The organism is Mesorhizobium sp. L103C119B0, from assembly GCF_000502235.1.
Lineage (GTDB): Bacteria > Pseudomonadota > Alphaproteobacteria > Rhizobiales > Rhizobiaceae > Mesorhizobium.
Genome location: NZ_AYXE01000006.1, coordinates 390,532 through 448,202 on the forward strand (window position 1 = coordinate 390,532; position 57,671 = coordinate 448,202).

The 57,671-nt window shown below is 59.7% G+C and carries 50 protein-coding genes, 1 tRNA gene and 6 pseudogenes (2 of these 57 only partly in view); 30 read left to right on the forward strand and 27 right to left on the reverse strand.

Features of this window, described 5'->3' with window-relative positions:
* Positions 1–492: the 3' portion of a hypothetical protein gene (locus tag X728_RS154065; protein ID WP_023831450.1), read on the forward strand. The gene continues 126 nt to the left of window position 1, outside the view; the window shows 492 of its 618 coding nt (coding positions 127–618); the start codon falls outside the window, past its left edge; its stop codon occupies positions 490–492.
* Here the strand turns inward: X728_RS154065 and X728_RS154060 are convergent, their stop codons facing one another.
* The gene (locus tag X728_RS154060; protein ID WP_023713962.1) at positions 493–1,494 is read right to left on the reverse strand and encodes a metallophosphoesterase; all 1,002 of its coding nucleotides are present in this window, start codon (positions 1,492–1,494) and stop codon (positions 493–495) included.
* A 71-nt stretch (positions 1,495–1,565) separates the two neighbouring features.
* Between X728_RS154060 and X728_RS154055 the strand changes: the two genes are divergently transcribed.
* Positions 1,566–2,066, forward strand: a complete 501-nt coding sequence (locus X728_RS154055; protein ID WP_031195394.1) for an NUDIX domain-containing protein — start codon at positions 1,566–1,568, stop codon at positions 2,064–2,066.
* A gap of 16 nt (positions 2,067–2,082) precedes the next feature.
* Here the strand turns inward: X728_RS154055 and X728_RS154050 are convergent, their stop codons facing one another.
* Positions 2,083–3,129 (reverse strand): glutathione S-transferase family protein, encoded by a 1,047-nt coding sequence (locus X728_RS154050; RefSeq protein WP_023831451.1) that lies wholly within the window; start codon positions 3,127–3,129, stop codon positions 2,083–2,085.
* Between the two features lie 209 nt (positions 3,130–3,338).
* Here X728_RS154050 and X728_RS154045 point away from each other — a divergent pair, with 209 nt between their 5' ends.
* The 6 genes from X728_RS154045 to X728_RS154020 all read left to right on the forward strand — a co-directional run bounded on the left by X728_RS154045 (position 3,339) and on the right by X728_RS154020 (position 8,080).
* The gene (locus tag X728_RS154045; protein ID WP_023683633.1) at positions 3,339–3,875 is read left to right on the forward strand and encodes an N-acetyltransferase; all 537 of its coding nucleotides are present in this window, start codon (positions 3,339–3,341) and stop codon (positions 3,873–3,875) included.
* 106 nt (positions 3,876–3,981) lie between these two features.
* Positions 3,982–4,743, forward strand: coding sequence for a 3-hydroxyacyl-CoA dehydrogenase (locus X728_RS154040; RefSeq protein WP_023683632.1), 762 nt, complete (start codon positions 3,982–3,984; stop codon positions 4,741–4,743).
* Positions 4,744–4,749: 6 nt separating this feature from the next.
* Positions 4,750–5,916, forward strand: a complete 1,167-nt coding sequence (locus X728_RS154035; protein WP_023831452.1) for a CaiB/BaiF CoA-transferase family protein — start codon at positions 4,750–4,752, stop codon at positions 5,914–5,916.
* A gap of 35 nt (positions 5,917–5,951) precedes the next feature.
* A complete protein-coding gene (locus tag X728_RS154030) occupies positions 5,952–6,722 on the forward strand; it encodes a HugZ family protein (protein WP_023817384.1) in 771 nt (256 codons plus the stop codon).
* Positions 6,723–6,875: 153 nt separating this feature from the next.
* A complete protein-coding gene (locus tag X728_RS154025) occupies positions 6,876–7,214 on the forward strand; it encodes a metalloregulator ArsR/SmtB family transcription factor (RefSeq protein WP_023669951.1) in 339 nt (112 codons plus the stop codon).
* Between the two features lie 71 nt (positions 7,215–7,285).
* Complete coding sequence (locus tag X728_RS154020) at positions 7,286–8,080, forward strand: RNA methyltransferase (protein ID WP_023831453.1); 795 nt, start codon at positions 7,286–7,288, stop codon at positions 8,078–8,080.
* Positions 8,081–8,118: 38 nt separating this feature from the next.
* On the opposite strand, the gene X728_RS154015 is transcribed toward X728_RS154020, so the two are convergent.
* Both X728_RS154015 and X728_RS154010 read right to left on the reverse strand, forming a co-directional pair.
* A complete protein-coding gene (locus X728_RS154015; protein WP_023817382.1) occupies positions 8,119–9,279 on the reverse strand; it encodes a hypothetical protein in 1,161 nt (386 codons plus the stop codon).
* 154 nt (positions 9,280–9,433) lie between these two features.
* Positions 9,434–9,970 (reverse strand): EipA family protein, encoded by a 537-nt coding sequence (locus X728_RS154010; protein ID WP_245259859.1) that lies wholly within the window; start codon positions 9,968–9,970, stop codon positions 9,434–9,436.
* Positions 9,971–10,360: 390 nt separating this feature from the next.
* Here X728_RS154010 and X728_RS154005 point away from each other — a divergent pair, with 390 nt between their 5' ends.
* A complete protein-coding gene (locus X728_RS154005; RefSeq protein ID WP_023669947.1) occupies positions 10,361–10,990 on the forward strand; it encodes a histidine phosphotransferase family protein in 630 nt (209 codons plus the stop codon).
* Positions 10,991–11,234: 244 nt separating this feature from the next.
* Positions 11,235–11,603 carry a response regulator gene (locus tag X728_RS154000; protein WP_023669946.1) on the forward strand — a complete coding sequence of 123 codons (369 nt, stop codon included), beginning with the start codon at positions 11,235–11,237 and terminating at the stop codon, positions 11,601–11,603.
* An 86-nt stretch (positions 11,604–11,689) separates the two neighbouring features.
* Here the strand turns inward: X728_RS154000 and ctrA are convergent, their stop codons facing one another.
* Positions 11,690–12,385 carry a cell cycle two-component system response regulator CtrA gene (gene ctrA / locus X728_RS153995; RefSeq protein ID WP_023831454.1) on the reverse strand — a complete coding sequence of 232 codons (696 nt, stop codon included), beginning with the start codon at positions 12,383–12,385 and terminating at the stop codon, positions 11,690–11,692.
* 449 nt (positions 12,386–12,834) lie between these two features.
* Between ctrA and X728_RS153990 the strand changes: the two genes are divergently transcribed.
* A complete protein-coding gene (locus X728_RS153990; protein ID WP_023669945.1) occupies positions 12,835–13,212 on the forward strand; it encodes a flagellar export protein FliJ in 378 nt (125 codons plus the stop codon).
* Between the two features lie 100 nt (positions 13,213–13,312).
* Here X728_RS153990 and X728_RS153985 read toward each other — a convergent pair whose 3' ends face one another.
* Positions 13,313–13,714: a helix-turn-helix domain-containing protein gene (locus X728_RS153985; protein WP_023705955.1), complete on the reverse strand. Its 402-nt coding sequence runs from the start codon at positions 13,712–13,714 to the stop codon at positions 13,313–13,315.
* Positions 13,715–13,805: 91 nt separating this feature from the next.
* On the opposite strand from X728_RS153985, the gene X728_RS153980 reads away from it, so the two are divergent.
* The gene (locus tag X728_RS153980) at positions 13,806–14,735 is read left to right on the forward strand and encodes an NADP-dependent oxidoreductase (RefSeq protein WP_023831455.1); all 930 of its coding nucleotides are present in this window, start codon (positions 13,806–13,808) and stop codon (positions 14,733–14,735) included.
* Between the two features lie 64 nt (positions 14,736–14,799).
* Here the strand turns inward: X728_RS153980 and X728_RS153975 are convergent, their stop codons facing one another.
* Positions 14,800–15,075: a DUF1153 domain-containing protein gene (locus X728_RS153975; protein WP_013529904.1), complete on the reverse strand. Its 276-nt coding sequence runs from the start codon at positions 15,073–15,075 to the stop codon at positions 14,800–14,802.
* A 257-nt stretch (positions 15,076–15,332) separates the two neighbouring features.
* On the opposite strand from X728_RS153975, the gene mnmA reads away from it, so the two are divergent.
* Positions 15,333–16,523, forward strand: coding sequence for a tRNA 2-thiouridine(34) synthase MnmA (gene mnmA / locus X728_RS153970; protein WP_023831456.1), 1,191 nt, complete (start codon positions 15,333–15,335; stop codon positions 16,521–16,523).
* A 64-nt stretch (positions 16,524–16,587) separates the two neighbouring features.
* Here mnmA and X728_RS153965 read toward each other — a convergent pair whose 3' ends face one another.
* Complete coding sequence (locus X728_RS153965; RefSeq protein WP_023683623.1) at positions 16,588–17,547, reverse strand: Gfo/Idh/MocA family oxidoreductase; 960 nt, start codon at positions 17,545–17,547, stop codon at positions 16,588–16,590.
* Positions 17,548–17,782: 235 nt separating this feature from the next.
* On the opposite strand from X728_RS153965, the gene X728_RS153960 reads away from it, so the two are divergent.
* The 4 genes from X728_RS153960 to X728_RS153935 all read left to right on the forward strand — a co-directional run bounded on the left by X728_RS153960 (position 17,783) and on the right by X728_RS153935 (position 26,954).
* Positions 17,783–17,859, forward strand: a tRNA-Met gene (locus tag X728_RS153960).
* A gap of 1,579 nt (positions 17,860–19,438) precedes the next feature.
* Entirely contained in the window at positions 19,439–22,210 is a 2,772-nt protein-coding gene (locus tag X728_RS153945) for an MFS transporter (RefSeq protein WP_081732384.1), read from the forward strand.
* Positions 22,207–23,211, forward strand: a complete 1,005-nt coding sequence (locus X728_RS153940; RefSeq protein ID WP_081732385.1) for an ABC transporter substrate-binding protein — start codon at positions 22,207–22,209, stop codon at positions 23,209–23,211. Before X728_RS153945 ends, X728_RS153940 begins: the two co-directional genes overlap by 4 nt.
* Positions 23,212–23,546: 335 nt before the next feature.
* Positions 23,547–26,954 carry an adenylate/guanylate cyclase domain-containing protein gene (locus X728_RS153935; protein WP_023831461.1) on the forward strand — a complete coding sequence of 1,136 codons (3,408 nt, stop codon included), beginning with the start codon at positions 23,547–23,549 and terminating at the stop codon, positions 26,952–26,954.
* A gap of 627 nt (positions 26,955–27,581) precedes the next feature.
* Here the strand turns inward: X728_RS153935 and X728_RS01000000166680 are convergent.
* The 3 genes and pseudogenes from X728_RS01000000166680 to X728_RS153925 all read right to left on the reverse strand — a co-directional run bounded on the left by X728_RS01000000166680 (position 27,582) and on the right by X728_RS153925 (position 31,429).
* Positions 27,582–28,854, reverse strand: a pseudogene (locus X728_RS01000000166680) (IS481 family transposase).
* 134 nt (positions 28,855–28,988) lie between these two features.
* The gene (locus tag X728_RS1000000167790; protein WP_245266131.1) at positions 28,989–29,831 is read right to left on the reverse strand and encodes a plasmid partitioning protein RepB C-terminal domain-containing protein; all 843 of its coding nucleotides are present in this window, start codon (positions 29,829–29,831) and stop codon (positions 28,989–28,991) included.
* Positions 29,825–31,429 carry a recombinase family protein gene (locus X728_RS153925; protein WP_023831463.1) on the reverse strand — a complete coding sequence of 535 codons (1,605 nt, stop codon included), beginning with the start codon at positions 31,427–31,429 and terminating at the stop codon, positions 29,825–29,827. Before X728_RS153925 ends, X728_RS1000000167790 begins: the two co-directional genes overlap by 7 nt.
* Positions 31,430–31,543: 114 nt before the next feature.
* On the opposite strand from X728_RS153925, the pseudogene X728_RS01000000166685 reads away from it, so the two are divergent.
* The 3 genes and pseudogenes from X728_RS01000000166685 to X728_RS1000000170300 all read left to right on the forward strand — a co-directional run bounded on the left by X728_RS01000000166685 (position 31,544) and on the right by X728_RS1000000170300 (position 33,150).
* Positions 31,544–31,944, forward strand: a pseudogene (locus X728_RS01000000166685) (type II toxin-antitoxin system HicB family antitoxin).
* Positions 31,945–32,142: 198 nt separating this feature from the next.
* The gene (locus X728_RS153920; protein WP_023753841.1) at positions 32,143–32,460 is read left to right on the forward strand and encodes a YMGG-like glycine zipper-containing protein; all 318 of its coding nucleotides are present in this window, start codon (positions 32,143–32,145) and stop codon (positions 32,458–32,460) included.
* Between the two features lie 522 nt (positions 32,461–32,982).
* Positions 32,983–33,150 (forward strand): hypothetical protein, encoded by a 168-nt coding sequence (locus X728_RS1000000170300; protein WP_023831464.1) that lies wholly within the window; start codon positions 32,983–32,985, stop codon positions 33,148–33,150.
* A 217-nt stretch (positions 33,151–33,367) separates the two neighbouring features.
* On the opposite strand, the gene X728_RS153915 is transcribed toward X728_RS1000000170300, so the two are convergent.
* The 4 genes from X728_RS153915 to X728_RS17170 form a co-directional block, all read right to left on the reverse strand.
* Entirely contained in the window at positions 33,368–34,246 is an 879-nt protein-coding gene (locus X728_RS153915) for a YihY/virulence factor BrkB family protein (protein WP_023831465.1), read from the reverse strand.
* Positions 34,247–34,324: 78 nt separating this feature from the next.
* On the reverse strand, positions 34,325–34,522 hold the full coding sequence (locus X728_RS17180) for a hypothetical protein (protein WP_023753838.1): 198 nt from the start codon (positions 34,520–34,522) through the stop codon (positions 34,325–34,327).
* Between the two features lie 37 nt (positions 34,523–34,559).
* The gene (locus X728_RS153910) at positions 34,560–35,399 is read right to left on the reverse strand and encodes an ATP-dependent DNA ligase (protein ID WP_023831466.1); all 840 of its coding nucleotides are present in this window, start codon (positions 35,397–35,399) and stop codon (positions 34,560–34,562) included.
* A 343-nt stretch (positions 35,400–35,742) separates the two neighbouring features.
* Complete coding sequence (locus X728_RS17170; protein WP_023831468.1) at positions 35,743–35,940, reverse strand: hypothetical protein; 198 nt, start codon at positions 35,938–35,940, stop codon at positions 35,743–35,745.
* Between the two features lie 557 nt (positions 35,941–36,497).
* Between X728_RS17170 and X728_RS1000000168765 the strand changes: the two genes are divergently transcribed.
* The 3 genes from X728_RS1000000168765 to X728_RS153900 all read left to right on the forward strand — a co-directional run bounded on the left by X728_RS1000000168765 (position 36,498) and on the right by X728_RS153900 (position 38,845).
* Complete coding sequence (locus X728_RS1000000168765; protein ID WP_245266132.1) at positions 36,498–36,671, forward strand: DUF982 domain-containing protein; 174 nt, start codon at positions 36,498–36,500, stop codon at positions 36,669–36,671.
* A 1,319-nt stretch (positions 36,672–37,990) separates the two neighbouring features.
* On the forward strand, positions 37,991–38,182 hold the full coding sequence (locus X728_RS153905; RefSeq protein ID WP_023831470.1) for a hypothetical protein: 192 nt from the start codon (positions 37,991–37,993) through the stop codon (positions 38,180–38,182).
* Positions 38,183–38,464: 282 nt separating this feature from the next.
* Positions 38,465–38,845: a hypothetical protein gene (locus X728_RS153900; protein ID WP_023831471.1), complete on the forward strand. Its 381-nt coding sequence runs from the start codon at positions 38,465–38,467 to the stop codon at positions 38,843–38,845.
* A gap of 44 nt (positions 38,846–38,889) precedes the next feature.
* Here the strand turns inward: X728_RS153900 and X728_RS153895 are convergent, their stop codons facing one another.
* A complete protein-coding gene (locus tag X728_RS153895) occupies positions 38,890–39,297 on the reverse strand; it encodes a hypothetical protein (RefSeq protein ID WP_155923964.1) in 408 nt (135 codons plus the stop codon).
* A 191-nt stretch (positions 39,298–39,488) separates the two neighbouring features.
* On the opposite strand from X728_RS153895, the gene X728_RS153890 reads away from it, so the two are divergent.
* The 5 genes from X728_RS153890 (at position 39,489) to X728_RS153880 (ending at position 42,765) form a co-directional block, all read left to right on the forward strand.
* Positions 39,489–39,830: a hypothetical protein gene (locus X728_RS153890; protein ID WP_023831473.1), complete on the forward strand. Its 342-nt coding sequence runs from the start codon at positions 39,489–39,491 to the stop codon at positions 39,828–39,830.
* A 724-nt stretch (positions 39,831–40,554) separates the two neighbouring features.
* Positions 40,555–40,722: a hypothetical protein gene (locus X728_RS1000000170305; protein ID WP_155923965.1), complete on the forward strand. Its 168-nt coding sequence runs from the start codon at positions 40,555–40,557 to the stop codon at positions 40,720–40,722.
* Positions 40,723–41,204: 482 nt separating this feature from the next.
* Positions 41,205–41,810 (forward strand): SOS response-associated peptidase, encoded by a 606-nt coding sequence (locus X728_RS1000000171540; RefSeq protein ID WP_280791268.1) that lies wholly within the window; start codon positions 41,205–41,207, stop codon positions 41,808–41,810.
* Complete coding sequence (locus tag X728_RS1000000172070) at positions 41,752–42,015, forward strand: SOS response-associated peptidase family protein (protein WP_245260065.1); 264 nt, start codon at positions 41,752–41,754, stop codon at positions 42,013–42,015. Before X728_RS1000000171540 ends, X728_RS1000000172070 begins: the two co-directional genes overlap by 59 nt.
* Before the next feature lie 312 nt (positions 42,016–42,327).
* Positions 42,328–42,765: a MucR family transcriptional regulator gene (locus X728_RS153880; RefSeq protein ID WP_023831476.1), complete on the forward strand. Its 438-nt coding sequence runs from the start codon at positions 42,328–42,330 to the stop codon at positions 42,763–42,765.
* 211 nt (positions 42,766–42,976) lie between these two features.
* On the opposite strand, the pseudogene X728_RS1000000171545 reads toward X728_RS153880, so the two are convergent.
* The 11 genes and pseudogenes from X728_RS1000000171545 to X728_RS0135020 all read right to left on the reverse strand — a co-directional run.
* Positions 42,977–43,712, reverse strand: a pseudogene (locus X728_RS1000000171545) (outer membrane protein).
* A gap of 33 nt (positions 43,713–43,745) precedes the next feature.
* The gene (locus tag X728_RS153875) at positions 43,746–43,973 is read right to left on the reverse strand and encodes a hypothetical protein (RefSeq protein WP_155923966.1); all 228 of its coding nucleotides are present in this window, start codon (positions 43,971–43,973) and stop codon (positions 43,746–43,748) included.
* Positions 43,974–44,626: 653 nt separating this feature from the next.
* Positions 44,627–45,144 (reverse strand): annotated as a pseudogene (locus X728_RS1000000168785) (transposase); the annotation flags it as partial.
* Positions 45,145–45,441: 297 nt separating this feature from the next.
* Complete coding sequence (locus X728_RS1000000167805; RefSeq protein WP_050589895.1) at positions 45,442–47,331, reverse strand: rhamnan synthesis F family protein; 1,890 nt, start codon at positions 47,329–47,331, stop codon at positions 45,442–45,444.
* Between the two features lie 65 nt (positions 47,332–47,396).
* Positions 47,397–48,494 carry a hypothetical protein gene (locus tag X728_RS153870; RefSeq protein ID WP_023831483.1) on the reverse strand — a complete coding sequence of 366 codons (1,098 nt, stop codon included), beginning with the start codon at positions 48,492–48,494 and terminating at the stop codon, positions 47,397–47,399.
* Positions 48,495–48,887: 393 nt separating this feature from the next.
* Complete coding sequence (locus tag X728_RS153865; RefSeq protein WP_050589896.1) at positions 48,888–49,943, reverse strand: NAD-dependent epimerase/dehydratase family protein; 1,056 nt, start codon at positions 49,941–49,943, stop codon at positions 48,888–48,890.
* 108 nt (positions 49,944–50,051) lie between these two features.
* A complete protein-coding gene (locus tag X728_RS153860; RefSeq protein ID WP_023831485.1) occupies positions 50,052–51,068 on the reverse strand; it encodes a hypothetical protein in 1,017 nt (338 codons plus the stop codon).
* Positions 51,069–51,207: 139 nt separating this feature from the next.
* Positions 51,208–52,764, reverse strand: a complete 1,557-nt coding sequence (locus X728_RS153855) for a hypothetical protein (protein WP_023831486.1) — start codon at positions 52,762–52,764, stop codon at positions 51,208–51,210.
* 117 nt (positions 52,765–52,881) lie between these two features.
* Entirely contained in the window at positions 52,882–54,291 is a 1,410-nt protein-coding gene (locus tag X728_RS153850; RefSeq protein WP_023831487.1) for an MBOAT family protein, read from the reverse strand.
* Positions 54,292–54,508: 217 nt separating this feature from the next.
* Complete coding sequence (locus X728_RS1000000171550; RefSeq protein WP_245266136.1) at positions 54,509–54,679, reverse strand: sugar nucleotide-binding protein; 171 nt, start codon at positions 54,677–54,679, stop codon at positions 54,509–54,511.
* A 32-nt stretch (positions 54,680–54,711) separates the two neighbouring features.
* A pseudogene (locus tag X728_RS0135020) lies at positions 54,712–55,470 on the reverse strand (GDP-mannose 4,6-dehydratase); the annotation flags it as partial.
* Between the two features lie 117 nt (positions 55,471–55,587).
* On the opposite strand from X728_RS0135020, the pseudogene X728_RS01000000166705 reads away from it, so the two are divergent.
* Positions 55,588–56,883: pseudogene (locus tag X728_RS01000000166705) on the forward strand (ISNCY family transposase).
* A gap of 328 nt (positions 56,884–57,211) precedes the next feature.
* Positions 57,212–57,671, forward strand: the 5' end (the start) of a protein-coding gene (locus X728_RS153845) for an acyltransferase (RefSeq protein WP_155923968.1). It continues 1,004 nt past the right edge of the window; 460 of the gene's 1,464 nt are visible here — the first part of the coding sequence; the start codon lies at positions 57,212–57,214; its stop codon lies off the right edge, out of view.

Consider the following 57,671-nt stretch of genomic DNA (forward strand, 5'->3'; position numbering starts at 1 on the left):
CGGATGCGGCTTGATCTGCTCGCCGCTGAGCTCGCCCCGGTCTTTGCCGACGTGCCCGCCGACATGGACAATTTCGACTTCGTCATCTCCTCCGGCCTGCAGCCCCGCCTGTGGATCGACGCCGTCAGCCATGTCGCCATGGGGCGCGACCGCCGCACCTACCGCTTTCTCAGGGATACCCGCATCGGCCGCGTCGTGCTCGCCGAATCGACCGATATGAAACCGGTCGCCGATCAGGTCACGCGCTATGTGGCGGAGCGTATCGTCGAGCGCCAGCGCATGATGGAGGGCGGTGTCGAGCCGGCCGTCGCCGACCTGAAACGCGCCGCCGTGCCGGAAGCTGAGCCGCCCTTGCAAGCAGCCGTGCCCCGCAGGGGCTGGTCGACGTTCCTTTCCGGTCTCGGCTTGGTCGCCGCCGGCGCGCTTGTTGGCCTGGCGGTGGCGGCCGCGCTGTTTTGGGATCGCCTGATGGCGATGAAGATCAGCTTCTGATCAACGATCTGGAGGCCTCGGTGTCTGCGCGCCGAGTTCAATGACCTGCAGGTCCGATGGCGGCAAGGCCGGCCCGGTCAGGCCGCGCCGCGTCAGGCGAATCAGCCAATTGCCCTTCTCCCCGTCAATATCGAGCAGATTGTACTGTGCCGCCGGGTTCTTGCTGCCTGGCGACTGCCCGGCGGCGGCGACGCCGACGACCGGAATCCTGGCGCCGCGCCCGCCGATGAAGAACAGCGACGGCAGATGCGAATGGCCGTGCAGCACGAGTTCGGCGCCATGCCTATGAACGGTCTTGTGGAAGCGGGAGATGCCGAACAGGCGCTTTTGCTGGGCGACGGCGCCGCGCACCGGCGGATGATGGATCATGATCACCCGCAACAGGCCGCGTTTGTTCGTTGCGTCGAGCACTGTCGCCAGCCTTTGCGCCTGACCTTCGAGGAAGAAGCCATTGGCCATGAACGGCGCCGTAGCGCGCGCCGTCGAAACGCCGATCAGCGCGACATTGCCGCGTACGCGCAGATAGGGAAAAGCGTTGCGGTCGATCGGCGCAGTCACGCCGTCGCCGCTCATCCACGCCGCCCAGGAGCGGCAGACCTTGTCGAAGGCGCCCGGCACATAGGCGTCGTGGTTGCCCGGCACCACCGAGNACGCCGCCCAGGAGCGGCAGACCTTGTCGAAGGCGCCCGGCACATAGGCGTCGTGGTTGCCCGGCACCACCGAGACATCCTCCGGCGAACCCAGCGTCTCAAGCCAGTGCTTGGCCATCTCGATCTCGCCGTCGAGCGCCAGATTGACCAGATCGCCGGTAACGGTGAGGTGGTCGGGTGTGCTCGCCTTCATGTCGGCGACGATGGTGTCGATGACGGCATCGTGCATATGGCGGCGGCGGTTGCGCTGCCAGTTGACGTAGCCGACGACGCGCTTGGACGCGAGTTCGCGATAGGTTACACCGGGAAGCGGCCCCAGATGGACATCGGAAATATGCGCGAGCCTGAACATCCTTCCTTCATAGGCGACGCGCTCCCCGCTTTCCACTCACTGTTTCCTGCCCATCCACGGTTTCGCTAGTCATGGCTATATCGGACCCGGAGCAGGCGTTTCGCCAGACCGGCTGGGCAGGCCTCAGGGCAAGGCTGTTCCATCTCTATTTCCTGCTGCGGCGGCCGATGACGCTGGGCGTGCGCGGCCTGATCCACGATCGCGCCTCGAACACTGTCTTCCTCATCCGCCACACCTACGTTCCCGGCTGGCAATTGCCGGGCGGGGGCGTCGAAGTCGGCGAGACGCTCGGTGAGGCGCTGGTGCGCGAACTGGCCGAGGAAGGCAACATCGCGCTGACAGCCCAGCCGGTGCTGAAATCGATGCATTTCAACCGCCGCTCCAGCCGCCGCGACCATGTCGGCCTCTATCTCATCGAAACCTTCAACCAGACCGCGCCGAAACTGCCGGACCACGAGATCGCCGAAGCAGGCTTCTTTCCGCTCGACCGCTTGCCGCATGGCACGACGCCGGCGACGCTGCGGCGGCTTGCCGAGGTTTTTGAAGGCGAGCCGGTATCGCCGTACTGGTAGGCTGTCAATCCGATGCTCACGCCGCCTGCCTGAACCGCGCCCGGTCGTGCGGCGCGCCATAGTCGAGCCCAGGCCCGACCGGCACGATGCGCGTCGGGTTGATGCTCTCGTGGCTGCCGTAATAGTGCATTTTGATGTGGTGCAGGTTCACCGTGCCGGCGATACCGGGCACCTGGTAGAGGTCGCGCAGATAGTTCGAAAGGTTCGGATAGTCGGCGATGCGGCGCAGATTGCATTTGAAATGGCCGACATAGACCGGGTCGAAACGCACCAGCGTGGTGAACAGCCGCCAATCGGCCTCGGTGACACGCTCGCCAGTGACATAGCGCCGTTTTGACAGTCGGCCCTCCAGCGTGTCGAGCGCCGCGAACAGCTCGCCGAACGCCTCTTCATAGGCCGCTTGCGTGGTGGCAAAGCCGGCGCGGTAGACGCCGTTGTTGACGGCTGGAAAGACCAGCGCATTGACCTTGTCGATCTCGCCGCGCAGGCCTGGCGGATAGAAATCGAGAGCGGCATCGCCCCACTCGTCGAAGGCCGAATTGAGCATGCGGATGATTTCGGCGGATTCGTTGGAGACGATGGTCTCTTCCTTCTTGTCCCACAGCACCGGCACCGAAACCCGGCCCGAATAGGCTGGATCGGCCTTGGTGTAGATTTGGTGCAGGAAGTCGAGGCCGTAGAGCGTGTCGCCGGTGGCGCCATCCTCGGCCAAAAACGTCCAGCCCTCAGCACCGAGGAAATGATGCACGACTGAAACCGGGATGATGTCTTCTAGCTTCTTCAGCGCGCGAAAGATCAGCGTGCGGTGCGCCCACGGACAGGCGAGCGAGACATAAAGATGGTAGCGTCCGGGCTCGGCCTTGAAGCCGCGCGTACGACCTTGCGCCGGCGCGCCGTCGCGCGTGATCCAGTCACGCCACTGCGTCTCGGCGCGGATGAACCTGCCGCTGCTATCGACATTGGCCGGACGGTCCTGCCATGCCTTCGACCAGCAATCCCATACGAAAACTCCTTGCGTGCCTTGGCCAATGTAGTCGCAAGGCGGCAATGCCGAAGCCGTCATCTGCTGAACAGAGCGTCACTCGTATGAAACGCCGGATGAAAACAGCCGATTGCAGCCGCCGGAAATTGATGCTAGCGGACACTCCGCATGTTCGATCTTGGCTTGATCCGGTTTGACCGACGACGAAAGGGCGCCCGCGCTTAGAAAGCGCTGACTGGCGAACGCTGCCGCTTGCAGCAACCTTTCCTCTTTATCGGACCGCGAAGACCATGAGCCTTGCCGACGTGAAATACCTGCCGGAAACTCCGGCGCATGATCCCGAAATCGAAGCCATCAACGACGAAGCCTTTGGCCCCGGCCGTTTCGTGCTGGCCGCCTACAAGATTCGCGAGACCGGCGGCCACGAGCGCTCGCTATCCTTTGTCGCCATGAATGGCGACATCGTCGTTGCTTCGGTGCGCATGACCCGCATCGCCGCCGGCGCCGGACGCGCGCTGATGCTCGGGCCGCTCGCCGTGCGGCCCGCCTTCAAGAATCTCGGTATCGGCCGCCGGCTCGTGGCGATCGCGCTGGAGGCGGCCGCCAAGGCCGGCGCGCCGGCGGTGATCCTTGTCGGCGACGAGCCTTATTACGGCCCGCTCGGCTTCAGAAAGATCCCCCGCGGCCAGATCTCCATGCCGCGCCCGGTCGACCTCGACCGGCTGCTGTCGCACGAGATCGTGCCCGGTGCCGTGGCGCGGCTCTCCGGCGAGGTCGGCCATGCCAGCCTTGCCAGGATCGCGGAGCAGGCACCAGTGATGGCCTGAGCTCCAGGATCGGTCGCGGCACCGGTCGCGATGGATCCCCATTGGTCAGGTTGCACCATGGCGGCGACCTCCGTAGCATGACCCGGAACAGCACGGAGCATGCAGCATGAACCCGAACGGCCAGATTGCGATCGTAACCGGCGGCGGCTCCGGCCTCGGCGAGGCAACCGCCCGCGCGCTGGCCGACAAGGGCGCGCGCGTCGCCATTTTCGATATCGGCATCGACCGGGCATCGAAGGTGGCGGGCGACATTGGCGGCGCCGCTATCCAGTGCGATGTGAGCAGCGCCGACAGCGGTGCGGCCGCGGTCGCCGAGGTGGAAAAGAGACTTGGGCCAGCGCGCATCCTGGTCAATTGCGCGGGCATTGCCATCGGCGTGAAGACGATCGGCAAGGATGGTCCACATCCGCTCGACCAGTACCGCAAGGTGATCGAGATCAATTTGATCGGCACCTTCAACATGATCCGCCTCGTCGCCGACCGTGCCGCCAAACTCGAACCGCTGCAGGGCGGCGAGCGCGGCGTCATCGTCAACACCGCGTCGGTGGCCGCTTATGATGGCCAGATCGGCCAGGCCGCCTATGCCGCATCCAAGGGCGGCGTCGTCGGCATGACGCTGCCGGTTGCCCGCGACCTGGCGCGCTCCGGCATTCGCGTCTGCACCATCGCGCCCGGCATCTTCAAGACGCCAATGATGGCCGGCATGCCGCAGGAGGTGCAGGATTCGCTCGGCGCGGCCGTGCCCTTCCCGTCCCGCCTCGGCGAGCCGTCCGAATATGCCGCGCTCGCCCTGCATATCGTCGAAAACCAGATGCTGAACGGCGAAACCATCCGCCTCGATGGGGCAATCCGCATGGCGCCGAAATAGACGGCCATGGCGGCCGGCGCAGTGAAGACCGGTCCGCTGGCCGGCCTGAAAGTCATCGAGATGGCTGGGCTCGGCCCGGTGCCTCTGGCCGGGCTGATGCTGTCGGAGATGGGCGCCGAGGTGCTGCGCATCGAGCGCACCGGTTCGGACCAACCCCTGCTGCCCCTCTCCGATGCGTACAATCTCGACCGTCACGGCCGCTCCATCCTGCGCGTCGACCTCAAGCAGGCCAAAGGAACGGAACTGCTGCTGCGCCTTGCCGAAAAGGCCGATCTGTTTGTCGAAGGCTTTCGCCCCGGTGTGATGGAGCGGCTTGGTCTCGGCCCGGATGCTGCATTGGCGCGCAATCCGGCGCTGATTTACGGCCGCATGACCGGCTTCGGCCAGGACGGGCCGCTCGCAGGTCGTGCCGGCCACGACATCACCTACCTCGCCTATTCGGGTGTGTTGCATGCCATCGGCCGGGAGGAAGGTCGGCCGGTGCCGCCGCTGAATCTGATCGCCGACAATGGCGGCGGCGCCATGATGCTGATCGCCGGGGTGCTTGCAGCGCTGTTCGAGCGCTCGCGCTCCGGCAAAGGCCAGGTGATCGACGCGGCGATGGTCGAGGGCGCTTCGATGCTGGCGGCCCCCATACACGCCTTCATGTCGGCAGGTCTGTGGAGCGACCGGCGCGGCGCCAACCTGCTCGATTCCGGTGCGCCCTTCTACGACACCTATGAGACGGCGGACGCACGCCACGTTGCGGTCGGCTGCCTTGAGCCGCGCTTCTTCGCCGCATTCGCAAGGCTGCTGCCGCTCGGCGAGGATTTTGTCCGCGGCCAATACGACAAGGCGTTGTGGCCGGACATGCGCGCGGCCATTGCCGACCGGTTCCGGCAGAAGACACGCGACGACTGGGACGCGCTGTTTGCCGCAAGCGATGCCTGCGTGGCGCCGGTTCTGTCGCTGGCCGAAGCCAGGGATCATCCGCACAACCGGGCGCGTCACGCATTTGTGAAGGCCGGTGCGCTCGAGCGCCCCGCGCCCGCGCCACGCTTCTCGGCCTCGCAGCCGGCGCTTGCCGGCATGTCTGAAGATGACGATCAGCTGCCCCAGACTGTGCTGGCGCGCTTCGGCTTTTCGACAGCCGAGATCAAAACGCTTGTCAAAGCCGGCATGATTGGCCAATAACTGGATTTAGAAAATCAACTTACCTGGTGAGCATTTTGGACCAGCCGAAGAAGGACGTCATTCGCGCGACGGACGCCGAGGCGATCAGGCTGGCCGCAACGCTGATCCGCAGCGCCCGTTTCGGCGCCCTCGCGGTGATCGAGCCGTCGGCCGGCGCACCGCTGGCCTCCAGGGTCGGAGTCGCCACCGACATCGATGGCACGCCGCTGATCCTTGTCTCGGCGCTGTCAGCCCATACCGGCGCCATGCTTGCCGAGCCGCGCTGCTCGCTGCTTGTCGGCGAACCCGGCAAGGGCGATCCGCTGGCGCATCCCAGGATAACGCTGGTCTGCCGGGCGCAGCCGCTGGAACGCGGGTCGAGCGCGCATGCCCGGGCCGAGCGGCGCTATCTCAACCGCAATCCCAAGGCAAAGCTCTATGCCGAGCTCGGCGATTTCTCGATCTTTCGCCTCGAGCCGGAGCGCGCCAGCCTGAATGGCGGCTTCGGCAAGGCCTACCTGCTCGACCGTGCCGATCTCATCACCGAGGGGCCGATCGTCGACGAGCTGGCCGCCAGCGAACAGTCCGCTCTCGACCACATGAATGCCGACCATCTCGACGCCATCGCCGTCTATGCCCATCATTTCGCCAGGGTTGAAGGTGATGCTTGGACCATGACCGGCTTCGATGCCGATGGCATGGACCTGGCATCGGGCGACACCGTTTGCAGGGTCTATTTTCCGCAGCCGTTGAAGACCGCGCGCGACCTGCGGCCGGTTCTGGTCGACATGGCCAAAGCCGGTCGTGCGCCAGCTACGCAAGGATAATCGTCATGAATCAAAAGCACGTCTTGAGATTTGGGCGAAATGATCTACGATTCAGACGACGCTGAATCAGCAGCGTGATCCATAGCTGAATTATAGCAGCCAACGCTATTTGCCCCCATAGCGTTTGGATGAGCAGGAAAACATGGGGCATCGATGGTCTCGACCAAACTAATCGCCAATGCCGAATCGGCGGCGACATTTCTGACCCTTATGGGCAACGAAAAGCGGCTCTTGATCATGAGCTATCTGGCCGACGGTGAAATGTCGGTCGGCGCCATCGCCGAAAAGGTGATGCTCAGCCAGTCCGCTTTGTCGCAACATCTGGCCAAGCTCAGGGCGCTCGATCTTGTCGAGACCCGCCGCGACCGGCAGATGATCTACTATTCCTGCAAGTCCGAAGCCGTGCGCGAACTGTTGCGCATGCTGGACGGCATTTTCGGGATAGGCGACTTGTCCCAGATGGCAACGCGTCTGCGCCGCGCCGGGACTTGACCTGCAGGGCTTGACTGGCGGCTCCGATCGCTCCTTACCTCGCTGACGATTTTTCGCCGGCCGAGGTATTGATGGATCCGATCCAGATCGACGACGCGCGCGATCCGCGGGTCGCCGCCTATCTCGACATCCGCGAGCGCGATCTCACCGGCCGTCATGGCCGGTTCGTTGCCGAAGGCAAGGTGGTGCTGGACGTCCTGCTGTCAGCCGGACGCTTTGCTGCGGAGTCGGTCCTGGTCCTCGAAAACCGGCTGGCCGGGCTCGACGACATCCTGCGCAAGGCCCCTGCCGACCTGCCGGTCTACGTTGCGGCAAGCGCCGTCATGGACAGGATCGCCGGCTTCCACATGCATCGCGGTATATTGGCGATCGGCAGCAAGGGCACGCCACAGCCCGCCGAGGCCTTGCTCGACACCTTGCCTGCCGAAGCGTTGATCGTCGTTCTCATCGGCATCGCCAACCATGACAATATCGGATCGATCTTCCGCAATGCCGCCGCCTTCGGCGCCGATGCCGTCTTCGTCGACGCCACCTGTTGCGACCCACTGTATCGCAAGGCGATCCGCGTCTCCGTCGGCGCCGCGTTGAAGGTGCCCTTTGCGTCCTTCGGCAACACTGAAGCTTTCATCGCGAAGCTCGGCGAGTTGGGCTTCGGCCAGGTCGCTTTGTCGCCGCGTGGTGAGGCTGACATTCGTGATGCCGCGCGACCGAAACGACTGGCGCTCTATCTCGGCACCGAAGGCGAGGGCCTCCCGGAGAGCCTGCTTGCCCGCCTGCGGACGGTGCGGATCGCGATGTCGGAAGGGTTCGACAGCCTGAATGTTGCTGCCGCGTCAGCCATTGCGCTGCACCATTTTTCGCTCTGATAGGCGTAGTCAGGCAATTCCAAGCCGGGGCTTGAAACTCAGCTCGGCAAATCTGCCTTCTGCAACGCCCGCACGCGATCGGCGAGGCTGGTGGTTCCCGACCGCGTTTCCTGCGGCGCCGCCAGCGCCTTGGCGATCGGTGAATCAGGTCCTTCGAGCTTGGCCGTCAAATGGACGACCTCAGCCGCCAGATTGTTCATCTGTTCGCGCAAGGCAGAACCGGTATCATTGCCATTGCCGGGGCCATTCCCGGGCTTCGCGGATCCAGAACCGCCAAGCTCCGCCTTCATCCGCTTGTTTTCGCGGGCCAGCGTCGTCAGCCTGGCTTCGAGCCGCTCTCGGTCGCCTTCGAGCTTGGCGAGCGTCTTGTCGATGTCCTCGTTCCTGGCGCGGGCACTGTCTTGCGCACCAACTAGGCCAGCAGCCGCGGCGCCTCCCGCAGCCTCGCCCTTCACCCGTTCGCGAAGCCGGGCCAGTTCCTTTTCGCGGCGATCGAGCTTGTCCTCGCGATCGGCAAGCGTGGCGAGCAGACGCTCGAGCTTTCTGTCGAGGTCGGCGGTTCTTTTCTTTTCGGCCTTCAAGGCATCGCGCGTGGCCTTGGCCTCGGCGACGACTTCCTGATGGCGCCTGTCGGCCTCCTTGCGCTGGCCGCGCAACACTGAAATGTCGTTGGCAAGTTTTTCCAGCTCGGATTCGCGAGCCACCAGTTCGATCTGACGATTGCTGGAGGAGAAGGACGCGTCGTCGTACATATGCTCGAGCTTTTCCAGCTCGAGCGCGCGCTTTTCCATCATGCGCTCTGTTTGTGCAAGCCTGTCCGACAGCTGTTGTATCTGCTGCTCGCGATGCAGCAGCAATTCGTTTTTTTCCCCGAGCTCCGAAAGCGCCTGCTTCTTGTCCTTGCGCTCGACCGCCAGGCCCTTCAGCGCCTCGCGGCCGCGATTGATTTCGACGAGTTGCTCATTCGCCTGCTCACGCAGCGTCTTGATGCTGATTTCGAGCCGGCGCGTCGTCATGGCGAACTCGGCCCGCAAGCTGTCCTTGTCGGCCTGGATCTCGGCCAGCGTTCGCGGCACCGACGCCTCGACACGCTTGCGTGTCAGCACAACCGCCCGCCGCCAGATGGCCGGCGCGACCAGCAGCGCCAGAAAGCCTGCGCACAGGAAGCCGAGGGCGAAGAACAGGATCGACTGAACCAAGGTGACTACCCGTTACGGGCGGGCCGCTATCCGGCAACCGCCAAGTCTGGACTTTGCCATGTTCGCATGACGCAAATCCAGCGCTGCGGCAAGGGTTTGCCGCAGCTGCAGCGGGCAGAATCTGTTGATCGGGTCGAAGTGTGGTCGGAATCGCTCAGAAGGGATTCCAGGTCGGCCTCTGCGTCAGCTTCAGATAGCCGAGATTGACGCCAAGCCGCGCGCCGACGCCGGTGCGGATCGGCACCAGCAGCACCCTGTTGTTCTGCAGCACGTTGAAGCCGACGCCGGCCACGACATAGGCCGAACCGGCAACGCCGCCGAACCGATTGTAGAGATTGCTGACGTCGTCGAGGTTATAGACGAGCATCATCACCCGCGATCCCTCGCCGCCGAAATCCCAACCGAGCGAAGGCCCTTGCCAGAACACCTTATGGTCGCCGGCATTCTTGGTGTAGAGCGTACCTTCGCCATAGGTCAGGCCCCCGATCAGCGCGCCGGATCCCTCTTCGCCGAGCAGATAGCCATTGGGCAGGCCGTAGGAGGCAAAAATCTTCTCGACGACGGTTGCAAGACCGCCCGACGTCGCGCCGAAGAACTTGTGACCGGAATCGACGATCTCCTGAGCGGTGTATTCCTGTGCCCGCGACGCAGAGGTTGAGAATGCGAGAGCGCCCATCAGGGCAATCGCCATGAAGAAGACGCGGACAAACGTCCGGTCGTAGAATCGGGAAACCATGCTTCCAATCTCCGTCAGGGAGCACTTTCGCCGACGCCTCGCACCCCGTCCGGCTCTTTAGGCGACCGTTAAGGATGACTGTTACGGGCAAACTATGCCGTAATCCTTTTTCAACCATTAACCTCCCACATGAACATGGCGGTTCGAAGGCTGTTTCTGACTGTCTGCACGGACTCCCATCCTGTGCAAAGATGCCGTTTTTCTCACAAGAATTGTGGATTGTTGCTGCACGCTCGGGCGCTGTGTATTCAGAATGCCTGGGGGAGAGAGCGTGATTCGGGTGGTGAGCGTGGCTGTCGGCCGCGCGGCCACCAGGATGTGAATTTTAGCAGGGATTTTTCGCCGATGGCTGAGCTTTTCTCTCTCTCCGCACCCGATCTCGCAGCCTTGTTGTGCAGCCGAGTCTGCCACGACATCATTTCGCCGGTCGGCGCCATCAACAACGGCCTTGAACTCCTGGACGAGGGCGGCGCCGACGAAGACGCCATGAAACTGATCCGGCAGAGCGCCAGAAACGCTTCGGCCCGCCTGCAATTCGCCCGCATCGCCTTCGGTGCCGCCGGTTCGGCGGGCATGATGATCGACACCGGCGATGCCGAGTCCGTCGCCATCGCCTTCCTGAAGAACGAGAAGCCGGAATTGATCTGGAACGGGGTTCGCGCCCTGCTGCCCAAGAACAAGGTCAAGCTGCTGCTCAATTTGCTGCTCGTCGCCAATGCCGCCATCCCGCGCGGTGGCAGATTGGTGGTCACGCTGGAAAACCTCGACACCGAGCCGCGCTTTGCGCTTGCCGCAAGCGGCCCGATGCTGCGCGTGCCGCCGAAATTCCTCGAGCTCCATTCCGGCAACAAGCCCGAGGAGCCTATCGACGCCCATACCGTCCAGCCCTACTACACGCTGCTGCTGGCGCGTGAGGCCAACATGACGATCTCGATTCATGCGACCGCCGAAGAGATCGTGCTGTCCGCGGCTTGAGCGAAGCCGTTCGGCAGGACGTCCGAGCATCAAGAACAATCAAGTATCTTTTCCCGCTGATATTTGCGGCAATTCAGAACAGGAAAGTTTCATTGCCGGCAATGCCCCTGCCGAATGGGGCTGCAGACGACATGTTTGTAAAAACTTTACCTAACGGCTTTTCTGCTTCTTTACCAGATCGGCCTAGTGTGCATCCCGATACCCGGATGCCGCCGGTTCGCCCCATGGCAAAGAGGACCCGGAAATGAAGCGCTGCATGTTTGTCGACGATTCGAGCGTCATCAGAAAGGTTGCAAAACGGATTCTTGGCGGCTCCGACATGGTGGTGATCGAAGCGGCAACTGGACTTGATGCTGTTGAGATGTGCGCTGCCGAGATGCCTGATGTGATTGTCGTCGACGGCGCCCTGCCGGACATGCAAGCGGTCGACGTCATTCGCCAGGTTCGCGCCATGGAGAGCACGATCAAACCGCAGATTCTGATCTCGCTGGTCGAGGTCGATGTTGCCTCGATCATGAAGGCAAAGCGCGCCGGCGCCCAGGGTTATCTGTTGAAGCCGTTCAACCGGCCGCAACTGCTCGAACGTTTTCGTACCTTGAAGGTTGCCGCCTGATTCGGCTCGTTTTCGGCCACAAAAGGACAGCAAAAAACCCGGCCTGAGCCGGGTTATTTGCATTCATTCAATTGGATGATGTTCGCTCAGGCGCTGACGCGGATGTCTTCCGGCTCGCGCAGCACATAGCCGCGACCCCAGACCGTCTCGATGTAGTTCTGGCCACCGGATGCTGCGTCGAGCTTCTTGCGCAGCTTGCAAATGAAAACGTCGATGATCTTCAGTTCCGGTTCGTCCATGCCGCCATAAAGGTGGTTGAGGAACATTTCCTTGGTCAGCGTGGTGCCCTTGCGCAGCGAGAGCAACTCCAGCATCTGGTATTCCTTGCCGGTCAGATGCACGCGCTGGCCGCAGACTTCGACGGTCTTGGCGTCGAGATTGACCACCAGGTCGCCGGTGGTGATGACCGACTGGGCATGGCCCTTGGAACGGCGCACGATGGCATGAATGCGGGCGACCAGTTCGTCCTTGTGGAACGGCTTGGTCATATAGTCGTCGGCGCCGAAGCCCAGGCCGCGCACCTTGTCCTCTATACCGGCCATGCCGGACAGGATCAGGATCGGCGTCTTCACCTTGGACAGGCGAAGTGTCCGCAAGACTTCGTAGCCGGACATATCGGGAAGGTTGAGGTCGAGAAGAATGATATCGTAATCATAAAGTTTACCGAGATCGACACCTTCTTCGCCGAGGTCGGTCGTGTAAACATTAAAACTTTCAGATTTGAGCATCAGCTCGATGCTCTGAGCGGTTGCACTGTCGTCTTCTATCAGCAGAACGCGCATTTCATTCCCCTTTTCTGCCGCCGGACCATGTCACGACCCATCCGGGACCGGAGCAGTGATTGCCTGAACAGAGGCTGCCATCGAATGGTTAACAAAACCTAATTCCGCACCAAGGACGGTACCAGATTTTTTAACCCCTTTCTACACCCTCTTGAATCTAATGATGAATCACAGAACCAAATCGCTAATGCAACACATTAATAAGTCGGACTAAGTGACTCAAGGGACTCGCTGGCCGGCTTCCGTATCGGGAGCCGGAATTTTTACCCGGCCTTAAGTCCTCGCCCTTATGATTAACAATGCGCGTAAACGAATGGTTACCGCCGGCAAAAAACTTTAGGGATTTGTTTCCCATAGTTCGGGGAATGCCGGTGGATACGGGCGGCGTCAGGCCCTGGCGGGCGGATTGGACGATATGTGCAGGTGTGCGTTTCCGGGAGTACCGAATCATGAAGTCACGTGAAAACCTCGTTCGGCTGAAGCAATTTCAGGTGAATGAGAAGCGGCGGCAGCTGCTGCAGCTCGACATGATGATCGCCGAGTTCGAGCGCATGGCCGTTGAACTGGAGCTTCAGATCACCGCCGAGGAGAAGAAGGCCGGCATCACGGACATCAATCATTTTGCCTATCCGACCTTCGCCAAGGCGGCGCGTCTGCGCCGTGATAACCTCAGAAACTCTCAAAGCGACCTCGCCCAGCAGCGAAGCGCTGCCGAATCATTACTCGGCGAAGCTGAAGCGGAGCTTTCCAAGGCCGAGATGCTGGAATCGCGCGACACCAAGATCCGCGACGCGGAACTCGGCGGTCGCAGCGCCATGATCGGCTGACGGCAGAGTTTGAGCCGACCGGCGCCGCCTGACGCCGATCTTCTTGCTCCGGACCAAAAGGCTCCAGCGCTGCTGACTTGGCCGCAAGGCGGCCGCAGCTTCAGGCCCGTGTCAAATCCCCGTCCTGGTTCGCCGCCGCCCTCGCCCGCGCTTGCTTGATGTCAGGCACATGCTCTTCCGACCAGGAGCGTATCTGGGTGAGCAGCCCCGCCAGGTTCTGGCCAAGTTCGGTCAATTCATATTCGACCCGCGGCGGGATCACCGGAAAGATTTCGCGCCGCACCAGACCGTCGCGCTCGAGGACGCGCAGCGTCTGCGTCAGCATTTTGGGCGTGATGCCTTCGAGCTTGCGCGCCAGTTCCCCATTGCGCATCCGGCCACGGCGCAGCGCACAAACCGTCAGATAGATCCATTTGCTGGCCAGCATCTCGAGCACGGCGTGCGAAGGACACGTCCGCTGGAAGGCGTCATAGCCGGAGCCGCAATCATTATCACTATCCATGAGGTGCCTATATATGGAAAAGGTACATACTGGACAAGGGAATGTTACTATCGAAATGATAGTGGTCAGAAAACCCCAGCAGGAGCCTCCCATGCGTGCCGTTATCCAGAATTCCGTCGGCGGGCCCGACGTCCTCGTCATCGCCGATCGCCCCGCGCCCTCGCCCAAGTCAGGCGAAGTGCTCGTGCGCGTGCATGCCGCCGGCATCAATCCGGTCGATGGCTCGGTGCGCGCCGGTTACTATCCTTTGCTGGGCGAACCGCCCTTCAGTTTGGGCTGGGATATTTCAGGCACGGTCGAGGCGGTGGGCCCAGGCGTCGATGGCGGCCTCAAGGTCGGTGACGCCGTGTTCGGCATGCCGCATTTTTTCAAGCAGGCCGCGGCCTATGCGGAACTCGCTGTGGCGCCGGCCGATGAAATCGCACCGAAGCCCCAAGGCATCGACCACAATCATGCCAGCGCGCTGCCGCTGGCCGGCCTGACCGCCTGGCAAGGCCTTGTCCGCCATGGCGGCCTGAAGCGCGGCCAGCGCGTGTTGATCCATGCCGCGGCCGGCGGCGTCGGGCATCTGGCGGTGCAGATCGCCAAGGCGCACGGCGCTTGTGTCATCGCCACCGCCAGCCCGAAGAAACTCGATTTCGTCCGCTCGCTCGGCGCCGATGAAGTGGTCGACTACACCAAGCGAGATTTCACCGCCGAGGTCAGCGACGTCGACCTGGTGCTGGAGCCGATGGGCGGCGACCATGCCGACCAATCGCTGACAGTCCTGAAGGACGGTGGCGACCTGGTGTCGCTGCTCAATGTCCACGACACCACCCGAGCCAAGGCTGCTGCGCGTGGGATCCGCGTCGAGCGCATGTCCGTCGTGCCCGACCGTGAAGGCCTCGTCGAACTTGGCAAACTGGTCGATGCGGGAAAGCTTGCGGTCCATGTGGCAAAGGCGTTTCCGCTCGAACAGGCGGGCGCCGCGCACGCTTTTCTCGCCACTAGGCCGATCGGCAAGGTGGTGCTGACGGTCTGAAGCAGGCATTACCGACAGGCAAAAGGGCGCGGTTACCGCGCCCTTTTCTGTTGTGGTCCTGGCTCTAGTGCCGGTATTGCTGGATGCGCGTCGTGCGCAGCCCGGCAAGGCCGTATTCGTCGATCGACGCTTGCCAGGACAGGAATTCCTCGGTGGTCAGCTTGTAGCGCTGGCATGCCTCGTCGAGGCTCAAAAGCCCGCCGCGCACCGCAGCAACCACTTCCGCCTTGCGCCGGATAACCCAGCGACGTGTATTCGTCGGCGGAAGATCGGCAATCGTAAGAGGGCTGCCGTCAGGCCCGATAACATATTTGACTCGCGGTCTAACAAGATCGGTCATCGTACTCTCTACTAAAAACTCAAAGACCCAATCCCCACCACATTACCGCCACAGCTTTAAAAATTGCCTAAGCGAACCCTAATGAGTAGGTAAGGATCATGAACGCCGCGTTAGTCTTTTTATCGGCATTTGAGGCAACTGCGGGCAGACGCGCGATTCTCCCGCAAAATCGGCACCGCCGCAAAGCTGGCGCCACCGGTGTGGTTGACCTATATTCGCGCCACTGCCATTGAAGCGCCGCGCAGAACGAAAGAACCATGAACAGCCTCGACCTTCCCGCCAGCCCGCAAAACACCCGCATCGTCGTCGCCATGTCGGGCGGTGTGGATTCGTCTGTCGTTGCCGGCCTTTTGAAGCGCGAAGGCTATGATGTCGTCGGCGTCACGCTGCAGCTCTACGACCATGGCGCCGCAACGCACCGGGCCGGGTCGTGCTGCGCCGGCCAAGACATTGACGATGCCCGCCGCGTTTCCGAGACACTGGGCATTCCGCATTACGTGCTCGACTATGAGGAGCGCTTCCGCAAGGCGGTCATCGACCCGTTCGCCGAGAGCTATGTCGCCGGCGAAACGCCCATTCCGTGCGTCTCTTGCAATCAGACGGTGAAGTTCGCCGACCTTTTGGCCACCGCCAAGGACCTTGGCGCCGATGCGCTCGCCACCGGCCACTATATCCGCTCCGGGGCCAATGGCGCCCACCGCGCGCTATTCCGGCCCGTCGATGCCGACCGCGACCAGAGCTATTTCCTGTTTGCCACCACGCAGGCGCAGATCGACTATCTGCGCTTTCCGCTGGGTGGGCTGTCCAAGCCTGCGGTGCGGGCCATCGCCGAAGAAATGGGGCTGACCGTTGCCGCCAAGCAGGACAGTCAGGACATCTGCTTCGTGCCGCAGGGCAAATATTCCGACATCATCGCCAAGCTGAAGCCAGCTGCCGCCAACCCAGGCGACATCGTCCATATCGACGGCCGCGTGCTCGGTCGCCATGACGGCATCCTGCGCTATACGATCGGCCAGCGCCGCGGCATCGGCATCGCCTCGGGCGAGCCGCTTTACGTCGTCCATCTCGACGCCGACCGGGCCCGTGTCATCGTCGGCCCGCGCGAGGCGCTGGAGACCCACAAGATCTATCTGCGCAACATGAACTGGCTGGGCGATCGCGCGCTGTCCGACATTCCGGCCGCCGGCATGGAGCTGTTCGCCAAGGTCCGCTCGACGCGGCCGCCGCGCCCGGCCGTGCTGCATCACCGCGCTGGCAGCACCTTTGTCGAACTGGTCGACGGCGAGTCCGGCATCGCGCCCGGACAGGCCTGCGTGCTCTATTCCGACGACGGCAACGAAGCCCGCGTCTTCGGCGGCGGCTTCATCGAGCGCTCCGAGCGCGGCGCCGGGGCCGAAGCCATGCTCAGCCGGCTCGCAGCTAGGCCGGCGCAGATTCCCGCAGAGTAAACACTACCCTCTCGGAGACAGTTTTAGTTTCGATCTGCCTTAAAAGCAGAGTTTCGAAACGGTCTCAGGACTTTGTGTGCGTGACTGTACCCGCCGTCAGGATGCGCAGCACCCTGATGGCTTCCTCGCCGCTGGTGCGCGGCTCGGCCCGCGTCTCGATACACTGGATAAAGTGCTCGAGCTCGCGCGTCAGCGGCATCCCCTGGCCGACCGCGACATAGGACGGCTCGTTGGTGGTGAAGGCCCACTGGCCGCTGTCCTGCCACACCGCGTGGCGGTAGACGGCCAGCTTGCGCTCCCAGGGCTCGACATCGTCGAACACCGCCATTGCCTTGGTGCCGACCACGGTAAGCCGCCGCTCGCGGTAGGGATTGAGCCGCGAGGTGAAGAGATGGCTGCGCAGCCCGTTGGGAAAACGCATGTGCAGATGCGCGAAATCGCTGAGATTGTCGAGGAGTGCCGCCCCCTCGCCCCTGACCTCGATCGGCTCGGTGCCGGTGATGGCCAGGATCATCGACAAATCGTGCGGCGCCAGATCCCACAGTGCGTCGTTCTCGGTGTGGAATTTGCCGAGGCCGAGCCGGTGCGAGTGGATGTAGCGGACCTCGCCGAGCTCGCCATTGTCGATCAGCGCCTTCAGCGTCTCGAAGGCGGGATGGAAGCGCAAGACATGGCCGACCATGAACACGCGGCCATTGTCCTTGGCCGCCTGCACGGCGCGCTCGGCGTCGGGCACGGTCAACGCAATCGGCTTTTCCACCAGCACGTCCTTGCCGGCCTCAGCGGCGCGCACGGCAAGATCGGCATGGAATTGCGGCGGCAGCGCCATGACGATGGCGTCGATATCGTCACGCACGAACAGCTGGTCGGGCTCGATCGCCAGGCAGTCCTGCTCGCTGGCAAAGCCTTCGGCCCGCGCCCGATTGGCATCGGAAACCGCATGCAGCGCGCCGAGCGCCTTGAGGGTGCGGATGTGGTTGCTGCCCCAGTATCCGCAACCGAGGACTGCAATGCGCGGCTTCATCAGCTTCAAACTCTAATTTCTTGGCCGAGACATAGCGGCGTGCCCCGTCGAACTCAACCCCGGTGGCTTACCGGAGATGCCAGCCCGGCAAAGCTTTTGCCGGCGACAATATGCCGGCGCCCCTCGCGCATCGATGCTTGACAGGCTCGCCCTCCCAACCTTATATCCGCGCGACCTTGGCGAACGCCTCGAAATGCCTTTCGATTTAAGGCGATTTCGGGCCTTTCGCCGCCCTGGCGGGGTAGCTCAGTTGGTTAGAGCACGGGAATCATAATCCTGGGGTCGGGGGTTCAAGTCCCTCTCCCGCTACCAAATTTAATCAATAAAATCAGTTGCTTAGGTGCCATAAAATGCATCAGGGCGGCTGATTTCGTGTCACGCCATGTTGCAACTGGCTACCGTTGATTTCCAACGGTTTCCTGCGACTATCCGCCAGTCCGTGCGACATGGAATGCGACATGGGAGGGGATGATTTGGTCACAGACTGGGTTAACGTGGGGGCACTCGTCGCCACGGTGATTGCCCTCGGGCTCTCACTTCATTTCTGGAGGCGGCAGTTTCGCCCACTCGTCACTGCGATGGTCAGAACCCATCACGGTGACAACACAGGTCTCTACTTCAACCTTGTGGTGCTCAATTCAGGATCTATCCCGGCTCGGGATGTTTGGTTTGAGGTGGCAGATCCGGCAGCCCTGGCAGCCGCTTCGGAGGTGGCGCCACCGATGAGCGAAGGAAGGATTGGCTATCCTGCTTTGCTACCAAAGACCTGATCCCAGTGCTTCACAATGGGACCCATGTTTCTTGTTCATTTGGCATGACCCAAGGTCCAGTGGCAGGATTCTGGAAGCATGCCGCTCAATTCCCGTTTCGCATTTACTACAGGGATGGTTTGGCTGGTTTGGGAGGTTTGGGAGGCGGATCTACACCGAAGAGATGAAGCTACGAATTGTCGACACCGACACGTTCACTGGGTTCATGTCGGGAAGCCCGCCACCATGAGGCATCTATGAATTTTGTCACAGACGCATCGACGCATCGGCCTAGCTTGCAAAGTGTAGTTTCCTGCAGCGGTGAAGGGAGTAGTCCGATGCTTGTGAACCTTCCTATGCTTCTGAACCTTCCTCTTGTCGTAGTTGGTCCCCTTGCCGATTGGCTCCAGCATCGAGCCGAACAGAAGGCGCAGTTGAAGGCAACGGACGAGCTGAGCGAGTCACCAGACGACATGCTCAGCGACATCGGGATTTGCCGTGACGACATCACACATGCGTTCCACAGCTGTGGAAGATCCTCGGCGAGACGCGCATAAGGCGGGCTAACAAAAGGCCCGCCACCGTGAGGCAGCGGCGGTACGGTTATTGGGCCGACTGCGGACTTGCGGCTTCGAGGCCTGGAATGTGAGAAGCGGACGTTCAGGCGCTCCCCATGCATCGACGTGAACTGACCGATTGTGTTGAAGAGTCCGACGCACCGCGAAGTCACCACCGATAATAGAATCCCGTTCCACCCTGACGCCTTGCATGGAATCAGGATTCACTTGTGGGGTCTTTTCGGAACGCCACGGTACGCAAATGCCGTAGGTAGCCGCGACGCGGACTTTTTCAACAGTATCGAACCAATGCGGACGTTTGCTTCCGGAACGGGGGCCGAGGTCCCTGGTTTGCAACCAGCCCTCCGCTGTCTTCCTAATGGAGGGCGTGCTAATGGTTAACTAGCTTGGGGATCAGGCCGATTTCAAATTTGATCGCTGGCGCGTGGGCGCCGAGCTGGCAAACATCTAGTAGTAATCCTGGAGGCGATCCCCGCCGCCTCGAAAGCGAGCAAGACGACATCACGACGAAGTAATCGAGGGATAGTTAACAGCCATAGGGCCGCGATAACGGCAGGGGCACAAATGACATTTCTGGTGCGCGTATGGCTAGCGTTGACCGTTGTTCTGGCAATTGTGGTTACTATCTTAGCGGTGCTGGTTAAGCTACAAAACGAGGCGGTGTATTCGCAGCTTGTGCGGCAACGACTTTCGGTCATTGCAGCGGCAACCGCCACCCCCTTCCGGTCAGTCTCGGAACTTGGTCTCACGGTGGCGACGGTGCGCAATGCCCAAGAGCTGCTGAACCGGGCTTGGCAGACCGATCCCACGATTTCCAACATTGTTCTGCTTGATGCAGCCGGCGGAGTTATCCTTTCTGTTCCGGATGCTGCTGTTCCATTTAGCGCGCGCCAAATGGGTCGCGCGATGGAAGAGGGCTCCAACAGCCAGTGGGGTCTTGAGACTGCGACCGCGCTGATCAGCGGTGCCACCATAAAGGACGAGAACGACGAGCGGGCCGCTGCATTGGCAGTTATCTACCCGATGAACGAATTGCGGACCCACAATCGCCTTATCAGTTCGCAAATTTGGCTGTCGGCGCTGGCGCTTCTGACCGGATTCTCGACCCTAGCTTACGCCGCATTGCGCTATCGTCTGCGTCCGGCCATCCACACCCTCGACGACATCGCCAGCCATGCCGAAGACGACAGCACTTTGACTGCCGGCGACTTTGCCGATTTTCGAGCGACGCTCGCCGCAGGCACCGCAAAATACCGTTTGGCAACTACAAAACTTGCTGCGCTTATTGGGGCAGAGCGCGCGGAAGCTCCACCTGCGGGGCCACAGGGTGCCGACGTCATCTCGGTTCCCGATAGCCCCATGGCTGTAACGGTGTCGCGACGGCTTACGGCGCTCATAGCCGTCCTGGTGCTGGGGATCACCGTATCGCTCGGCACTGTCGCCTACCGCAGCATCAATGAGTCCTTTGCTCCCGAACTCGACAAGCGCACGAGGCTTATTGGCAGCATTGCCAATGATGCTATTGCCCGCACGCTTAAGGCGGGTGTGCCACTCGATATGATGGTCGGTGGACGCGAATTCTTCTCGTCCCTGCTTCGTGACTTTCCAGAAATTTCCTACTTCGCGCTGGTCACCAACCGACCCATTTTGGAGATGGGCACCCGCCCGCCCACCACGACGTCGGTGATGCTACAGGCAGGGACCGTCGTGCCGATCGTCGTCGACAACAAGCTGGTGGCCAATGTCGTCGTAATCAAGAACGCGGGATACCTTTCGCGTGAATTCCGCGATCTCATTCTCGACCTCCTGGTGGTGACGCTGGTGACAATCCTGTTGGCGGTTGAACTGGTCTCCTTGATGACCAATCACTCGCTAACCGGACCGTTGACCCGCCTCGACTACATCCTGAAGCTTCAGGCGGCCGGCGATTTCTCCCACCGCATCCTGGTGAGCGGGATTAGCGCCGTCGATAGGCTGGGCCAAGCCCTTTCCTTGCGTGCTGAGCGGCTTGCGGCAATGATGGCAGCCGCCCAGGAGCTACCCAAGGGCACCCGTGCCGTGCAACTGGAACCGGACTTCATTATACCGGCTGGCCGGCCGCTCATCATGAGATTTTGCAGTCTAGGCGATGTGCGACTTCCGCTTTTCCTCATCGCCGCGGCTGACTCATTTCCACTGTCGTTCTTTTCGCTTTATGTCCGGGATGCCGACAATCCGCTGACTTGGCTCAACCCAGGCATCGTTATCAGTTTGCCGCTCGCCGCCTATCTCACAGCCATTGTCTTCGGTTCGCCCTATGCGCGTCCGCTCGCGAAACGCTTCGGGCACCGCAACCTGTTCGTGTTTGCTTCCATCCCAGCGGCCCTCTCGAATTTTGGGTTCTTCATTTCCACCAATATGCTCGAAATTATCTTTTTCTGTGTGTTCAGCGGCATTGGCTATGCTTTTGCTTCACTCTCTTGCCAGGACTACGTGATCGACGCTGCCCCAAAGGAACAGCGGGCCCAAGCGCTAGGGCTGTTCCACGTAGCGATGTTTGGCGGCTTCTATGCTGGAACGGCACTGGGGGGCGTGGTTGCCGACCGTCTGGGCGAGCGCAGCGTATTTCTGGTTTGTGCCGTCTTGATCGTTATCTCCGCAGCGATGATCTTGCGCATGCTCCCTGGCCCCACCCACGTTTCGGCGCTCACCGAGCAGGGCGGCCGCTCTAAGCTGCGGCAGTTGCTTGGAACAATTGCTGATGGCCAGTTCGCGACCCTGCTGTTTGGCATTATCTTGCCCCAAACGATCCTCGATCAGGTCTTCATCTCCTATCTCCTGTCGCTGCAGATGAACGCGTTGGGCGCCTCCACGGCCGATACCGGACGCCTGATGATGATCTACTTTCTGATGGTGATCCTGTCAGGGTCACTGTATGGGCGACTGCCTGCCGGCAGGATCTCGGCAGTGGGCATCACTGTCGCCGGAGCATTGCTTGGCGGAGTGACGCTGCTCGCAGCAGCGGCAGTTACCAACGGCTGGACAATGGTCGTTGCCGCAATCGGCACCGGCCTTGGCTACGGCCTGGTGAGCGGGCCGCAGACGGCCACGGTGATGGAACTTGCGGAAGGAAGGCTGGCCCATATCGGTTCGGAAAGGGTCCTTGGCGCTGTCAGGGTCATGGACCGAATTGGCAGCGTTGTGGGCCTTGTCGCGATCGCCGGCGTCGCTGGCAGTTTTGGCTATTCCGCCGCAATGGGCTTCATCGCCATCTTGGTGCTGGCCGGGGTTGGCTCGTATCTCATCTACCACGTGGCAAGCCACAGCTTGCCGATCATCGCAGGGAGGAAAGCATGAAATTGACATACCCTATGTTGGCCGGGGCCGCGCTAGCTTCTTGCCTCGTTCTTCCGCCTCGGGTCGAGGCGGCGGAGAAGACCGTTGTGATGATAACGTGGCTGGGCTGCGAGGATGTCTGCAAGGGCCTCAAGGACTCGCTTGAAGAAAAGAAAATTGATGTCAGCTTCGTCGTCGACGATGCGGCACAGGACAAGAGCAAGCTGCCCGACTTTGTCAAGGATGCACGCGAGCGCAAGGCTGACGTGGTGGTCACCTGGGGCACCAAGACTACTCTAGGCATGGTCGGCACGTTGAAAGACCAGCAGAACAGCGATCTTCTCAATGACATCCCCGTGGTGTTCACCGTGGTAGCCGATCCGATCGGTGCGGGTATCATCGAAAGCTACGAAAAGACTGGCCGCGCCAATGTGACCGGTACCCGAAACCGAGTTCCCGAAAGCGTCAACATTAAGAGCATCAAGCGCTACCTGCCGAGCTTCGATCATCTCGGCCTCCTGTTCGACCGTAGTGAGCCCAACTCGGTGAAAAAGACGGAGGAACTGACAGCTTTGTCGGAAAAGATGAAGTTCAAATTCAACGCATTGCCACTGCCGGCGCTTGCCGATGGAACTCCGGATCCAGCCAAGCTCCCCCAGGCTGTCGCTCAGCTGAAGGCGGCCGGCGTGCAATTCGTCTACTTGGGCTCGAGCACCTTCCTTGAAAAGAATGCGGACGTCTTCACCGATGCTGCCGTGGCAAATGGTCTACCGGTGCTCAGCCCCTATGAGCATCTGGTCAGCGAATCCCGGGCCCTGATGTCGGTGGCCGCCCGCGACTACGACGTCGGCAAGCTGGCCGGCGAGCAGGTGGCCAAGATCCTGGCGGAGGGTGCCAAGCCTGGCGACATGCCTGTCGTCGCCATGGAGAAGTTCGCCTATGTGGTTAACATGAAGGTCGCTAAGAAACTCAACTTGTTTCCACCTGTCGAGTTCCTGCAATTCGTTGAGAAGGTGGAGTGACGCGAAGCGACTATCGCCGCACCCGCGACGCCCAGCGTGGTCGCCGGCAATGTCCGCTTAAAGGCAGTGACACAGTTAACCGAGGTGAGGCGCGTTGCAGACTGGCGGTTTTTGGGCCGGAGCAGTAGGTCCGCTTGCGACAAGGAAAGAACGACAGCGGACCTTCAACCCCCAAGGCCATGTCGTGACTTGACGCTCACACTCCCTCATCTGCGCTCGACATTGCGAAGTTCTGCCTTATTCACTTTGCAAAATGAACTCTGCACAGCGCTTGCAGTCGACATGGGGTATGATCCTTGCTCTGCCCCCATTGGGGCTGCCGGGAGAAAAAGGGCGTGGATGTAGTTTCATGGGTGGTAAGCTTAGGTCTGGGTGAATACGCCCAAGCCTTCCGCGAAAATGACATCGACGCCGCAATGCTTCCCAGGCTGACGGGCGAGGACCTGGTGGCCCTGGGGGTCAAGTCTGTAGGGCATCGGCGCAAGCTGTTCGACGCCATTGCCGCGCTCGCCGAAAAGACGGGGGCGGCGCCACCGGCTGCATCGCTTGCCAAACCAACCGCGCCGGAGCTGCCGACCGAACAAGCTGTGGTGCGGCGCGTGGAGCGGCGGCAGCTGACAGTTATGTTTGTCGATCTCGCAGGCTCGACTAAGCTGTCGCAGCAACTCGACCCTGAAGACATGCGCGAAGTGATCCTCGCATACCAACAGGCCGTGTCGAGAGAGATCGCCCGCTACGAGGGAAGCGTTGCTAAGCTGATGGGCGACGGCGTGCTTGCCTATTTTGGCTGGCCCCGGGCGCATGAGGACGATGCAGAACGTGCAGTGCTTGCCGGTCTGGCCGCTGCATCTGCAACCGCTGGTCTAAGAGCGCCCAGCGGCAAGCCGCTTGCCGCGCGCGTCGGCATCGCCACGGGGCTGGTGGTCGTCGGCGATCTCATCGGCGAAGGGGCAGCTCAGGAAGAGGCGGTCGTCGGAGACACGCCGAACCTGGCCGCGCGCCTGCAAGCGCTTGCCCAACCGGGATGTGTGGTGGTGTCAGAAAGCACCAGAAGGCTGCTCGGGGGAGTATTCGAGGTTGAGAAGCTGAGTTCCATCGAACTCAAGGGTATTTCGGGACCGGTGTCGCCGTTTCTGGTCCTTCAGGAGCGGGCCGTAGAGACGCGCTACGACGCGCGGGTATCCAGTGCTCCTCAAATTTTGGTTGGAAGAGACCTCGAACTTCGACTTGCTCTTGAGCGTTGGGAGCAAGCGAAGAGGGGTGAAGGTCAGCTCGTGCTGCTCAGCGGCGAGGCGGGCATCGGCAAATCAAAGATCACCCGGGCCTTGATAGACGTAGTTTCACGAGGGGGGTACGCTCGCCTCGTCTATCAGTGCTCACCTTACTACTCGGGCACGCCGCTCTATCCCGCAATCCAGCAGCTGCGCCATGCTATAGGGATTGCGGAAGCTGACGGCGACGGCGAGAAGCTAAGAGCTCTCGAGCGCGCGAGGGGTCCAGAGTGCCGGTCGCTGCCGTTTCTTGCTTCTATGCTTGATGTCCCAAACCCCCAAAGCGATGCTCTTGAGGGTCTCAGCCCACAGCAGTTGCGAGCGCGCACGCTTGATGCTTTGCTAAACGACGTCCTTGATGCAGCCGCCCTGCAGCCTTTGTTATTCGTGGTCGAGGACATTCATTGGATCGATGCAACTACGCTCGAATTTTTGGATCAATGTGTCGACCGGATTCAGAACGCTCGGGTCATGATGATGGTGACCACGAGACCGACCTTCGAACATGGGTTTGGCGGGCATCCCATTGTCACGAAGCTGGCGCTTAACCGACTGGGCCGTGAACAGACCACCTCTTTAATCGAGAAGCTTGCTGGCGAAAAGCGACTGCCTTCCATCCTTGTAGACAAGATAATCGCCACGACAGATGGTGTGCCGCTCTTCATTGAAGAGCTGACAAAGAGCGTTCTCGAAATCCACGATTTCGATCGTGCCACCGTGTTCGATGATCAGGGCAGACTCATAGATCTGGATATTCCGCTGACGTTGCACGATTCGCTGATGGCTCGCCTTGACCGGTTGCAGCCAGTCAAGGAAGTCGCGCAAGCGGCCGCGTGCATCGGCCGCGAGTTCCGCTACGAGCTCCTACGGTCGGTGACACCGCTCAGCGCCGCTGCCTTGGAGGATGCTCTCGATAAGCTTGTCGAGGCCGAACTTGTATTCCGCCGAGGCAGAGACTCGGACGCACGATATACATTCAAGCACGCGCTCGTTCGCGACGCCGCCTACCATAGTATGCTGAAGACGGTGCGCCAGGACATGCACAGCAGGCTGGCCGATAAACTCATTTCGGAAATGAATGTCGAATCGGAATTGGTTGCACATCATCTCATGGCTGCAAGGCGATATCGCGAAGCAGCAGAATGCTTTCGTCAAGCCGGGCGCGCGGCCGCGGCACGATACGCCAATCCAGAGGCAGTCGCGCATTTCGCCCTTGCGCTGGAGGCCCTCAGGGCAGCAACCAAAACGGGCGACACAAATGAGCTTGAGCTCGACGTCCGGGTTGAAATGGGTGTTCCCCTCAACGCATCGGCCGGATATGCGTCCGAGAAGGTTGAAGCAAACTTTCTTCGCGCCGAGGAGCTTTGTAGATCAACAGGCCGCACCTCCAACCTTTTTTTCGTCCGGCGTTCGCTTTGGAACTTCTATCTTGACCGGCCTGAATTGCAGCGGAGCCGACACTTAGCCCAGCAACTCCTTGTCGACGCCTCGCTCGGTGAAAATCCGGAGGAAACCACGTTGGCGCATCGGGCCCTCGCCACGTCTTATCTATATCTCGGGGCGATTGAGGACGCCGCACGGGAAGCCCAGGCTGGCATCGATACCTGGGCAACTTCTGATAAAGATTTTGATGTCGCGAAATACGGAGAGGACGCCCTTTCGATCTGTCGCACTTACCTTGGCTTGGCACAGCTGCTCGCGGCGAAGGTCGAGACCGGGCTGGCGAATTGTGTATCAGCAGTAGCAACTGCGGAGCGGCTCGATCATCCGCTCAATCTGGCGTTCACTCTGATGAACCTCGGCGTTGCCAGACGCTTTCGCAACGAGCCGGCCGAATGCCGTCAGATCGCTGAGCGGATGCTGTTCTTGGCTGACGAGCGCAAGCTGGCATTCTGGTCAGGGGGTGCTCGCGCACTTCTCGGGTGGGCTATTGGTGCCGAAACGCCCGACGAAGGGCTGAACATGGTGCGCGAGGGCGTAAATCGATGGCGCTCCACCGGCGCTGAGCTGCACTTGCCGCACTTCTATTCATCAATGGCGGACATTTGCCTCCGGCATGGACGGATCGAGGAGGGGCTCGAAGCGATCGCGAATGCCATGGAGGTAATGGACAAGACGGACGAGAGATGGGCGCAAGCCGAGGTCGAGCGTATTCAGGGTTGTTTAGTTGCCAAGACCGACGTGAACCGAGGCATGGAGCTCCTGGCCAACGCCTGTGATACCGCAATTAGACAACGCGCACGCTGGTTGGCAGTTCGTGCGGCAACCGAACTGGTAAATATTTCGGCAAACTCGGACCAAGGGGTCCGACCCGAACATCGGAAGCTGCTTCAGATCGGAGATGTTACCGAAGGCTTCGAAACTGCGGTCATCAGAGAGGCCGCCAGGATTCTGCGTAGCACAACACTAGATTCTAACCCGTCTACCGAACAGTCCGAGGAGCAGACCGATTGGGCTGCCACCCAAAACTGAAACTCAGTTTCCCGTGCCAAACTGAGATCTCCGCAAAAGGGGTGGGGAATGGCTGACTCTCAAGGTCAGGTATGAGGCGCATTCCTGCCAGTGGTCGGCGCATTAATGATGTCCGCTTTTGATGAATGGACGGGACCTCAGGAATGACTGGATTGAGGCGCAAAGCTGCCACGAAGCCTGGCCAGACTGAATCAGGAATTCGTCAGAAATCTGACTTGCCATACGACCGCCTCTGACTGTCAGGAATTAGGCCCGGATGCGGACGGGCAGCTTCCGACGTTCGCACGTAAATAGGGAACGGGGCGGGTCGTTGGCTTCGCCAGCGCCGCGTCCGAGACGCCGCGGATGCCTATCCCGGACTCGAACTCTGCAAAATCCTCGCCCTTTCACTGCCGTGACAAGGATTCGATTCCCCCTGAGCGTACAAGACTTTTGAAGTACTTAGCGCTCCCACCAGCGCTTTAGTCAGATATGGATGCAATGAGCGTCTACCTGTGGCTGCGGAAAAGCGCACGATTCTTTGGACTGAGCAGCGGACTGAAAATCCGCGTGTCGGTGGTTCGAATCCGCTCTCTGGGCACCAGCTCTTTCTGTGTACGGCCCGGAGACATGGGTAACATTCTGTACCTAAGACATGGGTGACAACCTCGTGCCGAACGGGTTGTCGATGGTTTGCAAGGTCCTTTGTTCCAGGTCGATATATCCGAGATCATAGTGCATGAAGCTGATGAGCCAAATGCCGTCGTCGACTTCGGTGATTCCGAGCCTTTGGCCGGCGAGCACGGTGGAGATGTTGATCTTCTTCCTGTGCATGCAGATGCGGCCGCAGGCGGTGACGAGAATGTCCTTGTCATGGAAGGGGTAGTCCAGCTCGGGGAGGCCTTGATAGGCTCTTGAAGAAGCTCTGTAGAGCTCGGCTGGCACTTTCATTTGGATCGCCTCGTGGGGCCTCTCGTCGTTGAATTCGCTCATGAAAGCATCGAACCGGGCCTGCTGCTGGAGGGCGTTCATGCCCGGCGGCCGCGTGGTCTCCTGCTTCAGGGTGCGGTGCATGCGCTCATGGCGGCCGTTCTGCTGCGGGTGACCGGGCTTGATGCGCTCGACGGCGATGCCGAGCCTGAGCCAGAAGACCGACAGCTTCGAGAGGTTGTAAAGGCCGTTGGGGCTGGCGAAGGGCAGGCCATTGTCGCTTCTGATCGCTTCCGGCAGGCCGCGTTCCTTGAAGAGCCGGACGAAAGCCTCGAGGACCGGAACCTCCTTTGTCGATTCAAGAGCTTCGCAGGCCAGCAGGTAGCGCGAGGCCTGGTCGGTGACCGTCAGGGGGTAACAGTATTGGCGGTTGCCGAGCTTGAACTNCTTCGCAGGCCAGCAGGTAGCGCGAGGCCTGGTCGGTGACCGTCAGGGGGTAACAGTATTGGCGGTTGCCGAGCTTGAACTCGCCCTTGAAGTCGGCGCACCACAGATCGTTGGGCACAACCGCCTGGGACAGTTGCGTGCCCACGGCCTTGTTCGCTCGGTTCCTCTTGCGGGCCTGGCTCACAAGGCCGTGGCGATCGAGCACGGCATGAACGGTGCTCCTGGCCGGGATGCGGACGTCGCCGGCCAGCCTGCGCACCAGCAGCTCGCGTATCTTCCTGGCACCCCAGTGCGGCTTCTCCCGCTTGCTCTCCACGATCAGCCGCTCGATCTGGTCGGGAAGCTGGTTGGCGTAGCGCACCGGCCGCCGCGAGCGGTCGGTGAGCGCATCCAGCCCGTCCTCCTTGTAGCGGTTGAAGATCTTGTAGCCGGTCTTGCGCGAGATGCCGAACTCGCGGCACACATCGCTCATGCCTTCCCCGTCGAGAAGACGAGCCACAAAACGAAGACGTTCCTCCATCACCGAACACTCTTTCCACGGCATCAACACCTCCGGCCAAAAGCCAAAAGTGTTACCCATGTGTCCGGTACAAATCGTCACCTATGTCTCGGGCCGCTCACTGTTGTTTGCATCCCGGTGACGGCGATCGGTTTCTATAGGAGTTGACGTCCGACCATCTAGCGCCCCTGTTCGAGGCATGGCATCGAGAAGCTGTGAAACTCTTCAAAATGCCCCGGAAAGTTCCGGGCGAGATACCGCACCACTTTGGAATTATCCATCATCCGGTCGAAAAAGCGGTTGGCTGCGACAAGCTCCAGGCCGACCTGACCATGCTGTTCCGCGGCGCTGAGAACCGCAAGGCTCAGCGCGCCGACATCGAGCACCAACGCGCCGCGCTGGTCTTCAGCCTGTGTGGTGATGGTTGAGAGATTAAAACCCTCCGCCAGCAGGGCTTGAGGTGTCAGAGCGACGAGTAGTCTCGTGTAGGTGATCCTGACCCGGTCCATCGCCACCATCAGCCGGGCAATCTCCAATTGCCTGGCTGGCAGCACCTTCTGGAGCAACCCGAAGATTTGTGTTTTCACCGGCGCGTCGCGAAGCAGGTCGAGGACATCAGGGCAAATCCCGTTAACGGCTTTCCGGTTCTCGCCTGTCTCGGAAGCGGGTTTTCCGGCAGGGCAGAACATTTGCGGCTCGCCGGTCGCGCCACGCACCCTATGTGCCAGTAGCCTTGGCATTGTCCCGAGGCCCTCGGACACCAGTGTGGCGCAAAATTGCTTGTCGCGCATCATCAGGTGGAGCGCCGCGACGATCCGGTCCAGGCTCTGTTCAGACTTTGCCGCTTGCGTGACGAAATCGCGCATGCGTTTGCATTCCGTATCGTAGGTCGCCAAAAATTCGTGTGAACGAAGCCTCTTCTTGGACCCTAATGCGCCAGCAACAATATTGCTCGCATGTCTGTCGCCACCGTTTTCCAACGCACGGTAGGCGGCGTCCTTGGCTAAGCGCTTGACTACCAAGCCACCCCCCCGACAGGCTCTCGCTCTGCCAGCCTGATAATGGGGTCGAGCGTGGGAAAAATATAGCTGTCCAGCGGTATCCCATTGATGGCATGCAGTTCCGATTTGCCCGCGATCTCATGGGCAGGCGCAATCAAATAGTCCCGAATGGTCAGGTCGCCGGGATTCATACGGATCAGGACGAAAATGTCGGGTAGCGGCCGTTTATCGGCCTTCGAAAACCAGCGTGGATAGCCGAAGCCGGAAACCCTGCATCGTCCCATTGTAATCGCCACCGTGATCTCCTCGTTTATCCGCAGGAGGTCCATCGCCATGTCATGGGCAGCAACCCCGCCCTGCCTATTAATCGCGCCCACAAGATCCCGGATAACCTGCAGCCTCATTGATTCCAGGCGCCGGTTCACGCCAATGAAGCGGTAGTTTTTGGATGGCTCGTATCCGATCAATTCATAGGCTTTGACAATGGTTCCAAAACGCCACTGGTAGCGTTGGGCCGGCGGGCACCTGGGATCCGCGTCGATCATGGCCAACGACAAGGCGCCACGGCGAGCCAGAAGTGCCCTAAGGGCGGCCAGCATCTCGTCGTTGGTCATGTGGCGATAGATGGTCTTGAGGACGATCTGCGCGCGGTCGAACAATTTGCGATCGACGATCGGCTCCAGGACGTTTTCCACCCGCACCCACTGTTCCGGGGGATTGCGGACTTGATGGCTTCTCAGCCGGGCCGAATGCTTGTTCCAGATGCTGTTGCCAATGTAGTTTTCGTTGGTCAGCACCGAGTGCACGGATTCCCGCGTCCATGGTCGCCCCAAATCGCTGAGTTCGCCGCGCTTGTTGAGCAGTCTTGCCATCTCCAGCTCTGTCTTGCGTGTTCTGACAAAGTGACTGAAGATCCACTTCACTGTCGCAATCTCGTCAGGCGGGCCGAGCACCAGAACTATTCGATCCGTCTGCTGGCTCTTGTATTCGCGGGATGAAAGGATGCCTTTTGAGCGGCCGTGTTGATCGACAAGCAGGCGCCGCAGGCCAAAGCCGGCCTTCCCACCCTGCCGGAAGCCCAGCCGGATCAACCTCGCCTGGCCGATGAAGACTTTTTGCGAGAGCATTCTGCTCTGCTCGGCAGCCATGCTCCGTTTGATTGCTTTGAGGACGTCTGACCCGATGCTGCCGTCATTTGCGAATTGCTCGGCGCAAAATTCGATACGCACGCCGGCCATCTGGCATCGGTATTCGTAGGCTGCGCTTTCATCAATGTTCTGAAAACGCCCCCAACGGCTTACATCATAGACCACAACCGTCTCAAAATCGGCTCGCCCACTTTCGACATCGGCCAACAGCTTCTGAAGACCGGGACGCCCTCCAAGGTTTAAACCGCTGCGACCGAGGTCCTCGTAAGTGGCGACAATGTCGTAAGCCATGATATCGGCATAGTCGCGAATGGCATCCGCTTGGTTGTCGATCGAGTAGGTCTGGTGTTCCGTCGACATCCGCACGTACTGCGCGGCGCGAACTCTAGGCACAGTCTGGTTCCCGCCATCTAACTTTGGCACTTTCCCCACACTCTCGACCGTTGCCCAGGCAATGTCTGCCTGGGGCATGCCAAACCTACTAGGCAGCTTCCTACGGTCCCATTAGGAATACCTCGACAGTTTGTGTCGAATGGCTCGATAGTCTGATCGAGCCTCGAAGCCGCTCCTTGGGGGAACCGACCCGTGCGCCACTATATCGGACTGATCCACAAGCAAGCGGACAGCGACTTCGGCGTATCCTTTCCCGACTTTCCGGGCGTGGTCACCGCCGCACCAGCCTGGACGACGCCCGCGCCTTGGCCGAAGAGGCCCTGGCCTTCCATCTCGAAGGCCTTGTCGAGGATGGCGAAGCCGTTCCCGAGCCATCATCCCCGGAAGATGTCATGTCGAACAATGACAATCTTAGCCGGGTCGCCGTCCTGGTAGCGCTCAAAGCCGAGACCACAAAGGTGGTGCGCGTCAACGTCACCATTCCCGAAGATGTCCTCGACCAGATAGATCGATCTACGGAACGCCATGGCTATAGCCGGTCCGGATTCCTGACCGCCGCCGCGAAAGAGGCGATGCGCGACGAGCCAGCCTAGCTGCTCCTCAACGGATTCAAACCGAGGCGCTACCGACCTGTTCGCGCAAGCCGTTTCCGGTTTGGCAACCATTGTCTTCAAGGCCCGAGAAACCACGTCTCATTTCGTGAGCGGGCGTGCCGCCGTTTGGCCGCAATGCGCCAGCAACTGGCAACCATTCGCCCCGATCCGCGTTTGGGGCTCCAAAGGAGTTCCAAGATGATCATCAGACAAACCATTGCCGCCGTGCTCATGAGTGCCGCCCTGGCAGGCTGCGCGACCCAGACCGAACAGCAGCAGAGGGCAACCAACGGCGCGCTCATCGGCGGCGGTGTCGGCGCCCTCGCCGGCCAGGCACTGGGCGGCAACACCGAAAGCACGGTCGTGGGTGCCGCCGGCGGCGCCTTGCTCGGCGCCGTCATCGGCCAGTCGACCACGCCGCAGCGCCGCGGCGAACAGCTTTGCCGCTACCAGGACCGCCGCGGCCGGATCTACACGGCGCCTTGCGATGATCGCTATTACAACAACGACTATTGATCCAGCCTCCCTGGAAGTGCGGCTCTCTAACCTTTGCTGCCGCCCTTCCAGGGACCCGGGATCCGTTCGGCGTTTCACACTATGAGACCCCGCTCCGACACCCTCTGCCTCATGAGCTTGCGCTTGGTGCTTGCAAGTATCCATTTCGCGGAGGCGGCGTGAAGCGGTGGTTTTCGGCGCCAACAATGACATCGCATTGCGGCTGCTGAAAGTGTCGACAGCGACCATGGCTGCGGCCGAGAGCCGGGGTGACGGTCACGCTGCCAAGCAGCATCAAGGCGCCAAGCGCGCCTTGGTCAAGCGAACGGCTTGCGCTGCATGCACAAAATGTGGGATAATTTGTTAGGTGGAGATTCTCGCTCACACCATCCAAAGGCCTCCTTCGGAGGCCTTTTTCATGTCGTGGTGGCTGGCAACTGAGTGCCACAACGATTAGGTGGCAGTCCCTGCCTAGGCGAAGAGTTGCACTGCCGCCAAGGTCCTTCGACCGCTTTCACGTCGTAAGCTTGGAGAACAATCCCGATGCTCAACAGCATTGCGGGCTGGCTCGATGCTGCAACTGCAATTGCCATTGTTCGGCTCCTGATTGACCTCATGAACCTGTACCGCTCCGCTGCCGCCAAGAAGGCGCCGGACGGCAGGCGCGCGGGATCAAAGCCGATACGCAAGCGCCGTCCGCGTCGCCGCTGAACCGCGTCTTCCCAACCCACTCAAACTGTGACTGCGATGGTTTGGCCCACCAGCGACCCGTGCACTCATCATATGGCGTCGACCGTATCCAGCTCGCGTGCCCTGCTCGGTGATGCGGTCGGCGCCGACGGGTGATGATGCGGGTGGCGTCGCGAAGGCAGCCAGCCGGCGCGCCGCGCGCCTAGTCGATTTCGTCGTTAGTGGCGCGTGTTGCAAGTCAAGCACTGTGAAGCACAGCATCCAGATCGGACCTGCTGCCGTGTCGAATGGAATAGGCGCGAGTGATTTCCGCACCAAAAAGAAAAATTTCCGCCGAGTAGTAAGCCCACAACAGGATGACGAGGAGCCCACCGGCGGCCCCATATGAGGCCGCGACCGCGCTGGAGCCTATATACCAACCGATAAGCGATTTCCCGAGGGTGAACAGGGCAGCGGTCACAACAGCGCCAATCCAGACATCCCGCCATTCCAGGGTTCGATCAGGCAAGACCTTGAAGATAGCGGCGAAAATGGCAGCGAGGAGGACAAAAGAAACGACCGCGTTGATAACGCCCAGGACAAGTGTCCCGAACGGCAACTGTGCGTTGATGAGGCTGCCTAGGGCCGAAATCGCCGCGCTCGCGACTAGAGAGACGAGCAACATGAAGCCAAGTGCGGTGACCAGTCCCAGACTTACCGCACGTGCGCGCACCAGGCGCGACAACGAACTGCCCTGCGCTTCGACCTTCCATATCATGTTCAAAGACTGCTGTATTTCGCCGAAGACCCCGGAAGCGCTCACAAGCAAGGTGATGATGCCAATCACCGCCGCCCAGGTGCCGCCGGATGGCTTTTCGGATGCGCTCTTCAGTGCGGTTTGCAGGATATTTGCGCTTTCTGTACCCATCATCCCTGTGATTTGGGCGGACAATGCCGCTTGGGCTGCCTCGTGACCGAATGCGAGACCCGCAATTGCAACCACGATGAGCAGAATTGGCGCCAACGATGTTGTGGCATAAAAAGCGATCGCCGCGCCATGGCTGAGAGCATTGTCGTTGACGAACCCAACGACGGCTTCTCGCACCATTGCCCATGCATTTGTGATCGCGCGATGCATTTTGCGCCCCAGTCGAATTGGCGTTCACTAGCAATGCACCAGCACATGTGATGTTCCGGTTGCGGGCTACTAACGCCCTCAGGGGGAGCAGGCAACGTCAGTGATGCGGCCTATGACGGTCCGCGACCGTGCCAGCCAAACGCGAGCACCCCGGCCGAGCACGAACTTGAACGCCTCGTCCTGCTTCTCGAACGTCTGGAGGATCGCGCTGCCGTCGAGGACCTGAAAGCCGCGTTGATAGGCGAAGCGGACGGTAAGGCGATCTGCTGCTGGCATGGCTCCGATATAGCGTTCAATCTTCCTCGCGGAAATCCTACAGTGAGGCATGACGCAGGTCATCCTCGCCGCGCAGGTGCTTCACGCGTCCAATGAGGCCCGGCTTGACCCACTGCGTGGCCGGCCGCTTCATGCCCTTGGGTGCCGGCCCGGCGTGCTCTTGAACGCGCTTCCATAGCCGTTCGCGAATTGCTCGGCTGGAGTTGATGAACGCTGAGCCGACATACTGCCCGGTCTTCCGATCGGCCATGAGCGCAAAGGCCGGCTTGCCGGGTTCCCGCTCGACACCGAGCAGGTCGTATTCCTCCACCATGTAGCTTTTGATCTTCAGCCAAGCCGTCGACCGACCGCTGCGGTATTTGCTGTCACGACGCTTCGATACCATGCCCTCAAGGCCGGCTTCATCGATCAGGTGGAATATGGCTTTAGCGTTTCCGGGCAGCGCCTGGCTGAATTGGATGCGGATATCGGCAGGAATCATGCTTTCAAGGATCTCACGCCGTTCCTGCAAGGCCATGTCGCGCAGATCGTGGCCGTTGAGGTGGAGGAGATCAAAGGCAACGAAATAGAGGTCGTGCTGCCGGCGTGTGATCGCCTTGCGCAGCGCGGCGAAGTCGGAAAGGCCGGCTTCGTTCAGAACGATGATTTCTCCGTCTATGATTGCGCTCTCGGCGCCGAGCTCTGCGCTTGCGGCCACGATGTCGCGGTATTTGGTTGTCCAGTCGAGCCCGCGACGGGTGTAGATCCGCGTCCCGTCCTCATCGATGACCATCTGGGAACGGTAGCCGTCAAACTTCACCTCGTGAGTCCATCCATCGCCCTCGGGAGGCTTCTCCACCAAGGTCGGCATCAAAGGCTCGATGAACTTCAAACGCATGCACTGACCCACGCCCGGCGATTCAAGCAGCGAGCCCGAAATCGGTTCCGGAACATTTTAGCTCAAATGCATGTTTCAATGGTTATGAAGATCGAAGCCGACGAATGCCGGGCAGCGCTGACGCTCATCCGGCGCACAATCGAGGATCACTGCCCGCCCGGCGTGCTGCCCAGCGAGGAAGCGGTGAACGGTCTCTATGGGCCGGGGCTCATGGATGAGGCGGAAGCAAGCGGCTGCTGCCATCGTCGCAACGATCGACCAGATGCAATTGCGCGTGATGATGAAACCGCCGTCCCCCTAGTAAATAGAGCCGCCACTCGGTGCCCTTCTGGTTTGTTCAGTTTTAAATGGAGGGCGCCGGCCCCAGACCTTTTCCAGAAAGGCCATCAACCTGCGAGGTGATCTCGTCGACCCTCACCTTATCGCCGATCTCTCTCGCCCAAGCCAAGGCCTTGGCCTTGTCTTTCGTGGTCAGCACAGCGCGCCAGTGCTCCGCTTCAACGACGCTCACAACGTAGGTTCTCACCGGCTCGTCGACCATGCTCCACCTTTGCTTAAGTTCATTAAGGTGTGGTGCCTTCACATTAGCATTAGCGTATATAACTTGGTAGTCGGCCGCATTTGCCTATTTCCCAGCCGGCCAGGCCCGGCGCGTTCTTGGCGGAGCCCCGCTACGGTGCCGGGCCACTTAAAACGGCTACCAAACCACGTAGCTCGGAACTTCTGCTTAGAAGTTCCGTACCGCCAAGGCTTTGAACCTAGCGCCAATCTGCTCAGGCGATCCGCTGCGTGAATGCCGCTCGAACAGCGCGAAGGCGAAGTTTTCAATATTTAGCGGAACCTAATGTGGCGTTCAAAGTTAGGGCGGCCGTTGCTGAGGATCCCACCTTGAAAAATGGAATACCGAGGGTTGCAAAATGGGCGGAGGCGAGCCTAGTGGACCACGCCTTCGATGAACTGGTGGTCGGATTCCCACTGGTCTTTCATGCGACTTAGCCTCTCTTCCAGGTGGCGCATGTTTCCGTCGTCACGGCTACATCCGAGGTGTGCGATGAGCACCTTTTTACCGCTTTTCGTTAAGCTGGTAGACCGGAATCAATGACGGTTTCCTCTATCTGTGAGGCCGAGGAAGCGCTCCAGGGGCAGTGGCCAAATAAGGAAGCGGCGGCCTATAGGAATGCGTGCCGATTAATTGCGGAGGCCAAGGATGGAAGCTGCAGTCCGGCCGTAGCATTTGCGGCGTTCAAGGCCGCCNGAAGCGGCGGCCTATAGGAATGCGTGCCGATTAATTGCGGAGGCCAAGGATGGAAGCTGCAGTCCGGCCGTAGCATTTGCGGCGTTCAAGGCTGCCGCTATCGACCAGCGCTTGCTGCAGCCCGGCGCTCGGCATGTTCGACACATAAACCATCGTGATGATGGAGCCGACGTCCGCTAGTATCAAATAGGGACCGACACAGGGGAGTCTCGCTTGGTCGCTCGACGGTGGGCTCGCACCGACCGGGGCAGGTGATGCGAGCCCGGCCGAGTCTTGCGGGACCTCGACCAGCAGCGATCACCCACTCGCTGCCGTTCTATCAACCAGCCCCCAAATTTCAGGTTCCGCTAATGTACAAAAAAGCCCACCAACCGTTGAGGTAGTGGGCAGTTTTGGGAGACACTGAAATGGGAACAGTGCGACCGCCCGAAGTGTTTCGAGGCGACGATGTTCCAACGGGGATTCACAGATCCGCGCTTTCGATGTTCAGAGAAGGGCGGTCAAGTTGCTCGCTTCGGGGGAGCTTCCAATCCTAGACGAGAAGACTGATCGCCAGCGAAAGCGACGGCATCTGCCTCATTTTCGAATGCTCGGGAATACGTTTCACCGTTCCTCCCTATGATGCGAACAACCCACTCGCCTAACGAATGGCGGACCTCTAGGAAGAGGGAAGACGAAGACGGCGGCCGGTAAGTGACGCTGTCCAATGCCCTCGGGAGGCTTGTCCCGCCAAAATCAGCTCCATCATCGGAGGAATGAACTTCACGCATGCACTGCTCCCGAGACCGCGAGTCAATTAGCGCGTGCTTAATTAGTTCCGGAGCGTTTTAACGAATCGTTGACCGCGCTGTCCCAGAATAGGACGGCGCGGTCAAACCCCAACCTTGGCTGCGCAGGCGGCTTCGGCACTCAGTTCCACCCCCGAGCTGTCGGAGCCGCCACCCACCCCACACTTATACCAGCAATGGTTGAATCAACCGTTACTGCACGTGCTTTCCATGGCGCTTCCCTGAGGTTTATCGACTTCTGGGTACGGAAATAGCAGATGGCGCCCGTCGCCCCGTCCTCGACGCGCTCGACCAGGCNTTTTAACGAATCGTTGACCGCGCTGTCCCAGAATAGGACGGCGCGGTCAAACCCCAACCTTGGCTGCGCAGGCGGCTCTGGCATCGAGTTCCACCCCGAACTGTCGGAGCCGCCACCCACATTCCACAATTTACCAGCAATGGTTGAATCAACCGTTACTGCACGTGCTTTCCATGGCGCTTCCCTGATCATTAGACTTCGAGGGAACAAACCGGGGATACACAGAGGCGTTTCGATCTAGACTCGACCGATGGAAACCATCTTCGATGACATCGCCAACGCCCTCAGAGAGCCCCGCCAGGATGCTTGGCGCCCTGTCCGCGCCTTCGCCCTTGACCTTGCCGACAAGCTGTTCCTTGGCCTTGCCATGGGCCTGGGTGTGTTGGCTTCGGAATGGCGATCGCGGGTTAGCCGGCCCCGATCAGGTAAAACAATGCGCTAAGAACCGCAGCGACTGATGCCCCGGCTATGAGCATAAGGCGGCGGTGCTGTTCGCGCCGATTGGCAGGCTTCTTCCCGTCCGCACCCGCGTACGCGCTGTAAATTCGCCGCCCATCGTCACCGAACCTATCGCTGTTCGGGTAAGCCTTCTTAGGCTTGGATCTCGGTCGAAGTATTTTCATGGCCTAGCCCGGATCGTGAACAACACCCGAAGTTTAGCGGCTCCTGATGTATGGACTCAAGCGTGGAATGGACGCATTCTTTGCACGGGGGGAGAGAGGGCGTGGGCAAAGTCCAGCGTCATGGAGGGGCTAACCAGGCCGACCGCTGGCGCAAGAACGCCAAGCGGCGGCGGTTGTGGCGATGGCAATACCTGCCGGCGCTGGTGATGGTTCCCTTGACCGCTTTTTTCACCGTTAACCCACAAGCTCTCGACAAGGTCGTCGGGCTCATCCCAACTGGCTGGCTGAGTGGAACCCGCACGGCCGGCGCGGCGAGCTGCGATGTCAAGGGGAACATTTCCATCAATACCGGCGAGCGGATTTATCACGTCGCAGGGCAGGAGCATTACTGGGAGACGAAGATCAGTCCTCAGTACGGCGAGCGCTGGTTCTGCAGCGAAGCAGAGGCCGTCGCGGCCGGCTGGCGAAAAGCGAGAAGGTGATACGAGCCTCATGGCAGAGCGTAGCGGCAAGACCGCATATCCTTCTATGCAGCTTTTGAGATCTCTCCCCCCGGCATCAGTGCAGCACTGGCTCGCGGGCTTTGACCCAGCGATCGACTTCGAAGATGATCAAGGTCCATCTCGTTGTTCGAAAGCTTGCGGCAGATCTCGTTCTCCACCCGAAGCATCACCCGGACCATTAGCGTCTTGGTGGCGTCGGACACGACCATGATCAAGGCTTCGCAGGTCGTCTGCCGGCCGGCACTCGCACGATTCACCTTCGTTGCCTGGTCTGGTGTGAGGCGCTCGCCGCGCTGATGTCGGCCGATCAAGGCGCGAGCTTCCATCCTGCGCATTTCTTCCTGCGGGACATAACGAGTCGCGTCTGGTGCATTGATCGAGGTCATGGCGCCGTCGAATGCGTGAATGGCTTTGCTCGATGGTCCGTTCATTTGCTTGCCTCCTGCCGGGTCCATACAGGTGCGGGCGCCAGCGCGGCGCGTCTGACGAGGTTGCGAGCCGGTCTTTCAAGACGATCGCCTGACGTGCCGCTCATGGGCACGCCCCGATGGCTGTCGGAACCAAAGTCCTTGAGCAAAGTTTCCTTACCGGAGGGGCGTTTTAGGTTTTTGGAGAACTCGAAATGAAGACCATCATCCTGGGCGCATTGGCGCTTTGCTTGGCTGCCCCTGCGGTCGCGTCCGCAGAAGAAGGCATCGTCATCCAGACCCACCGACACCACCACCGCCATTCTTGGGACGACAACAATAACGACCGTGTGGTCATCTATCGGAACGGACACCGTCTCCATCGCCGCCATCATGGCGAGCAGGCGTTTTACGACAATGGCGAGCGCGCCTGGCGCCGGCATCATCACCGGTCCAGCGACTTTGTGGTCACCGGATCGATCAACCGTCCGATGCATCACCGCCGTCACGTCGTCATTCAGCAGGACGACAACAGCGATTATGACACCGACTATTGATCGCAGTCTGGCGGCCCGGCTTCTCCACTTCGACGAGAGCCGGGCATCGGAGGGAGGCTTTCGCCATGGCGATGCTGTTTCAACCCTTGGACTTGGACGGTCACAAGCGGAGTGAGCTCTACCATGCTGCGCGGTTGTCGATGCTCCAATGTCGTGTGTTGACGCGCTTCGATCGGGTCGAAGAGGCTGCTGATAAGGTCCAGGCAGCGTCTGAGTTGTTCGCTGAGGCCGCTCGACCTGTCGGAAGCACTCAAACGCTCGGTATGTGGGCGTCAAGTCGGGCGGCGGAACCAGCAGGCGGCAACGCGCGTTGCCGTTGCATGGTCGACTATCTCAAATCGGTATTGAAGGAACTGTGTCCTGCCTGGCTCATACAGAAGGCGGTCGACGTGGACGTTCGCCGTGTTGAGCAGCAGCCACCCATAAGCGGTATGATAGGCGCGGCGCCGCCGACTCGATATCGTGGGCCGGTGCGTTCCGGGCCTAACGACCACAGGCTTCACGAGTCGCAACTGTAGCGCGTCGACGTTGATGGGAAGAGCGCCGACGTATGGAGCCGCTGCTTGGCAATGATGGCGTTATGGACCAGCGTTTCAATCGCATCTGTCTTAGCCCTCACGATACTGCCGTTTGCCAACGCGTATTCGATCAGGTCTGCGCAGACGAACACCTCGATCCTTTAAGCCGAGAAACCAAATAATAGCTGGCAAATTGGAGACACCTTATGAAACGGATGATCGCTACTGAATCCGGACAGCGCTACGATAAGGCGCGAGCTGCCGGCCATACATCGCGCGGTCAGCAAGATGGGAAAACAGATGCGCGGCCTCTCACCTTTCAGCCAAAAGGCGGCCATCCCCGCTATCTGGTGCCCGGCGAACTATCCCGATGACCTCGAAAGTGCATTCTCTTTGGCAGAGGCCATACGTCATCAGGCAGATGTCTATCTCCGTGAGAGCAAGAAAACCGGCGGCGCTCGCCACTGATGGTCCAGTCGCAGCAGCAGCATACTGCCGCCGTCGACGATCGACGAAAAATGGCCACACCAGGTGGCGCTGCCTGATGACCTCTGCACCGTCGGAACCGGACCACGATGCACGACTACTGTGAGGAACGTGGAATGACTTTCCAAATCAGGCAGGTGCAAGCGGTTTGGCCAAACGGCAAATACGAGGAATATCGATTGCACTGCTTCGCGGGTCCAGCCGAAGCAGAGGCGTTCCTCGATCATTTTCAAGGTGAGGTCTTTGACGCGAAGCGGAATCGGGAAAAGGGCAAAATGCGCGGCGTCTGGCGCCGCAGCGACGAGTATAGGAGAATTCCGACCTTGGCCCGCTCAGCGTGCCTGAACTCCTGCGCAACTGAGGCAGAGCGATGTGCGGACGCTACACCAAATATCTGTCGTGGTCGGAAATCCACCGGCTCTACAGACTGACGGCGCCGGCCGAGACCGGACGCAACGACGAGCCGCGCTACAACATTGCGCCAACGCAGGATGTTCCATTCGTCACCGCTGGCGAAGATGGCAATCATAAGCTCCGCGCAGGGCGTTGGTGGCTGGTGCCCTTCTGGGCGAAGGAAATGCCGAAGGCGGCGATGTTCAATGCGAGAATAGAGGGTATCGATACAGCGCCAGCCTTCCGCGACGCCTTCAAGTCCAAACGCTGCCTGATCCCTGCCGATGGCTTCTACGAGTGGACGATATCGCCAGCGGACGGCAAGAAAGACCCTTGGCACATCTACCAGCCAGGCCACGCGCCTTTCTCGTTCGCCGGGCTTTGGGCTTACAATTCCAATCTCGACATAACCAGCTGCACCATCATCACCGNGAACGCGCTCATTGCCTCTCCCTTCGCTGCCCCAGCCAGGCCACGCGCCTTTCTCGTTCGCCGGGCTTTGGGCTTACAATTCCAATCTCGACATAACCAGCTGCACCATCATCACCGAGCCTGCCGCAGAACCGATGAAGCAGTTGCATGATCGGCAGCCTCTCATTCTCGACCCGGCCTACTATGACGCCTGGCTGGACCCGGCGACGCCCAAGGACAGCCTCAAGGACATTCTCAGCCACGACATCGACGGTCAGCTGCAGTTCAACCGCGTTGGTCGCGAGGTGAACACGAGCGCCGTCAACAAGTTGCCCAACGACCATCCGGGCCTGGTCGGGCCGATCAACCCGCTATGAGCGACGAACCGAGCCGGCTTGCCGAAGGCATGACAGCGCCCCCGCGCGACCGGCGACGCGTCGACAATCATGCTTGCGAGCACCCGAGCTGCGGTGAGGATGGAGGCTTCGGCTTCGCCCGACCGAGGCAGCTATCGCACTGGTTCTGCCTGAAGCATCGCGACGACGGCGAGCGATACCTGTAAGCACGTCAATATCGCTATTTCATACGGTGACTAAGCGTGGAATGTGGCAACTTCACCGCAGGCACATGTGAGCTTGCGCACGTAGAGTTGGTTCATTAGAGAGGTCTCAAAGACAAGGGACCACCACATGACTGACGAAGACAACCATGCTGTCGAACTGGCGGAACTTACAGCGGACGTCGTTTCCGCATACGTAGCCAATAACCCACTACCGGTTGCCAACTTGCCCGACCTGATTGCATCTGTGCACGCTTCATTGTCAGGTTTGAGCAGCCAAATCGCACCGGCTGCGAAAGAGCTTGTGCCTGCGGCGAATCCAAAAAAGTCTGTGTTCCCGGATTACATCATCAGCCTGGAAGACGGCCGGAAATTCAAGTCTATGAAACGCCACCTTGGCCTACTTGGCATGACTCCCGACGAATACCGGGAGAAGTGGGGCTTGTCTCACGATTATCCCATGGTCGCGCCGAGCTACGCCGCGAAGCGATCGGCCCTTGCGAAGGCGTCTGGTCTAGGTCGGAAGGCTGAGGTTAAGGCGCCGGCGAAATGGGCGAAGAAGGCGTAGTCCGACCCCCACCTGACGCAACGTCAAGAATCAGCTATCGATTGAGTTGCGGCGGAACTGATTTTACCGCCCGGCCGGCGCTGATCAGGCAATGCTCCCATTGCGGCGCCGGCCATCTTCAGGCAGATGCCACGGTCCCCCGAATTAAACGGTGCACAAAGAAAAGCCCGTCGCGGCAAGCGGCAGGCTTTTCTATTGGGAATTGCGAGGACTAGAATTTGTAGGCGATGCCGAAGCGAACTTCGTTGGTCTTCAGATCAACCTTCCCATTCGGCAACGCTTCAGTGCCGAAGTCAGTATAGCGGTACTCGGCCCGCAGCAGAAGATTGTCGGTCATGGCGTAGTCCAAGCCGGCGCCTATCGTCCATCCTGTGAATGTATCTCCGAAAGAACCTGAGACGGTATTACTGCTTGTGTCGATGCCGCCATATGCAACGCCGCCCGCGATATAGGGCAGAAAGCGATCGACGGCATACCCTAGGCGAAGTCTTGCCGCCCCACTCCAATTCAGTTCCTCGATCGCGATGCCGCCCGGAACCGGGAGACCTGGAGCCGCGAATATTTGGCCCCNCCCCACTCCAATTCAGTTCCTCGATCGCGATGCCGCCCGGAACCGGGAGACCTGGAGCCGCGAATATTTGGCCCCTGCCATCAACATTCGCATACACGACGTCCAATTCCACACCAATGACGATATTGCTCGGCATCTGATAGTTGTAACCGGCGTAGACACCGCCAAGGAACCCGTCAGGATCTGTCTCAACGAAGCCCCGGCCGCTGCGTTGCCGTATATTTCCGTCGCTCCGAGCGTAGCCTGCCTGAAGACCGATATACCCACCTGTCCAGCTAAAAACTGGGGTGACTTCTTCAAGGACGACATCGGCAGCAAACGCCGAAGACCCCATCAGAGACAACGACAAACCAAGAAGCAGCGTCTTCATAGGCATCTCCTGACCTGCCTTTGGTAGCAGAGCGCGCCGTTAGGGGTAGTTGTTTTTCTGCCACAGTTGGCAATCAAATCGGCTGCCCACAGATGGCATGAGCAGCTGCCCACAGGTGGCATCAGCCTCATCTGCCAATCCGCTAGCGGCGATCGGATCGCCCCGCGCCACAATGGGTTGACGAAGGCGCTTCAGCAGTTCGCGTGAGGCTTGGATCGCCCTGCGCGATTGATCCATGTTTTGGTGAAATGTGGCGCGTTCCTCCATGGACTTCTGCCACTTCAGCAAGCCGTATTCGCAGCGGCCGCTTGAGCGATATCTATGGGCGTTGCAACCATCGCATCCTCTCAAAAAGGCAATGGTAAACGCCACATTAATGCGCCCGCCGAAGCCTCTGCAATGAAAAGAATTGTACGATTTGTACCAGTTCCCCCACCTGCACGCCGCGCGGCCGGTTGCCTGAAAAAAGCCCCTAGCCGGTGGAACCATCGTCCCCGGTGCGCGTTCGTTTTTTCCCATGGAACAGTATCGGACTAGCGAGATCACGCCGCATCAAGAAATGTTGGCGCGTGCTATCGCTAGAGAAACCGGCATCACTCTTGATCAAGCATGCCTTCTGATCAAACTTATCGGCACCGACCGAAACTCGCTCTTGCGGCAAGCGCTGGCATTGCAAACGCGGCGTTGATTTGAGGTCCGTTGAAGCGCCTATGATCGTGTCCCGCGGCGTGGTGTAGCTGGCGGCATTAGTCGCCGTGCTCTCCGGCATGGGCCCGGCTGATCAGCGCGCCACGGCTGGCAGGCTGATCAGGGGATCGTCGCTCATCTGGCTGATCGTTTCCCAGAGTCATATATCTGGCCCGCTGCACTGCCCATTCATCGTTCTGTTCGAGCAGGATTGCGCCGACGAGGCGCACGNGAGTCATATATCTGGCCCGCTGCACTGCCCATTCATCGTTCTGTTCGAGCAGGATTGCGCCGACGAGGCGCACGGTCGCATCGTCGTTCGGGAAGATTCCGACGACCTCGGTGCGCCGCTTGATCTCGCCGTTGAGACGTTCAATCGGATTCGTCGAGTGGAGCTTGGCGCTGGGGAAGGTCATGTTGGCCAGCCTTGCACATAAGCTTCCTGGATGACGGCGATTAGCGCCTTCTCGGCCATGCGGCGCGGTTCGAGGAAACCTGGGAAGTAGCTTCCCTTCCTGAGCTTCGGGATGCGCAGCTCGACCGTGCCGGCCCGCGTCTCCCAGTCCCGGTCGCGGTAGCCATTGCGCTGGGCGAGCCGCAGCGGGTTCTTCTCGCCATAGCTGGCGCCGGTGGCCGCGCCCACCCCCATTTCCATCAGTCGCTCGGCGGCAAAGCCGATCATCTCCCGCAGCAGATCGGCATCCAGGGTCTTCTCCACGAGCGTGCGCAGGTTCATCATGTCGTCGGTCATCGGTGGTCCTTCCGAAATGGGTTGGCGTCAACAACCAAACCCTACCGGAAAGCGACCGGAAAGCGCCGATGACCACCCACACGCCGCTCGCTCGCTACAGCGCTACTAACGGCGCGCTCGTGAGCGGCTTCGCTACCGCCGAGCTACACCACTGATGGGACACGACCCAGCAGGCGTCATCAAAGACGCGCGCGCGTGTGGTAGGCGGCGGGGGCGACACCGCGAAGGCTGTACCTATGCCGCATTCGCGCACCAACGTCTCAGGCAAGCAATCGAGACCATCAAACCCCGCGGCGCTCAGCGAGGAGTGATTAAATTCCTCACAAAATGCGCGAACGGCCGGACCACATTGAGAAGCGGCGGACGCCGCACAACATGATGCGCATAGAGGCGCTCGAGTTTCCGGTAAATCCATCTGCGAATCGGCGCCTCTGACCGCTTCTGCAAGAGATATTCGTACTGCATCGAAATGTTATGGCTGGGAAGCTGCGCCGCGAGAAGTTGCAGCTTGTATTCAAGCTTCACATAATTGCGCGCAGCCGCGTAGCGATTGCATATCGTGAGCGTGCGGAAATGGCGGCTCTGAGCGCAATAACCCATCAGTCTTTCCAGAAGGTGGGCCAGGCCGCCGTCAACATGATGCGGTTCGGGATTGAAGTCCGTCCATTTCCATGGATGCTCGAACAGGGGCCGCAGCGCCTCCGTGCGGAACCAGAACATGGTCCCGTAGGCGGCCACTGGCGTATCGCGATCGACCGAAACCTTGATCCCTATCTGGGCCGCCAGCTTCAGCATGGGAGCCTTGTTCGTGTACCAAGCATGCCCGAGCGTGCCGAAACCAATATGCACGGTAGGCGGTATGACGAAGCCGATCTTGGGATTCTGGTCGAGGACATCGTAAAGATTGCGCACATAGTCGCTATTGAAGACCAAATTGTCGAGCAGATGGTCGCGGAAGGAATTGCCGATCTGCCGGCCCACCTGGGGCGTTCGTTTCGAATGGAGGCGCAGCGCCACTTCGTACTTTCCGGCAAGCACGACATCTTGAAAGGTTATGAACAGGGAGGACATGTCGCGACCGCGATTCGCGGCCACCACTCGAACCTCCGTCGCCCCTATAGGCCAGCCTTGATCCGCGATAAAGGCTTCAATGTGCTCCTTGTTCTCCTTGGACGCCGTTGAAATATAGAGGTCAGCCCCGCCCGGGAGTTGCTTGAGGCTTGGCCATATGTCTTCCAGAACGTCAATGTAGAAGGCATGAATGAATACTGCGACCGTGCCGAAGTTCCATTCGTCTTTCGGCTCCCCGACGTAGCGGTCGTCGAGAACTGCTTGTTCCTCAAGGTTGGTGTGAAGCGTACGCAACTCCGCCTCAGTCAAAAGCACGTCCCACAGCAGGCTGCATAGTTCCGGGTCGCGCAGCGCAACCGCATCAAGCGCCCGGCGGGCATAGATCGCTTGTAGGTCGTGGATCAGAGGATCAAGCAGGAACACATTCTTCGGAACGGCCGGACCACCGAGTTCGACGACCTTATGGACCTCGAACATGCGGGGATCGAACGATTCGAGTTGGTCCGGGTCCAGTAAATATTCGACCTTGAAACCTGAGCTTTCTATCAACTGGCCGAACGGGATCATTATTCCGAGGAAATCCGACCAGTAGTCCGGACTGGGCTCCGCACGGTCCCAGAATCGACGGAAACTTTCCTGCGCAAGCAGGCTGCGCTTGAAAAAAGTGAAGTCGAAATAGGGAATTCTGGCCGGAAGATCTCGCGTCGTGAGCCTCGGATCAATTTTCGGCGCGTGGAAATATGGCGCTACAAGATCCGCGTCCGAGGCGAGCGCCCGTTCCACGATCGGCTCGAACGCCCCGATCGGCCCGACCATGTGCGATCCGGTGACCAAGACGCAGTCAGCCAGGTCGGGCGCCGTTTCATAGATGTGTTTCAGGCCGAGGCGAATCCCTTCCTTGAACGTCAGGGGGGCGTGGGGACCCACGACCGCGTCGGCGAGATCGGCCAGACGGCCGCCGCCTGGAACCAACGCCACCAACAACAGATAGTCAGCGGCACCCTTTATGCGGCGCAAGGCTTCCTCCGCAAGTGCCGCCGAAGTCTCGTTCACATCACTATGGAAGACATAGATCGCATAACATCGCATGACTTCGCCTACGTCTTTGCTTTGCAAAAAAAGGGTGTTCCCAGGCTGCGTTGCAACATTTTGTCTATGGCGCATTGCCGCGATCCGCAATGTCAGGAGAATTCCTTCAGCGGCGCCAGCCAGCCTCCGGGTGCCACGGCGGCGCTTTGCAGATATGGCTTGAGGCGATCGGCAAGGCGCCTCAACTGGTCACTGACAGTGCCGTTGGCCCAAACGTCCCTTCGATGATAGTAATGCAGCGTAAGAGGATCTTTAGGGAAAATGCCACCTTCCGGCACCGACGTCTTCAGATATCTTCCAAGCCCATCTTGACTTGCGATCTCTTGCTCAAGCCATGAGTGGTGGTAGGTGTCTCGAGCGAATACAAGCTCCTTTCGTGACAGGTTTGCACTGTATATTTTTTCGATTCTGCTAAAAACATCCGGAATTTCCTTAAGTTGGAGGGCGTACATTGCTTCTCTGACTTGCCCTCCCAAGGCGCCATGCTCTTGGCCAAGAAATTCGTTTAGCCTTAGCATTGCGTCAATTATTTCGATAGAGTGAGACGCGTTGACGCTGCCGCCACCAGCGGAAAGACCACGCATACCAAAAGAATTCCTGGTCAAGGCACTAAATATATCTATCTTTTGCCGTTTGAGAACGTCGTAAAGATAGATATGATGATCGAATTCGGGCGCTGCCATCTTGAACTTAACAAGATCACCGAGAGGATTGTACCTCCATGAGTATTTTGGATCGGTGAGGTGTTTTATTAGGAACTCATGTAAATCTTCCGTTAGACCAAGCTTAACTTCCTCCTTCCATTGTGAATATACTAGCTCGTTCGGCTCCCTGACGAAATATATAATAGTGATATCTTGATCATGCATATTCGCTATATTTTTCATCCCCTCGATATACAATGAATTCCATCCCGACATTCCTTCGGCCGATAGAATCACATTTTTATTTTTTTTTAAAATATCGGCCCATTTCGAAAAAAGATTTGGATCAGCTTTATCGCCAATATACTTCTCGGCCTCCAACGAAAAACCGTGATGGCCAGGGTACCGGCCGTGAGCAGTCATGTCGCGCCCGAGTGTCGGATAGCAAAACTCCGGGCCGCGAAAGGCTTCCAGATTCGCGACGAACATTTCCTGAATGTACGTGGTGCCGGTCTTCGGCGGGCCGATGTGCAGGAATAAAGTCATTCAGGCTTCCGCTCCGTTCTTCCGGCCTAAATTCGTCGCCTAAAATTTGCGCACCCAGTCGGAGAGATCATGGACTGCAGTTGCTTACAAGTATCACCGATCTTTGTGTTGCAGTCCGAGATTACCTTGTTGAAATTCCCTTCCATGTCAACATGCGTAGCAGCATCAGGAAAATAGCGCGGCGGCTAAATTTGGGTATCGTCGTCCAGTTCACGCGCCCTCGTAGGGAGGTCCGCATCGCATGGTATGCATCGGCCGATTGTCTGATCAGCAAATCGACTATTTCCACATCAGACTTCTCAGTTTTATGAGAAATGCGGTTTCCGCGCGAGTATCGAGAATCCACTGCCATTTTTCAGCGAGATTTGAATTCGGGGGGGGCCCCCGGCGATCTCACTCCCCGGGCCACTCCATGAACATCGACATGCCGGCCTCAAGGGTAACCTGCGGACGCCAGTCGAAATGTCGGATCGTGTCGGAAATATTGGCCACTGCATAGCGCACGTCGCCGGCGCGAAATTGCCCCGTCACCCGAAGCTTGTCCTTCGGCCGCCCCATCATGACCAGCAGCATCCGCGCCATGTCTATGATTTGCGTGGGCTCGCCCGAACCAACGTCGAGCACTTCGCGCGGGCATTTCTGGGCAAGCCCGATCAGCGCAAAGGCCCTCGCGACGTCATCGACGTAGACGAAGTCGCGGACGATGGCACCGTCCTCGTAGATGTTGAGAGTCAAGCCCTCTTCAATCTGCTTACGGAAGATCGAGATTACGCCCGTGTAGGGATTGGAAAGCGATTGTCCCGGTCCGTAGACGTTTTGCAGGCGCATAATCCCGACCTCGACATCAGTGCCCCAGAACGCCTGAGTCAGCAGATATTCCTGCAAAAGCTTGGTTGAGGCGTAGATCGAGGCGGGGCTCGCCGGACAAATAGCGGCGCGTGTGGCGACGGGGGTCAGCAGTTCGCCCGTGACGCTGCGCGGCGTGAATATTCCCTTCGCCATGTCCGCCGCCGCCCGTGCCCTCGCCAGGACGTGATCGCCGCGCGCATCCACGCACGCGCCCTCGCCATAGACGGAGCGCGAACCTGCCACGAGCACCCTGCCTACGCCGGCCTGCGCGCGAACCGCGTCGATGAGGTGTGACGTGCCCATGATGTTGACCATGTTGTAGCGGGTCGGTTCGTCGTAGGACTGGCCTGTTCCGGTTTCCGAAGCGAGGTGATAAACGAGCTCCGGCCGCGCCTCGCGGAACGCCAAGGTAAGTGCCGCCGCATCGCGCACATCCGCCCGAATGACGCGGACGCCTTCCAGCATCGGCGATGGCGCCGCGTCCGCTCCATGCACCTGAGAAAGGAAATTATCGTAGACGGTGACTTCGTGCTCGACCTTGAGCAGCGTGCACAGGCGCCTGCCGATAAATCCCGCTCCGCCTGTAATAAAAATTCGCATCCTTGGGTCGCTCCCGACTCATTGTAAGCTACTACTCCCGCCTCGGGCTGGCGCTGCTTTGTCACACGGCGCTGTGTGTATCAAGGTCACCCCAACTCTGGCGGATCGTTAGGCGTGTGGCTCCGCGTATCCATATGGCGCGGATGGTTCACCGACGAATGCGTCGAGTCCAAAGCACGCGGCAGCAAATATCTGCGTCAATTCTTCGGCTAGTTTCTGCGGAAGTGACCAATCGATCCCGGTCGCCGCGCTTTCGGGATGTTGATTGAGAACCCAATGCAGCTTGATCTTTTCATGCATCTCCACGCTCCAAGCCGGAAACGTACCGTCCGAAACGCCCAGGTAACTAGCAAGCCACTCGAGTTGGCGACGATCGCGCTCATGCGTCTTTAGGAATTCGGAAGGCACGGGCGCCAGCGCAAACGTCCCGCCAAACATTGCCAAGTTCTGTGTCCGTAGCCACTCGAGTTCCTGATCGTCCGGCGTGGGGTTTTCGTGCGGTATCGCCTGCGGCGGCGCGTGAGCGCCCATTAAAGAAAAAAACTGATCCTGATATGACCGTTCCGAGATAAATCGTTCGAACAGAAAGACGTTCATATCGACCCCAGACCCTGCCAGCGTCGAAAAAAGGTTAGCGTAATTCCATTTGTGCAGCAGGCCATAGTGGCGCGTCGAGATCAGATCGACACAGAAATGCCTGAAGTCGTAGGGCATGCCATTCTTCACGCGCTCCTTGTAGGTGGATCTGAGCAGATCCCAGTGATTTCTCACGACAAAGACGAAACTCACATTGGGACCGAAGAGGTTCGCGATGTTGTGGCAGATTTCGAGAGGTGGCATCGCCGCCGGAAAATTCGTAAGGTCTTCTTCGGATACCGCAACCGTCGCTGCGCCTGCCACTGCCGCCATGTCTTCAATTTCGCGCCGCCATTCCGCGATCAGATGAACCGGCGTGTTCCATCGGGTCAGGTTTGGCAACCAGCGCCGAAGTATCAACTCGCCCTGCTTGCCATGCACGAACCCCTGCTCCTTTCCGGCAAAGAACACTCCGGAAAGCTTGGGCAAAACCGCCTGAATGGATGTCGTGGCGGTCTTTGGAAACCCTATGTGGAATACCCAGCGCATGTATTCTCCTTTCTGGCATGTCGAACGTGCCCGATCGAGACGTGACATTGGAGTGGTTCGTTCAATGCCTACCGTAGTGTCCAAAATCGCGCGCAGCATCGCCTGCAAGGCTCAATGAGCCGGGCATATCGCGCCGATCCTATTGCCAACCAGTCTTGAGACGGTCAATTTCGAAGTCCTGACTGCTGAATGTCGGCGTAATGCGAAAGACGCTGCCCATGTAGTCGGCCGGCAACAGCAGATTGATCTCGCCTCGTCCCTGTTGATCCAACGACACAGTCACAATAGAATATTTGGAAAATGCCGCGCCGCGGCCAGGTATCGCTAGGCCGACCATCTCCGATCCAGGCGCCTTAATGGCGAGAGAGAAGCAGAAAGTCCTGCTGCCGGCGGGGGCGGCGCCCGGCTCGACCACAATGTAGGAGTCCGCGGAGGTGACACGGAAACGCGTTGGTGAAAGACGTTCCACATTCTTGAGGCTCAACGACGATTCGGGCGCGTCTGCCACTGAATTGGAACCGCAGCGCCCTTTTGCCGCGATGCCATTGCGACGAAGGATTTCCTGGCCAAGAACACTATTCCACGACAATGCCGCACCGGCATAGCGTATGGCCATGAAACGCTCCACCGAATTCACGATTATCCGGTCCGCCTGCTGGAGGCTCGCGCCGATTTCGTCGTACTGAGCATCGGGTCGATCACGGAACGCGGCGGCAGCGTCTTCAAGATGGATGAACTTGACGTCCTGAAAATGCGGGCTGAGCCGCTTGGCGGCCGCCATGTAGAACGAATCGTGCAAAACCACTGTCCGACCGGGGATCTTCTGCAACTGGGCAGCCCATGTCGCCAGATCGTCATCGACGGCGTCAGGAACAGTTTCCGGGTCGTTCTGCGCTACCATCCCCGTCAGTTCCATGTTTCTGGTCTGCGTGGTGGTGTGTATGGTGTCGAGGCGGGCGGGATAGCCAAGCCATTCACGGATGTCTTCAATTGCCGCGATGTGCATTGCAGGAACCCAGTGGGTGTCGTAGCGGGCATAGCGTTGGCCAACCTGCGAGCCAATTCGACGAATCGAATCCTCGTGGCTGTGAAACATGCCACGACCGTAGCGTTGGTACGCATCGGTCTCGATCTGGCGAATTTCGTCGTAGCACTTGGCATAGATCGCGGCGCGGCCGGTCACCGAATTGTTCTCGACTGTTTCCTTGTTCGGCGACATGGTGATCATCAAGTCCATGCCCGCCGCTGCAGCCAGCGCCATGTGAAGGCGATAGGTTTCGAGACTGGCGGTGATATCGTCCTTCTTCGAGCAGTCCCGGCTGACAAGGCCTGGCTTGTAGAAGAGATATCCGTTCCCGCCTGAAACGACGGTGCTGGTGTCGAGAAAACCAAAGATGCGCCAATCGGTCCAGTTGCGGGCGCTCACGGCCCATTTTCGAGGGTAGAAACGTTCGATCAGGGCGTCCGACAGTTGTTTACGCCCGACATTGTCACTTGAGAATATGTGACCAAGCGTCGGAAACGATGTGAAGTCGCGCCGTTCATAAAGATCTGGAGGGCCGAAGATTGAAAGGGCTACCAATGGCCCCGTCAAAAACAATGCGAACAGCGCGATCTGAATCCTCTTGAGGGCGGATTCGCCGCGAAACAATGCGGCCAGTGGAGCGCCCCGCAAGTCCTGAACGTCCTGTTTCATTCCCCGTCGTCTCCATGAAGGTGGCTTCGCGAAGGAATGGAGGCAGCGCCATCTTCTATCCGTTTTTGCTTCCGCATCTTAATTTTGATGTCCATGTTCTTTACGATCGTGACCAGCCTAGAAACGGAAATATAGAAATGGACTGAATGAACTCGACAACACGAATACCCCCGCAAGGATGAGCCCGACGGCTGTATAGGGCACACGACTGAGGACGCGAAAGCGCGTGGGATCCTGCGCGAGCCAGACCCCGATCGCAGGTCCGCGCGGTGCCACGAAAATGAGCAGCCCGATGGCGAAAAACAGAACTGTTCGTGGGTTGAGCGCAGCGGCCACGGGTTCAGGCAACGGCGCGCCGAGTTCGCCTAGCGCGTAGAGGTTCGTCATGAAAGTCCAAGCTTGGGTGAGCGAATCGGCCCTGAAGATGATCCAGCCAATGATGACCACGGGCAGCAGGTAGACGATCCGGAGCACGACGCTTTTTTTCCGCGAAGCCGCGTTTCCGGCCACCATCTTTTCGAAGCTGAGAAAGGCGCCGTGATAGAGACCCCAGACCATGAAGGTCCAGGCGGCGCCGTGCCACAAGCCGGTGACCAGGAACACAATGGCGAGGTTGCGATAGGTGCGGATTGTACCTTTGCGACTGCCGCCCAGTGGTATGTACACATAGTCTCGAAACCATGTGGAAAGCGAGATATGCCAGCGCCGCCAGAACTCCGTCACCGTCGAAGCCGAATAGGGCCGCATGAAATTCTCATTGAAACGGATGCCGAAAATCCGGCCTAGCCCGATTGCCATGTCCGAATATGCTGAGAAATCAAAATAGATTTGGATCGCGTAGGCGAGCGCGCCTAGCCAAGCCACCGTGATGGTTACATCGGCGCCGTGAACCGCGAAGCATCCGTCAGATATAGCGCCTGCAGCATCGGCGATGATCACCTTCTTGAGCAGGCCGTGGACGAAGCGGGCTACGCCCGCCGAGATGTTTTCAATCGATATTTGCGGTCTATGGAAATCCTCGCCGACATCGCGAAATCGCACAATGGGGCCGGCAATCAACTGCGGGAAAAAGGACTTGTACGCTCCGAAAATGATAAGGCTGCGCTCCGCAGAGATATCTCCACGTTGTATGTCGATCAAATACGATATCGCCTGAAAGACAAAGAACGAGATTCCGATTGGCAGCACGACGCTCCTGAAAGGATCGGAAACATGAGTTCCGATTGCTTCGTCGATGTTAGAGCTAATAAAATAAGAATACTTGAAGTACAATAGAAGTAAAATATTTGTCATAACGCCGATCATCAAAACCGTGTTCGTTCTTATTCTTTCGATCGTTATGCCGTAAGCCCAATTGAAGATGATCGAGAAGATAAGAACGGTAACGACGGCGCCAGATCCCCACGCATAGAAGATCAAGCTGGTCAGGAGCACCATGGGTGCCGTGAATCGTTCTCCTCCGACCATGATAAGGGCCATGGCGGTAGGCAGAAAGGCGAAAAGGAAAACCGGTTCGGAGAATACCATTCATCTGTCTCGGGCTGCGGGGCGTTTGTCCAATACTTTTCCGGTATGGGCATTGTACAAGTCGCGAACGGAACCGGCCTGTTCTCCAGGCGGCGCGGCATGCGCCTTAGTCCGAATCCTCGGTGGCACCTTAGCAGCCGCCGGTAGGTCGGCCGCCTGTGAGCCGACCTTTGCATCGCGCATGTTTTTCTTCATGCCCCAAGGCCTATTCTGTCTCTCATACCAGGACACGGCGCACCACCTCGTCCGTCGACATCCGCCAGTCCGGCGCCGTCCATCCGAACACGCCCGCAAACTTCGCGCTTGATAGCCGGGAATTGGCGGGGCGGCGCGCCTTGGTTGGGTAGTCAATCGTTGTGATATCCCGGATCCCGCGGCCAGGGACCACCAAACTTCAGGCTTGTGTCGAGGATATGACGGGCTGCCGCCGACATCGTAGCTCTCGCCCGGCGTGCCCTTAGTGGCGACCAGTTCCAGCGCCCGTGCATGATCCTCGACGAACAGCCAGTCGCGCACATTGGCACCGGCGCCGTAGACCGGCAGCGGCTTTTCGTCGAGCGCGTTGAGGATGACGAGCGGGATCAGTTTTTCGGGAAAATGACAGGGCCCGTAATTGTTCGAACAGTTGGAGAGCACGACCGGCAGGCCGTATGTCTCGTGCCAGGCACGCACCAGATGATCCGGGGCGGCCTCCGAGGCGGAATAGGGCGAGGACGATGCGTAAGGCGTTTCCTCGACGAACATGCCGCCGTCGAAGGGCAGGTCGCCGAACACCTCGTCGGTGGAGACATGATGGAAGCGAAAGCGGCTCTTCCTGTCGTCTGACAGGCCTCGCCAGTATTCGAGCGCCGCATTGAAGATCTTGTAGGTGCCGACGATGTTGGTCTCGATGAAAGCGCCGGGCCCGTCGATCGAGCGGTCGACATGGCTCTCGGCGGCGAGGTTCATGACGATGTCGATGTCGTCGCGGCGCAGAAGATCCAGCACAGCCCGCTCGTCCCAGATATCGGCTTGGGCGAAGCTGTAATTATGTGCATTCTCGATTTGCCGCAGCGAGGCCAAATTACCGGCATAGGTCAGCTTGTCGAGATTGGTCACGCGGTAGGCCGGATTGGCGCACAAATGCCGGCACACCGCCGAACCGATGAAGCCTGCACCGCCCGTCACCAGAAAATTCATACCGCAGTCCTCACGCAAACACCCATCAGGCGAGTACCTCGGCGACGGCCAGCGCCGGCGCGTTGAGGTCCTTGTCAGAAAGCTGGAAGCCGCCGGCCAAGAACGCTCCAAGCCAGCATATTCGATGTTTTCGCGGTACACGAGATAGGTCGCGAACTGAAGGCGATGTCGCAATCGCTGGACGAGCATCGTGACCTGCTCGGTCTGGCGGCCAGAGACCTGGTCCGGGTCGGCGTCAAGGCAACCTGGCGGCAAGGCCTGCCGGCCGCGGTATTGCGCTGCGCTCTGCTCAAACGATATCGGCAGCTGAGCTATCAGGAGTTGGCGTTCCACCTTGAGGACTCCGCCTCATTTCGCGCCTTTGCCCGACTGCCATGGTCATGGAGCCCACGGAACTCGGTGCTGCAAAGCACGATCAGCGCGATCCGGTCCGAGACCTGGGAAAAAATGAATCGGACACTGCTGTCGGGCGCTCGGCAGGCTAAGCTCGAAGACGGCACGGTCGTACGGCTGGATAGCACCGTGACCTCCGCCCTCAGGCACGAGCCGAGCGATAGCAGTCTGCTTTGGGATGCCGTGCGGGTCATGGTGCGCCTTCTGAAGCGGGCCGATAGCTTGGCCGGGGGCGCTGGCGCATCATGGCGCGATCATTGCCGCGCAGCCAAGAAGCGCGCCTGCAAGATCCAGTTCACGCGCGGCCGGCCCAACCGCGTCCAACTCTACCGAGAACTGATCGCAATCACTCGCGCGACCTTGGACTATCTGAAGCAAGCGACCGAGCGATTGGGCGTGGCGAGCACTCCGCTCATCGCACTGTGGCATCTCCAGGTTCGTCACTATCGGCCGCTGATCGAACGCATCATCGGACAGAGCGAGCGGCGCGTGCTGGCCGGCGAGCCGGCCGGCACGCGAGAAGTTGGTCAGTCTGTTCGAACCGCATGCCGATATCATCGTCAAAGGCAGCCGCGACACCGAATACGGTCACAAGCTCAACCTGACCTCCGGCAGGAGCGGCATGATCCTCGATCAGGTCATCGAAGCAGGCAACCCGGCCGACAGCGACCGCTTGCTGCCGATGCTGGAGCGCCACGTCGGTATCTGGGGCCAGGCACCGCGGCAGGCGGCGGCCGGCGGTGGCTATGCCAGCCGCGGCAATCTCAGCCAGGCCAAGGCTTGCGGCGTTAGCGACATGGCGTTTCACAAAAAGGCCGGCCTCAGGATCGAGGACATGGTCAGAAGCAACTGGGTCAATCGCAAGCTGCGCAACTTCCGCGCCGGCATCGAAGCTGGCATGTCTTGCCTCAAACGGCTTACGGCCTGGCGCGATGCACCTGGCGCGGTCTCGATCACTTCAAGGCCAACGTCTGGTCCTCGGTAGTCGCCTACAATCTCGTCCTGTTCGCGCATCTCTAACGAGCTGACATCCGCAGCATCGCTGCCGCGTCGCGCCGGTTAGTGAGCGGTTCCCGTGCTGCTCGCCCCCGACACGTCCATCATCCTATTTTGTCGATGCCGGCGCTCTTGATTCTGTCGATGCCGTTCAACGGTCGCGCTGGACGAGGTTAAATGCCTGCAAACGCTGCAAAAAATAGGCGCGTTTGTGGACGGAAACCAGCCTGGTGGGGACCGGTGGAGGACGGGCTTGGCCGCGAGCCGGCGTCAGGTGAGTGGATAAGGGCACGCAGGTCGTCAGCTTCGTGTGCTAGAGTGTCCACTGGCTTTGGGCGACAGGGGATTTATTTTGCGACTACAGAATTTGCAGGCCATTCGCGGCATAGCTGCGCTTATGGTTGTCCTGGTTCACGCGGTATCGATCTATGGTTCCGGGAATTTAGGGGCGCCGGCATTCATCAGAAGCTATCTTTGGATGGTTGGCCCGGCCGGCGTCGATGTCTTCTTTGTCATTTCGGGGTTCATTATTTCGACCGTCGCCTTGGGTGCGGCCAATCATGCAAGCGGGACAAACGCAAGCATTGCCTGTGGCTTCATCGTCAAGCGAGCGGCCAGGATCTATCCGGCATATTGGGTCGCTCTGCTATTCGCTTTTGCCGCTTGGCCTGCTGTTCTCGCCTCCGACATTGGATGGGGTCAGAAGCCGCTTTGGCGGCTCGCCCTTCTCATGGAGCGCGACAATTACCTCATCATCGCGGCATGGACACTGGTCTACGAGATGTACTTCTATGCCGTCGTCGCGGTGCTTC

Bases quoted from the DNA above. Each gene is read 5' to 3' on its own strand.
- X728_RS154055 (WP_031195394.1), top strand. From the start codon at position 1,566: ATGGCTATATCGGACCCGGAGCAGGCGTTTCGCCAGACCGGCTGGGCA.
- X728_RS154050 (WP_023831451.1), bottom strand. From the start codon at position 3,129: ATGACGGCTTCGGCATTGCCGCCTTGCGACTACATTGGCCAAGGCACG.
- X728_RS154045 (WP_023683633.1), top strand. From the start codon at position 3,339: ATGAGCCTTGCCGACGTGAAATACCTGCCGGAAACTCCGGCGCATGAT.
- X728_RS154040 (WP_023683632.1), top strand. From the start codon at position 3,982: ATGAACCCGAACGGCCAGATTGCGATCGTAACCGGCGGCGGCTCCGGC.
- X728_RS154035 (WP_023831452.1), top strand. From the start codon at position 4,750: ATGGCGGCCGGCGCAGTGAAGACCGGTCCGCTGGCCGGCCTGAAAGTC.
- X728_RS154025 (WP_023669951.1), top strand. From the start codon at position 6,876: ATGGTCTCGACCAAACTAATCGCCAATGCCGAATCGGCGGCGACATTT.
- X728_RS154020 (WP_023831453.1), top strand. From the start codon at position 7,286: ATGGATCCGATCCAGATCGACGACGCGCGCGATCCGCGGGTCGCCGCC.
- X728_RS154010 (WP_245259859.1), bottom strand. From the start codon at position 9,970: ATGGCGATTGCCCTGATGGGCGCTCTCGCATTCTCAACCTCTGCGTCG.
- X728_RS154005 (WP_023669947.1), top strand. From the start codon at position 10,361: ATGGCTGAGCTTTTCTCTCTCTCCGCACCCGATCTCGCAGCCTTGTTG.
- X728_RS154000 (WP_023669946.1), top strand. From the start codon at position 11,235: ATGAAGCGCTGCATGTTTGTCGACGATTCGAGCGTCATCAGAAAGGTT.
- ctrA (WP_023831454.1), bottom strand. From the start codon at position 12,385: ATGCGCGTTCTGCTGATAGAAGACGACAGTGCAACCGCTCAGAGCATC.
- X728_RS153990 (WP_023669945.1), top strand. From the start codon at position 12,835: ATGAAGTCACGTGAAAACCTCGTTCGGCTGAAGCAATTTCAGGTGAAT.
- X728_RS153985 (WP_023705955.1), bottom strand. From the start codon at position 13,714: ATGGATAGTGATAATGATTGCGGCTCCGGCTATGACGCCTTCCAGCGG.
- X728_RS153980 (WP_023831455.1), top strand. From the start codon at position 13,806: ATGCGTGCCGTTATCCAGAATTCCGTCGGCGGGCCCGACGTCCTCGTC.
- X728_RS153975 (WP_013529904.1), bottom strand. From the start codon at position 15,075: ATGACCGATCTTGTTAGACCGCGAGTCAAATATGTTATCGGGCCTGAC.
- mnmA (WP_023831456.1), top strand. From the start codon at position 15,333: ATGAACAGCCTCGACCTTCCCGCCAGCCCGCAAAACACCCGCATCGTC.
- X728_RS153965 (WP_023683623.1), bottom strand. From the start codon at position 17,547: ATGAAGCCGCGCATTGCAGTCCTCGGTTGCGGATACTGGGGCAGCAAC.
- X728_RS153945 (WP_081732384.1), top strand. From the start codon at position 19,439: ATGACATTTCTGGTGCGCGTATGGCTAGCGTTGACCGTTGTTCTGGCA.
- X728_RS153940 (WP_081732385.1), top strand. From the start codon at position 22,207: ATGAAATTGACATACCCTATGTTGGCCGGGGCCGCGCTAGCTTCTTGC.
- X728_RS153925 (WP_023831463.1), bottom strand. From the start codon at position 31,429: ATGCCCCAGGCAGACATTGCCTGGGCAACGGTCGAGAGTGTGGGGAAA.
- X728_RS153920 (WP_023753841.1), top strand. From the start codon at position 32,143: ATGATCATCAGACAAACCATTGCCGCCGTGCTCATGAGTGCCGCCCTG.
- X728_RS1000000170300 (WP_023831464.1), top strand. From the start codon at position 32,983: ATGCTCAACAGCATTGCGGGCTGGCTCGATGCTGCAACTGCAATTGCC.
- X728_RS153915 (WP_023831465.1), bottom strand. From the start codon at position 34,246: ATGCATCGCGCGATCACAAATGCATGGGCAATGGTGCGAGAAGCCGTC.
- X728_RS17180 (WP_023753838.1), bottom strand. From the start codon at position 34,522: ATGCCAGCAGCAGATCGCCTTACCGTCCGCTTCGCCTATCAACGCGGC.
- X728_RS153910 (WP_023831466.1), bottom strand. From the start codon at position 35,399: ATGCGTTTGAAGTTCATCGAGCCTTTGATGCCGACCTTGGTGGAGAAG.
- X728_RS17170 (WP_023831468.1), bottom strand. From the start codon at position 35,940: ATGGTCGACGAGCCGGTGAGAACCTACGTTGTGAGCGTCGTTGAAGCG.
- X728_RS153905 (WP_023831470.1), top strand. From the start codon at position 37,991: ATGGAAACCATCTTCGATGACATCGCCAACGCCCTCAGAGAGCCCCGC.
- X728_RS153895 (WP_155923964.1), bottom strand. From the start codon at position 39,297: ATGAACGGACCATCGAGCAAAGCCATTCACGCATTCGACGGCGCCATG.
- X728_RS153890 (WP_023831473.1), top strand. From the start codon at position 39,489: ATGAAGACCATCATCCTGGGCGCATTGGCGCTTTGCTTGGCTGCCCCT.
- X728_RS1000000170305 (WP_155923965.1), top strand. From the start codon at position 40,555: ATGAAACGGATGATCGCTACTGAATCCGGACAGCGCTACGATAAGGCG.
- X728_RS153880 (WP_023831476.1), top strand. From the start codon at position 42,328: ATGACTGACGAAGACAACCATGCTGTCGAACTGGCGGAACTTACAGCG.
- X728_RS153875 (WP_155923966.1), bottom strand. From the start codon at position 43,973: ATGGAGGAACGCGCCACATTTCACCAAAACATGGATCAATCGCGCAGG.
- X728_RS153870 (WP_023831483.1), bottom strand. From the start codon at position 48,494: ATGACTTTATTCCTGCACATCGGCCCGCCGAAGACCGGCACCACGTAC.
- X728_RS153865 (WP_050589896.1), bottom strand. From the start codon at position 49,943: ATGCGAATTTTTATTACAGGCGGAGCGGGATTTATCGGCAGGCGCCTG.
- X728_RS153860 (WP_023831485.1), bottom strand. From the start codon at position 51,068: ATGCGCTGGGTATTCCACATAGGGTTTCCAAAGACCGCCACGACATCC.
- X728_RS153855 (WP_023831486.1), bottom strand. From the start codon at position 52,764: ATGAAACAGGACGTTCAGGACTTGCGGGGCGCTCCACTGGCCGCATTG.
- X728_RS153850 (WP_023831487.1), bottom strand. From the start codon at position 54,291: ATGGTATTCTCCGAACCGGTTTTCCTTTTCGCCTTTCTGCCTACCGCC.